Origin of the sequence: Paenibacillus rubinfantis (genome assembly GCF_001486505.1) — a bacterium.
In the GTDB taxonomy this organism is placed as follows: Bacteria; Bacillota; Bacilli; order Paenibacillales; family Paenibacillaceae; genus Fontibacillus; species Fontibacillus rubinfantis.
The window spans coordinates 670985-728655 of the sequence record NZ_LN909063.1 but is presented as its reverse complement, the minus strand read 5'-3'; the positions used below and the strand labels follow the sequence as shown (position 1 = coordinate 728655).

General features: G+C 48.4%; 48 protein-coding genes and 1 pseudogene (2 of these 49 running past the window's edge). 11 read left to right on the top strand and 38 right to left on the bottom strand.

Annotated features, from left to right (window positions below; all coding sequences use genetic code 11):
• On the bottom strand, positions 1–80 hold the beginning of the coding sequence (locus BN3277_RS08350; protein WP_059041779.1) for a glycosyltransferase family 2 protein. Its footprint begins 850 nt before the window's first position; only the first 80 of its 930 coding nucleotides appear in the window; the start codon lies at positions 78–80; its stop codon lies off the left edge, out of view.
• Between the two features lie 92 nt (positions 81–172).
• Entirely contained in the window at positions 173–1114 is a 942-nt protein-coding gene (locus tag BN3277_RS08345) for a glycosyltransferase family 2 protein (protein WP_059041778.1), read from the bottom strand.
• Between the two features lie 269 nt (positions 1115–1383).
• On the opposite strand from BN3277_RS08345, the pseudogene BN3277_RS25000 reads away from it, so the two are divergent.
• A pseudogene (locus BN3277_RS25000) lies at positions 1384–1955 on the top strand (CatB-related O-acetyltransferase).
• Between the two features lie 71 nt (positions 1956–2026).
• On the opposite strand, the gene rfbD reads toward BN3277_RS25000, so the two are convergent.
• From rfbD to BN3277_RS08280, 11 genes are all read right to left on the bottom strand, one after another.
• On the bottom strand, positions 2027–2905 hold the full coding sequence (gene rfbD, locus BN3277_RS08330; protein ID WP_059041775.1) for a dTDP-4-dehydrorhamnose reductase: 879 nt from the start codon (positions 2903–2905) through the stop codon (positions 2027–2029).
• Positions 2902–3924, bottom strand: coding sequence for a dTDP-glucose 4,6-dehydratase (rfbB, locus tag BN3277_RS08325; RefSeq protein ID WP_059041774.1), 1023 nt, complete (start codon positions 3922–3924; stop codon positions 2902–2904). The genes rfbD and rfbB overlap by 4 nt, the downstream gene beginning before the upstream one ends.
• A gap of 20 nt (positions 3925–3944) precedes the next feature.
• Entirely contained in the window at positions 3945–4883 is a 939-nt protein-coding gene (locus BN3277_RS08320; RefSeq protein ID WP_187380046.1) for a glycosyltransferase family 2 protein, read from the bottom strand.
• Between the two features lie 21 nt (positions 4884–4904).
• Entirely contained in the window at positions 4905–5450 is a 546-nt protein-coding gene (gene rfbC, locus BN3277_RS08315; RefSeq protein WP_059041772.1) for a dTDP-4-dehydrorhamnose 3,5-epimerase, read from the bottom strand.
• A gap of 17 nt (positions 5451–5467) precedes the next feature.
• Positions 5468–6211: a sugar phosphate nucleotidyltransferase gene (locus BN3277_RS08310; protein ID WP_059041771.1), complete on the bottom strand. Its 744-nt coding sequence runs from the start codon at positions 6209–6211 to the stop codon at positions 5468–5470.
• 100 nt (positions 6212–6311) lie between these two features.
• Positions 6312–7043, bottom strand: coding sequence for a 3-deoxy-manno-octulosonate cytidylyltransferase (locus tag BN3277_RS08305; protein WP_059041770.1), 732 nt, complete (start codon positions 7041–7043; stop codon positions 6312–6314).
• Between the two features lie 13 nt (positions 7044–7056).
• The gene (locus BN3277_RS08300) at positions 7057–8655 is read right to left on the bottom strand and encodes an aldolase catalytic domain-containing protein (RefSeq protein ID WP_059041769.1); all 1599 of its coding nucleotides are present in this window, start codon (positions 8653–8655) and stop codon (positions 7057–7059) included.
• Between the two features lie 12 nt (positions 8656–8667).
• On the bottom strand, positions 8668–9948 hold the full coding sequence (locus tag BN3277_RS08295; RefSeq protein ID WP_148501002.1) for a hypothetical protein: 1281 nt from the start codon (positions 9946–9948) through the stop codon (positions 8668–8670).
• 17 nt (positions 9949–9965) lie between these two features.
• Complete coding sequence (locus tag BN3277_RS08290) at positions 9966–12023, bottom strand: glycosyltransferase (RefSeq protein WP_059041767.1); 2058 nt, start codon at positions 12021–12023, stop codon at positions 9966–9968.
• Positions 12024–12043: 20 nt separating this feature from the next.
• The gene (locus tag BN3277_RS08285; protein WP_059041766.1) at positions 12044–12787 is read right to left on the bottom strand and encodes an ABC transporter ATP-binding protein; all 744 of its coding nucleotides are present in this window, start codon (positions 12785–12787) and stop codon (positions 12044–12046) included.
• 12 nt (positions 12788–12799) lie between these two features.
• Positions 12800–13564, bottom strand: a complete 765-nt coding sequence (locus BN3277_RS08280) for an ABC transporter permease (protein WP_232436365.1) — start codon at positions 13562–13564, stop codon at positions 12800–12802.
• Positions 13565–13680: 116 nt separating this feature from the next.
• Between BN3277_RS08280 and BN3277_RS08275 the strand changes: the two genes are divergently transcribed.
• Positions 13681–16137 carry an O-antigen ligase family protein gene (locus tag BN3277_RS08275; protein ID WP_059041764.1) on the top strand — a complete coding sequence of 819 codons (2457 nt, stop codon included), beginning with the start codon at positions 13681–13683 and terminating at the stop codon, positions 16135–16137.
• Positions 16138–16241: 104 nt separating this feature from the next.
• Here BN3277_RS08275 and BN3277_RS26420 read toward each other — a convergent pair whose 3' ends face one another.
• From BN3277_RS26420 to BN3277_RS08255, 6 genes are all read right to left on the bottom strand, one after another.
• Entirely contained in the window at positions 16242–16460 is a 219-nt protein-coding gene (locus BN3277_RS26420; RefSeq protein WP_198342952.1) for an IS3 family transposase, read from the bottom strand.
• Positions 16461–16463: 3 nt separating this feature from the next.
• On the bottom strand, positions 16464–16850 hold the full coding sequence (locus BN3277_RS25735; protein ID WP_392396625.1) for a DDE-type integrase/transposase/recombinase: 387 nt from the start codon (positions 16848–16850) through the stop codon (positions 16464–16466).
• The gene (locus tag BN3277_RS26415; RefSeq protein ID WP_392396623.1) at positions 16804–16938 is read right to left on the bottom strand and encodes a hypothetical protein; all 135 of its coding nucleotides are present in this window, start codon (positions 16936–16938) and stop codon (positions 16804–16806) included. Before BN3277_RS26415 ends, BN3277_RS25735 begins: the two co-directional genes overlap by 47 nt.
• 197 nt (positions 16939–17135) lie before the next feature.
• Positions 17136–17828 carry a helix-turn-helix domain-containing protein gene (locus BN3277_RS25730; protein ID WP_059041763.1) on the bottom strand — a complete coding sequence of 231 codons (693 nt, stop codon included), beginning with the start codon at positions 17826–17828 and terminating at the stop codon, positions 17136–17138.
• Between the two features lie 79 nt (positions 17829–17907).
• Positions 17908–18783: a UTP--glucose-1-phosphate uridylyltransferase GalU gene (galU, locus tag BN3277_RS08260; protein WP_059041762.1), complete on the bottom strand. Its 876-nt coding sequence runs from the start codon at positions 18781–18783 to the stop codon at positions 17908–17910.
• 154 nt (positions 18784–18937) lie between these two features.
• The gene (locus BN3277_RS08255) at positions 18938–19135 is read right to left on the bottom strand and encodes a hypothetical protein (protein WP_059041761.1); all 198 of its coding nucleotides are present in this window, start codon (positions 19133–19135) and stop codon (positions 18938–18940) included.
• Between the two features lie 322 nt (positions 19136–19457).
• Here BN3277_RS08255 and BN3277_RS08250 point away from each other — a divergent pair, with 322 nt between their 5' ends.
• The 3 genes from BN3277_RS08250 to fucO all read left to right on the top strand — a co-directional run bounded on the left by BN3277_RS08250 (position 19458) and on the right by fucO (position 21716).
• Positions 19458–19631, top strand: a complete 174-nt coding sequence (locus BN3277_RS08250) for a hypothetical protein (protein ID WP_059041760.1) — start codon at positions 19458–19460, stop codon at positions 19629–19631.
• Positions 19632–19774: 143 nt separating this feature from the next.
• Complete coding sequence (locus BN3277_RS08245) at positions 19775–20074, top strand: DUF6809 family protein (protein ID WP_059041759.1); 300 nt, start codon at positions 19775–19777, stop codon at positions 20072–20074.
• A gap of 490 nt (positions 20075–20564) precedes the next feature.
• A complete protein-coding gene (gene fucO / locus BN3277_RS08240) occupies positions 20565–21716 on the top strand; it encodes a lactaldehyde reductase (protein WP_059041758.1) in 1152 nt (383 codons plus the stop codon).
• A gap of 367 nt (positions 21717–22083) precedes the next feature.
• On the opposite strand, the gene BN3277_RS26410 is transcribed toward fucO, so the two are convergent.
• The 7 genes from BN3277_RS26410 to BN3277_RS08205 form a co-directional block, all read right to left on the bottom strand.
• The gene (locus BN3277_RS26410; protein WP_374043727.1) at positions 22084–22167 is read right to left on the bottom strand and encodes a putative holin-like toxin; all 84 of its coding nucleotides are present in this window, start codon (positions 22165–22167) and stop codon (positions 22084–22086) included.
• A 176-nt stretch (positions 22168–22343) separates the two neighbouring features.
• Positions 22344–24794: a U32 family peptidase gene (locus tag BN3277_RS08235; protein ID WP_059041757.1), complete on the bottom strand. Its 2451-nt coding sequence runs from the start codon at positions 24792–24794 to the stop codon at positions 22344–22346.
• Between the two features lie 390 nt (positions 24795–25184).
• Positions 25185–25847 carry a deoxynucleoside kinase gene (locus BN3277_RS08225; RefSeq protein ID WP_059041755.1) on the bottom strand — a complete coding sequence of 221 codons (663 nt, stop codon included), beginning with the start codon at positions 25845–25847 and terminating at the stop codon, positions 25185–25187.
• Between the two features lie 2 nt (positions 25848–25849).
• The gene (locus BN3277_RS08220; RefSeq protein ID WP_059041754.1) at positions 25850–26491 is read right to left on the bottom strand and encodes a deoxynucleoside kinase; all 642 of its coding nucleotides are present in this window, start codon (positions 26489–26491) and stop codon (positions 25850–25852) included.
• 153 nt (positions 26492–26644) lie between these two features.
• Positions 26645–29575, bottom strand: a complete 2931-nt coding sequence (locus BN3277_RS08215) for a DUF5704 domain-containing protein (RefSeq protein ID WP_222860913.1) — start codon at positions 29573–29575, stop codon at positions 26645–26647.
• A gap of 389 nt (positions 29576–29964) precedes the next feature.
• Positions 29965–30897 carry a copper amine oxidase N-terminal domain-containing protein gene (locus BN3277_RS08210; protein ID WP_059041753.1) on the bottom strand — a complete coding sequence of 311 codons (933 nt, stop codon included), beginning with the start codon at positions 30895–30897 and terminating at the stop codon, positions 29965–29967.
• Between the two features lie 291 nt (positions 30898–31188).
• Positions 31189–31404 carry a DUF2759 family protein gene (locus BN3277_RS08205; protein ID WP_059041752.1) on the bottom strand — a complete coding sequence of 72 codons (216 nt, stop codon included), beginning with the start codon at positions 31402–31404 and terminating at the stop codon, positions 31189–31191.
• 357 nt (positions 31405–31761) lie between these two features.
• Between BN3277_RS08205 and BN3277_RS08200 the strand changes: the two genes are divergently transcribed.
• Positions 31762–33399 carry a nitrite/sulfite reductase gene (locus BN3277_RS08200; protein WP_059041751.1) on the top strand — a complete coding sequence of 546 codons (1638 nt, stop codon included), beginning with the start codon at positions 31762–31764 and terminating at the stop codon, positions 33397–33399.
• A gap of 136 nt (positions 33400–33535) precedes the next feature.
• Here the strand turns inward: BN3277_RS08200 and uvrA are convergent, their stop codons facing one another.
• Both uvrA and uvrB read right to left on the bottom strand, forming a co-directional pair.
• Positions 33536–36415, bottom strand: coding sequence for an excinuclease ABC subunit UvrA (uvrA, locus tag BN3277_RS08195; protein ID WP_059041843.1), 2880 nt, complete (start codon positions 36413–36415; stop codon positions 33536–33538).
• 320 nt (positions 36416–36735) lie between these two features.
• Positions 36736–38727, bottom strand: coding sequence for an excinuclease ABC subunit UvrB (gene uvrB, locus BN3277_RS08190; RefSeq protein ID WP_059041750.1), 1992 nt, complete (start codon positions 38725–38727; stop codon positions 36736–36738).
• A gap of 262 nt (positions 38728–38989) precedes the next feature.
• On the opposite strand from uvrB, the gene BN3277_RS08185 reads away from it, so the two are divergent.
• From BN3277_RS08185 to BN3277_RS08175, 3 genes are all read left to right on the top strand, one after another.
• Entirely contained in the window at positions 38990–39823 is an 834-nt protein-coding gene (locus BN3277_RS08185) for a flagellar motor protein (RefSeq protein WP_059041749.1), read from the top strand.
• Positions 39820–40701 (top strand): flagellar motor protein MotB, encoded by an 882-nt coding sequence (locus BN3277_RS08180; RefSeq protein ID WP_059041748.1) that lies wholly within the window; start codon positions 39820–39822, stop codon positions 40699–40701. The genes BN3277_RS08185 and BN3277_RS08180 overlap by 4 nt, the downstream gene beginning before the upstream one ends.
• Before the next feature lie 566 nt (positions 40702–41267).
• A complete protein-coding gene (locus tag BN3277_RS08175) occupies positions 41268–41918 on the top strand; it encodes a hypothetical protein (protein WP_059041747.1) in 651 nt (216 codons plus the stop codon).
• Between the two features lie 409 nt (positions 41919–42327).
• On the opposite strand, the gene BN3277_RS08170 is transcribed toward BN3277_RS08175, so the two are convergent.
• From BN3277_RS08170 to ftsE, 5 genes are all read right to left on the bottom strand, one after another.
• Positions 42328–43584, bottom strand: coding sequence for a PDZ domain-containing protein (locus BN3277_RS08170; RefSeq protein ID WP_059041746.1), 1257 nt, complete (start codon positions 43582–43584; stop codon positions 42328–42330).
• A 136-nt stretch (positions 43585–43720) separates the two neighbouring features.
• A complete protein-coding gene (locus BN3277_RS08165; protein WP_059041745.1) occupies positions 43721–45172 on the bottom strand; it encodes a S41 family peptidase in 1452 nt (483 codons plus the stop codon).
• A 541-nt stretch (positions 45173–45713) separates the two neighbouring features.
• Positions 45714–46925 carry a murein hydrolase activator EnvC family protein gene (locus BN3277_RS08160; RefSeq protein ID WP_059041744.1) on the bottom strand — a complete coding sequence of 404 codons (1212 nt, stop codon included), beginning with the start codon at positions 46923–46925 and terminating at the stop codon, positions 45714–45716.
• 240 nt (positions 46926–47165) lie between these two features.
• A complete protein-coding gene (gene ftsX, locus BN3277_RS08155) occupies positions 47166–48080 on the bottom strand; it encodes a permease-like cell division protein FtsX (protein WP_059041743.1) in 915 nt (304 codons plus the stop codon).
• The gene (ftsE, locus tag BN3277_RS08150; RefSeq protein WP_059041842.1) at positions 48070–48756 is read right to left on the bottom strand and encodes a cell division ATP-binding protein FtsE; all 687 of its coding nucleotides are present in this window, start codon (positions 48754–48756) and stop codon (positions 48070–48072) included. The genes ftsX and ftsE overlap by 11 nt, the downstream gene beginning before the upstream one ends.
• Positions 48757–48986: 230 nt before the next feature.
• Here ftsE and BN3277_RS08145 point away from each other — a divergent pair, with 230 nt between their 5' ends.
• A complete protein-coding gene (locus BN3277_RS08145; protein WP_059041742.1) occupies positions 48987–50576 on the top strand; it encodes a VanW family protein in 1590 nt (529 codons plus the stop codon).
• 236 nt (positions 50577–50812) lie between these two features.
• On the opposite strand, the gene BN3277_RS08140 is transcribed toward BN3277_RS08145, so the two are convergent.
• On the bottom strand, positions 50813–51478 hold the full coding sequence (locus tag BN3277_RS08140) for a PDDEXK family nuclease (protein WP_059041741.1): 666 nt from the start codon (positions 51476–51478) through the stop codon (positions 50813–50815).
• A gap of 795 nt (positions 51479–52273) precedes the next feature.
• Between BN3277_RS08140 and BN3277_RS08135 the strand changes: the two genes are divergently transcribed.
• The gene (locus BN3277_RS08135) at positions 52274–53518 is read left to right on the top strand and encodes a CynX/NimT family MFS transporter (protein ID WP_059041740.1); all 1245 of its coding nucleotides are present in this window, start codon (positions 52274–52276) and stop codon (positions 53516–53518) included.
• Positions 53519–53866: 348 nt separating this feature from the next.
• Here the strand turns inward: BN3277_RS08135 and BN3277_RS08130 are convergent, their stop codons facing one another.
• From BN3277_RS08130 to BN3277_RS08115, 4 genes are all read right to left on the bottom strand, one after another.
• The gene (locus tag BN3277_RS08130) at positions 53867–55138 is read right to left on the bottom strand and encodes an MFS transporter (RefSeq protein ID WP_059041739.1); all 1272 of its coding nucleotides are present in this window, start codon (positions 55136–55138) and stop codon (positions 53867–53869) included.
• 101 nt (positions 55139–55239) lie between these two features.
• Positions 55240–56790 carry an MDR family MFS transporter gene (locus BN3277_RS08125; protein WP_059041738.1) on the bottom strand — a complete coding sequence of 517 codons (1551 nt, stop codon included), beginning with the start codon at positions 56788–56790 and terminating at the stop codon, positions 55240–55242.
• The gene (locus tag BN3277_RS08120) at positions 56787–57536 is read right to left on the bottom strand and encodes a hypothetical protein (protein WP_059041737.1); all 750 of its coding nucleotides are present in this window, start codon (positions 57534–57536) and stop codon (positions 56787–56789) included. Before BN3277_RS08120 ends, BN3277_RS08125 begins: the two co-directional genes overlap by 4 nt.
• A 27-nt stretch (positions 57537–57563) precedes the next feature.
• Positions 57564–57671 carry the final stretch of a hypothetical protein gene (locus tag BN3277_RS08115; protein WP_059041736.1) on the bottom strand. 615 nt of this gene lie beyond the right edge of the window, so the window shows 108 of its 723 coding nt (coding positions 616–723); its start codon lies beyond the right edge, outside the window — the gene reads right to left on this strand; its stop codon occupies positions 57564–57566.

Sequence of the window (57671 nt, the reverse complement as noted above, 5' to 3'; positions counted from 1 at the left end):
TCCGCGTCGTATACCGACCGCAGACAGTCCAAAGTCAACTGACGCGTATTGTAATTTACAATCAATATACTTAAATCCATGATTTATGCGCTCCGAATCTACAAATATAGTAGTCTATCGACATTATAGCACAGATTATCATGGTGCCCTATTTCCACATAATATGAGTAAATCAGAGTTTCAACCTTTTTTTAATCCCCTGCCGCTTCTCCCGCAATTCCGGCAGTTTATGAATGAAGCCCTTCCATGCTCCTAGTACCTTAGGCTCTCTTAAAAGCATATACCCGTTACTCGCCAGCTCGTAAGCAAGCAGCTTCGGCAGAGATTTGATCCAACGGTATCCCGACAGATTCTTATAGATCATTTTGTAGCGATTAATATAGGAATATTGGCGAATAAACAGGGGCTGCGAATGGCGGCTGCCCTTCTTCCAGCCTCTCTCATGAGTGGCCACGGCCTCCGCACAATAGTAGGCTTTCCAGCCAAGCAAGTTAGCCCGCCAAGCCACATCCACATCCTCTTTATAGGCAAAAAAATCCTCATCAAAAAACTCGCCGGCGATCGATATTTCATCGATCATCGCACGCCTGTACAGGGCAGCCGCACCGGATACGCCAAACACTTCGCCGGATACCCTCCATTGACTGACCGGTTCCCCAGCTCCGCGGTCAAAGGCGCGCCAAATCCCGTTCATCGCCAGACCGGTACTGTCGACGATATCCGGAGTTGACTTTAAGATGAGCAGTCCCGTAGCACTCCCCACCTCTGGACGATGCTCCATGACCTCCACAAGACGCTCGACATATTCAGTTCCAAGCTGCACGTCTGGATTCAATACTAAAACATAATCACTTTGCGTTAGGCGAATCCCCTGGTTGTGGGCAGGAGCGAAGCCGGTGTTGCTTGGATTGAGAACAAGCTGTATATTATTGATATTTGCATTCTTCATGTAGGTCCTCACCCGATCAACAGTCCCATCACTAGCAGCATTATCGATAACGACGACTTCTTTAATCGGATAAGACTGCTGCTGTACGGCATTCAGGCACTCTGCGATATCATTTGCACTATTATAGGTTACGATTTGTACGTTAACAGTTGGATTTGATGCCATAAAGTAAGTTCCTTTTCATTAATGAGCAAAATTAGTTCAAAGCAAGCCAACGTATAAAACAATTAACGAACCGCTGATTTTTCTATTGTATAGGAGATTTTGAAAAGTTAAAATCGAGACATCAAACTATAAAGGAGTTGCTTTTTCTTGGTCCTTCTACATTTTATTGCCTATGTTTTGCCAACTAGCCTCTCAATTATATTATAGAGTTTGATAAGATAATTTTATTCCAATCGATTGTGGATAGTATATGGTAAAGGAGTAGGATGATGGTCAAACTGTTGAACGAAAAAACGGTTTTTACTAATCGACTAGATAAAAATAAAAATTATGATATAGGTGATTGGACTTATGGAGATCCTCAAGTACTTTCTTGGGGAGAAGGAACCACACTAAAAATAGGAAAGTTTTGTTCATTAGCAAAAGATGTAACAATTATGTTAGGTGGAGAACACCGAATTGATTGGGTAACTACATATCCTTTTAATGCTATTTTCCAAGATGCAACCCATATTATTGGGCACCCGAAATCCAAAGGTAACGTTGTCATAGGGAATGATGTTTGGGTCGGAAAAGGAGCACTAATCCTTTCAGGTGTTACTTATCAGACGGAGCAGTAATTGCTGCCAATAGCGTAATTACAAAGAATGTGCCACCATATGCAATCGTTGGTGGTAATCCGGGGAAGATAATAAATTATAGGTTCTCGAAAAACCAAATAAAAAAGTTACTTCAGATAGCTTGGTGGGAATGGACATTCGAAAAGATTTCAAAAGAATGGGACTTGCTCATGGATAGCAATATTGATGGCTTTATTAAAAAACATTACAAAAAGGCTTAAACCATTTGCCAGGTTTATCATTGTACCAATAATGCAAAAACGCTGGTTTCACAAGTACCAGCGATTTTGCATTATTGGTTAATATTACTTACTTTCAGTATGCTTAAAAAATCCTGCAGTCCATCCCGCCAAGGTCGTAAATCTCTAATTCCATTTGTACGAATAGATAAGTGATCCATAGTCGAGTTCCGAGGACGCGGAGCAGGGCGTGGAAAGTCTTCAGTTGCGCATGGCTCGACACGTACTGGGTAATTATACTCTAATATATCTCGAGCTTCCTCAAATATAGACCGTGCGAATTCATACCAGGTGCATTCCCCTGAATTTGAAGCATGGTATATCCCATACTTCTCCGTTCGAATCAGATCTAGTAAAAAAACGGCTAAATCAACGGTATACGTCGGCGATCCCTTTTGATCTTTCACCACATGAAGGATCGGTCTCTCTTGACCTAGTTTAAGCATCGTTTTTACGAAATTATTTCCATGAAGCCCATAAACCCAGGAGGTTCTTACAATAAAAAAAGCAGAAGACAAACTCTGAACTACGATCTCGCCGGCTCGTTTCGACTTTCCGTAAACACTTTGAGGGTTAGTGTTATCGTATTCGTGATAGGGTTTCGCTGCAGTTCCATCAAATACATAGTCCGTACTAATATAGCAGAACTTTGCCTTCACCCGCTCAGCCGCAACCACCATATTACGCGTACCAACCGCATTAACTGCATAAGCCGTATCCACATCAATTTCCGCTTGATCAACAGCAGTGTAGGCCGCACAATGGATGATCACTTCCGGCTTAAACTGCTGTACACGTTCCAAACACATCGCATAATGGGTTATATCCAACGAATCTCGATCGCATGGCAACACATGGTGTCCTGCATTCTCAAAGAGACGCACGACATCATGGCCTAACTGCCCTTTAGCTCCGGTTACAAGCACTCTCATATAGAGTCACCCAGACGGTTGCCGTACTGTTTGGCGTAATAGTCCTGGTAAGCCCCTGTTTGAATCCGGGTCCACCATTCCTTGTTATCCAGGTACCAGCGAATCGTTTCTTTAATTCCGGTTTCAAACGAATGCTTTGGCTTCCAACCAAGCTCCTTCATGGTCTTCGTCGGATCGATGCCATACCGACGGTCATGCCCAGGACGATCCTCGACATGCTTAATCAACAATTCCGGCTTCCCAAGCTGCTCCAGAATCGTACCCACAATATGCAAATTGGTTCGCTCGTTATTACCGCCAATATTGTAAACTTCGCCATCCCGGCCTTCATGGATCACAAGATCGATTGCGCTGCAATGATCCTCCACATACAACCAGTCACGAATGTTCAAACCGTCCCCATAGACTGGTAACGGCTCATCAGCCAATGCTTTGGAGATCATTAGTGGAATCAGCTTTTCCGGGAATTGATACGGTCCGTAGTTGTTGGAGCAACGCGTTATGTTAACAGGCAGCCCAAACGTTTCGTGATAAGCGCGAACAAGCAAATCTCCGCCGGCCTTACTAGCCGAATAAGGGCTATTGGGTGCAAGCGGCGTCTCTTCCGTAAACAGTCCAGTCTCACCCAGAGTTCCGTACACCTCATCGGTAGACACTTGAACGTACTTCTTGACCCCATGTTTTTTCACCGCATCAAGTAAAACTTGTGTCCCAAGCACATTTGTCTTTACGAAAACATCCGGTTCCAGGATACTGCGATCCACATGCGATTCTGCCGCAAAATTGACAACCACATCAACACCTTGGCCGATCAGTTGATCCATTGCCATGGCATCCGTAATGTCCGCTTTGACAAACGAATGATTAGGATTACCCTCCACCGACTTCAGGTTCTCCAGGTTTCCGGCATAAGTAAGTGCATCCACATTGATGATTTGAAAATCCGGATGCTGCTCTAGCATATATAAAACAAAGTTACTACCAATAAAACCAGCACCGCCTGTGACAAGCAGCTTCATGAAAGTAAGCCTCCTATTTTTTATATCCGTCTCGTCACATATAAAATCTTAAGAACAACATTATCTATACGTTTTTGTCTATAAAAAGGTGTAATTAATACGTCAAAAAAGCGATATACTATATTCTTATGTTGACCAGCTAAAAAACGTTCGATCTGCTGTATTTGGACAGGGTTAAGCAAATGATAAAAACATTGAAGAAATTCATAGGCTTGTTTACTAATGACATATTTATTTTCTCCACTAATAAAACGATTTAATCTTTCACTCCACCTTTCGAAAGTACCTTCTGTTTGGCCCCCAAGAACATTATTCTTATGCTGACGATAAAGTATATATGAATTGTTATCAAAAACAACTTTCCCAAATGCTCCGACACACAAGTAAGACCACCAATCATGCATTGTGACATTCGATATATTCGGGGGCAAGGAAGATTTGACTAATTGCATCGCTTTACGATTCATTACTATTGTACAGCCTACAGCGATATTCTCAACTAGTGAATTGTATATATTGACAGGTCTTCTGGGTGAACTGGGCCAACTACCTAAAAACTTTAAACTTTCATCTACCATAGAAGTAGACGAGCAATACAGGAGTGGTATCTCTTGAGATTCATCGTTCAGTAGAGAAATAGCTCGAGACAACTTTGTTCTTTCCCAAACATCGTCCTGGTCACAGAAAGCAAAAAAATCATAATCATCAGATGATTCTTTTATCAACTCAAAAAAACTAGACGTTACTCCCAGATTGTCTCCTTCAATCACCTTTATCTTTTCAGGATGCTTTTCATAATATTTCCACAGAGAGTCTATGGTATGATCCGTAGAACCGTCATCTCTAATAAGCAATCCTAAATCCACAACATCCTGGGCAAGAATACTTTCTAGCTGTTCATTTAAATACTTTTCACCATTATATGTTGAGAGTAAAACTTGAACATTTGCCTTTATCAAGCTCATTATCTCCCTTTTCCTTTAACAATCAATTTCTGCTACCGCAAGAACGGGATGGCACTGATCTTTATCTGAAAGCAAAGGCTTTGTCACTGGCCAATCTATGTTCAAATCCGGGTCATTCCATAATATCCCTCGGTCATGTTCTGGAGAGTAGTATTCGTCCACTTTATAAAGAACTTGGGTATTGGTAGTAAGAGTACAGAAACCATGAGCAAATCCCTTAGGAACCAATAATTGACGTTTATTATCTTCACTAAGGATAACGCTAACCCACTTCCCAAAAGTTAGGGAATCCCGGCGTATATCCAAAATTACGTCATAAATTGCCCCAGTAAGTACACGAATTAACTTCGTTTGTGCCTTTGGATTTAATTGATAATGTAGCCCCCGCAATACACCTGGCTCTACGGAAAGTGACTGATTGTCTTGAACGAAGTTATAGCAAAGACCAAGTTTCTGCATATCAGCTTCATTGTAACTTTCCAAAAAAAAACCCCTGTGATCCCCATGTACAACCGGTTCAAGTAATACTGCACCTTCTAGCTTTAGTGAGGTTAATTTCATAATAAAGTCCTCCCAACCTATAGCTTAAGTTTACCGAACTCTTCTCCGAATTCAAGATCCCTAGCTAGTTCATTTGCTCGAGCCAACGAAGCGTGCGTCCCCGCATCTGTCCACCATCCTTGCAGAATGTCGAAAGTTAAATCCCCTCTTTCAATATATGCATTATTAACATCAGTGATTTCCAATTCACCTCGAGCAGATGGTTTTAAAAATTTAATAATATCAAATACATTGTGATCAAACATATAAACGCCTGTTACCGCATAGTTCGACTTGGGATGTTTAGGTTTCTCCTCAATGGAAACGATACGATCCCCCTGGAGCTCGGGAACACCAAATCTCTTAGGATCATGGACTTCTTGTATAAGTATTTTAGCGCCCGTTTTTTGATTCATAAAATTAAACATGTATGGAGTAATATCATCTGCAAAAACATTATCACCCAAAATAACTATCATTTGATCCTGTCCAACAAATTGCTCACCTAAACCAAGAGCTTGAGCAATACCTCCGGCTTCATCTTGTACTTTATATGTGAAGGAAACCCCAATATCAGTTCCGCTTCCAAGTAGATTAACTACATCGCCCATATGTTCTTTACCAGTAACTATTAAAATATCATCAATACCCGCATACTTTAATTTTGCAACCGCGTGAAATATCATTGGATATTTACCGACGGGAAGCAAGTGTTTATTTGTAACTTTTGTAAGAGGATATAACCGTGACCCTGTACCACCAGCTAAAATTATACCTTTCACTATACTACCTCCACTAGTAAAGTAAACCATATGTTAGTCTTATCACAAAATTCCTAAGCTTTTGTTCTACTAATAGGGTTCAAAGAGTGTCACAATCGTTTTAGATATGTTTACTTCCAATAAGTTCTCTTACTCTTTCCAAGTCGGTTTTGGTATCAACTGCTACAGTATCATGTAGGGTCTCAATGAATTGCACAGAGTGGCCATTTTCGATGAATCTAAGTATTTCAATATCTTCCGCTTTTTCAACAACTCCTCTAGGAGTGTCACAATAAAATTCTAAAGCTTTAGGAGTAAATCCATATACACAAACTTGTTTATAATAGTTAGTCACATCCCCCTTTGGATAAGGGATCGGTAATCTTGATAAATATATACCTTTGCCAGTGGAATTTACAACAACCTTAGGAACCGTATTATCGATAATTTCATAATCACGTTTTATTTTTGTCATCATATTTGTAACGTAAATATCTTCAATATTTTTAAAAAAGGGGCTGATAGCATCACTTATTGTATCAGGTTTAATTAATGGTTCATCACCTTGGATATTAATGTAAACATCGGCTGGTATCTTTCTGGCAACTTCCCCCACGCGATCTGTACCTGTTGGATGAGATTCACTTGTCATAATAACATTTATATTCAATTCCACGCATTTGTTATAAATACGAGAATCATCAGTTGCAACGTATACTTCTGTAAGTTCCTTAACTTTTAAAGCTTGTTCATAAACCCACCATACCATTGGTTTTCCACAAATATCTGCTAAGGGTTTGCCTTCAAATCTAGAGGACTTATATCTTGCTGGAATTACACCTATTATTTTCATTTCCGCTCACCTCTTATTGTTGATATTTTGACTCAGTAATAAAGTGAATTCTCACTTCTTTACTTAAATAATCTATAGCTGTCTTCAGTAACTTATTTTTTATGGCAACTTCCTCAACATCCATAATCAAATCCATATCTTCATATATATAGCTAGAATCTTTATGTGAATAACCATCAAGACCAGCAATAAAAACTTCATCAACTCTCATACTTTTTAGGAGTGATAGTAATAGGATAGCAGAGTTATCCGATCCTTCAATATTTCTATCTAAAACACTTTGGTAATCAACTATAATCTTTTTATTTGATATACTATGGTGTCTTATATTTGATGTAAAAATAAATGTTTTATCATTACTTTGTAGTATATTGTTGGTGATTTTTTCGACATAATCATCAAATCTTCTTTGATTACTAAAGAAATAATAATCTGTTACTATACTATCAACAGCATGGTTTATAGATATTGACAGTTTTCCTTGTTGAACATTTTTTATATAATCTATGTTACTAATTACTGATATCCCCGGTGCAATTATTAGTATATCTTTATACATCATTAATTGCTTCAATTCAATCAGATCATCATTTTCAATAAAAAGCTTCGAGTTATACTCAATGTATTGCTCTTCTATATATTTTTTATCAAATGAAACTTTCTTACTAGGCTCCATTTTTTTTAATATTTGTTCTATATCCCCCACAGATAACGTATTCTTATTTATCAAATAATTCGAATAGTTGGGATGACAGTTGTAAATTGCAGATAAGTAATGGGCGGTAGAATAACCCCACTTTTTTTGAGAATATATTCTAGCGATACATTTATCCATAATATTCAATAAAGGCTCAATTTTATAGTTTTTTTCCGTGTTTTCATTTAAATAGTTCACTAATAATTCTGTTGGTAAGTTTCCTGCTCCTCTTCCCATACCAAATACTGATGTGTCAAGAATTAGCTTTCTTTTTGATGAAAACTCTAAAAACTCTAGTGCATTGGAAAAGGCTAATTGTAGGTTATTATGAGAATGATAACCCAGTTGTATGTCTGTATTAAGATTATGGTGAACTAATGTAGTTAATCTTAATATATCTTCCTTCTTCATAGCCCCGAAACTATCTACTATATAGAAGGCATAGGGATTAATTTTATTAGTTTCAGATATTAGTCTTAGTAGTTCGTCATCGGAGTAATTAAGAGTAACCATTGGCTGTACAAATACATAAAAACCCTTATTTACTAAATAAGCTACTTGTTCTAGAGCCTCTTCCCATTGTGCTTTATGGAAAGCATATCTAATCCCTCTCACGAGGTTTGGTTGAAGTGTGGTTAAATCGTACTCCCCATGATTTACCATAACAACATGTTGCGCTGATGTTTTAAGCGATTGCAGAATATTCTCAACCTGATTAATACTTTGAAACATCGTGCTATTAAAGAATCCTTGCCCTTTAATAGTATTTAAATAACCACATTCAACAATATCTATATTGGAAGAACTTAGTGCTGTAATAATTCGTTTTATATTAAATTCCCCAAATTGCCAATCATTGATATATCCACCGTCTCTCAAAGTACAATCCAGTACAGTAATATTATCAGTTTTCATTTAGCACTGCTCCTAATATGAATAATTTGAACAAAGTCTTATAATATATATATTTTCAGAGTGTTTTACTGCACTTTCTTTGGTGATTTCTATAAATTTTCTATAATTACATTCCATCTGACTTTTCCATAATTCTGAACTTCTGCTAAAATCCTTGTACATATTAAAAAATTCATGAATGTTCATAAATTTTTCTCTTTCATCGCCGAACATACTTTTATTGTTTTCATCAGAGAAAATAAAAACAGGAGAGCCCGCTCCGATTAGATCAATGTACATGGTACTAAAATGAATAATGGAGAAATCAATATTATCTATATATTCATCCAACCGCAAGTTAAGAGATATGTCTGTTCGCACATACTCTGCATTGATATATTTCTTGTAGTGTTTTATGTTATCAAGTGGATGTAGTTTAACAATATACTTCATACTTAAAGCACGAGCGATCTCATTACCAATTTCCAGTAGTTTTACATTTGATTCCCTAAAAGTTGAGTTACTTAAAACAATACCAAAAGTATCTGATTTTTTATTAAAGTCATTTTTAAATACATATTCTTTAATAGCACCCGATTTTATAAGTCTGGATTCATCAATACCTGCCTTTTTCATTTCAGATAATGTATGTTCCCCCCAAATAAGCATATACTTACTCAAAAAATTTTCATAAGTTTCGCAATGAACTACTGCCTGGATTGGTTCATAGTATACATATTGGCCATGTTGAAGAGTTACTGTAGTAATATTATGATTATTTGCTAATTGAGCAATAATATTAGAAATGATATGGGCATCACAAAAAGTTATTAGTACTTTATAGTTCTCCTCATTTAATTGTTTTTTAATCTTATTCACTAAATTGCTTCTTCTAGCTATTAGATTTGCTATAATAAATCTATTTTTAATATTTCTAACTTTATTCAGAGAAAAAAAGAGAATAATTATTTCGAAAACTTTAAACACATTCAACCATTTTTTTCTTCTTGGGTAGACATTTAACTCATCATAAGAATCTAATTCTGATTTAAGATTATCAATAATATAGTCATAGTCTTTCCTTTTCCACTGCCTAATGGAATATTCAACTAAAATATCACTATTAGACTTTTTCAGTGTAAAATCATTATATTCAAACAATAAAGTGCCAATTAATATTTTGATAATATTAAATGGTGTAGTTTGCATTCGCCATAATTCTAAACTTAAAGCATTTCCCCACTTAATAGACTTAGATGCGAGTGAACTATTAATTTGTGATTTTATATTTTGAACATTATCATATATAGACATATTCGTTGATCACGCCTTTAATGTTTTACATTTTTGTTTAATTCGTGTTTTACCCGTTCTCTTATCTGTTTTAATTCTTTACTTGTCACAAATGCTTTAACTAGTTTTGGATATTCCGGGTGCTTATCTACCAGTTTTAATCTATTTATTTCACGTATTTTGGCTTTTGATTCCATAAATGATGCACTTTCTGTATGGTATATATATGTTTTATCATCAACTATATTTTTCCATCCTTTTTTCAATGCTCTCATACAGAAATCATTCTCCTCACAATACCCCTTTCCGAAAGTATTATCATCGAAAAGTCCTACGTCTTCTATGGTCCTTCTTTTAATATACATACAAAACCCATGACCTGTAGGTACTTCTAAATAGGAATTCACTCCAGCTTTTTCTACTATTTCACCCATTCTTTTGACAGTGAAATCATTTGGCAAAACATTATAATTGGGCTCTGGAACTGAAAATGGGCCAGCGTTATTTGAAAGAGGAGTAACGGTCCCTATATTAGAAGATGAGTAAGCAGCATCTATTAATTTCCTTACCCATCCAGGTGTTACAATTGTATCACTATTAAGAAGTATTACATCAGTTTGCACAGAATTCATTCCGTAATTAACGTTTTTTATGAAGCCTAGATTTTTTGTGTTATTAATAACTGTTACTTGAGGTAAGTCTCTATACAACTCTAAAAACCTCTCAATTCTTTCATCTGTGCTACAGTCATTGATTAATAAAAGGTTATACTTTTCAGAAGTGTTATCGATAATGCTTTTTAGGCAATCTTTCAGTTCTTCGTACGCGTTATAAATAGGTACTATAATTGTTGGTGGAGTATACTTTTTTTCTTCTGTTATATCGATTTTTTCAACACCAAGATCAATAGATTTCTGTCTGTTATGTTTTTCATTATAGAGTTTAAGGATATTATATGGGATTTTAACAAAAGCTATTGGATTACGAAGTCCATTAACCAATATACTTCCTAGTCTATAGCTTGCAGACTCTCTAATTTCATTTTTTACATCCGCTATTCTTTTTTTTAATTCATGTATTCGTTTTCGATTGACGATTTCAAGCTTATCCTTTTCTTTTCTTAATTCTTCTAATAAATTCTCACTTCTGGTAATTTTATTTTCAAGGAGCAATTGTTTCTCTTTATACTTATCAATTATTTCTTGATATTCGTTGATTTGCTTCGTAAGCACTAATTCCTTATTCTTTAATTGTTCAATTTCCTTTATCTTATCATCAATATCATTTTTGATTTCTTCATTCAAAACATCAAGTTTTTTGCTTTCCTTCATTTCTTGCATTAACTCATTCTTCTTAAGAATGTTAATTCTATTTTTTGCTAAAAGATTCACTCGTTCGTATTCCAAGTCGCCAGTTAGCTTTTTCACATCAATTGAATCAATAATGTCTTTATTTTCTTTTCCAAACAAAATCGTTAGACCATGAAATGCCTCAATATTATAATGGTATACTTCCTTGCTTGTTTCCTTTAAAAAATCTTCGACAGCCGTGAAAACACCATTTCTATCATTATTTTCATAAATTGAATTGTTTAGATTCATGTTAAAGCCTATATCAACCAAATCGTGTTGCCATGGAACTATCCCTTGTTTCTTATAGGGTTTAAGAAAATTCGACGGTATTAATTCTGGATTATAATACAAATCCCTTCTTCCATAAGGCCATCCACTGTCATGTAAAAATACAATAGGGAACTTTGATTTCCCACTTTGTTTATCAATCATTTTCAATTCATGAAAAACTGTATACCAGTTATGGTCCCCATCTAGAAGAATAATGTCGAAGTTTTCAAGTTCATAAATCTTGTTTAAACTAAGATCTTTATAAAAGAAAAACTTCCCATTATATTGCTCAACAAGTTCCTGTACATTAAATAGAGGCTTAGGATCAATCGCCGATAAAATACAGTCAGATTCGATACAATATTCTAGTATTTTTCTAGTCGTTTTCCCCTCCTCAGAACCCACCTCAACGATATGTTTAGGTGAAACATGTTGAATTATTGGAGATATAACACTTTCCCACAATCGATTCACCGAACTCGCCTCCAATTGATCTAAACTGACCTGCTAGCTTCTTTATACCCTAAGCTAATTTCTCTCGCTACACCTATCTCTCTTACCTTTCCATCTTCTAACCAAAGCGCTTGAGTACATAATTTCTCTACTTGCGAAGTTGAATGAGAAACAAATATAACAGTAGTCCCAGCTTCAATCATCGATCTGATCTTCTTCTCACTCTTCTCTTTAAAATTAATATCACCTACAGATAAAATTTCATCTAGTATTAGAATATCGGGCTTAACTATTGTAGCAATCGAAAACCCTAACCTTGCCCTCATTCCAGAGGAATAGTTCTTAATAGGAGTGTGGATAAACTTACCTAATTCAGAAAATTCAATAATTTCATCTTTGTGTTGGTCAATATACTTTCTTGAAAGACCTAATATTAAACCGTTAAGAAATATATTCTCCAATCCAGATAAATCACCATTAAAACCAGCACCAAGTTCAATTAATGGTGCTATACTTCCCTTTCGTACTACTTCTCCCTCCGTTGGTTTAAGAATACCGGAAATAATTTTAAGCAAAGTACTTTTACCAGCACCATTCCTGCCAACAATACCAAAAACCTCTCCCTTAGAAACAGAAAAACTAATGTTCTTTAAGGCATAAAATTCCTCATAAGTAATTTCTTTTTTGAGTTTTTTTACAAAAAACTGCTTGGCTGTATCAACTTTTTCAGTCATTAAACGATATTTCATGGATACATTCATTATTTCTAAAACGGGATCTCTCATATTATCACAACCCTATATATGGAATATAAATTTATCTTGCTTTTTATAGAAAATAAAAAAACCTAGCAACATAACAATCATTGAATAAATAAGAGAATTAAAAATAGATTGAAAAGCAGGAATATTTCCATCCATAAGGATCCCTCTAAACATTCCTACTATATTAAACAAAGGGTTTAACTCTACTAGAACTTTATATTTTTCAGGGATTATTTCAGCCGGATAAAAGATAGGTGTGAGATACATAATTACTGTTAGTACGATAGAATACAGATGTTTCATATCCCTAAAAAAAACATTGATTGTCGCCAGTAACAGTCCGACACCCATAGACAGGATTAACAAAATTATCAGTGGTACTACTACAAAAAAATTAGTCCAATAAAATTGAACCTTAGTTACCAGCATCACTAAAACTAAGGGAACAATAGCTATTAACGTAGTTATAAAAGATGAGCATATTCTAGAAATTGTAAATAAGTACTTAGGTACATAAACCTTCCGTATTAGTTGCGAGTTGATAACAATTGAGTCCATTGCAAAACTTGTCGATTCTGAAAAAAATTGATATATCAACCTTCCTGACAATACATAAACAGGAAAATTTTCAATATGTCGATTGAACAAACTAGAAAAAACAATGCTTAAGACTATCATCATTAATAAAGGATTCAGCATACTCCATAGTACACCAAGAAAAGAATTCCTATACTTTAATTTTATGTCCTTCTTAATCAACTCTATAAACAAGTCTCTATATTTCCAAAAGTTAACCATATATCTTCTCATATCAAACTCCTAGAATAATATCTATTAATTTAAAAACCTATTTAGCAGTCGGTAATTCATTTATGCTAAAATAACAACGTATCAAACGCAAAGGAGATAAACACGTGTCGAAACCAGTATACGGGAAAATGGCCGCAGCGTCGAGAAATGGGGAAAAGTTACCTGCGGCGTTGTTGGTGTTGATGATTGGGTTGATTATGTTCTTGGTTTGGGCGCCGTTCCAAGCCGGGTTGTTTAATGGGCTCGTCCTAGATTTTGAAAAACCTATCTATTGGGCGGTTCTTGTTGGCAGTCTTTTGATGCTAGGCTGGGTTGCCGCCTATTTCAAAAGCCTCAAGCTGGAAGACCAGCGGGATTGGACGGCCCTGTTCGTTCTGCTTATTCCCATAACTTACATTATCGCACTGATTCCGGCAGCAAGCCAGTACTTTGCATCCAATATGGTGCTGATTCAGTCGCTTTATGCCTTCATGTTTGTCATTTCATTGTATTTGCTGCAAAACCGGAAATCGAACCGTGTTGTCGAAACAACGGTAATCACGGTTGGATATGTCATCGTTCTCTTCGGTTTATTCAATTGGCTCGGACAAGGTAGAACCGTATCGGCCATCGTCGGGTGGTTTACGGGAACGGTTGTTAATGGGCAATACACGCAAGCCATTTGGGTGGATTCAAACGGTCCACGACTCGCTTCGGTGTTCCAATATCCGAATACGTATGCGGCCTTTTTGATGGCATTTTTCTTCGTTGCCGTCTTCGCCATTACGCGTTCGAAAAAATGGTATAGCCAAGCCATCCACGCATTTATGCTCGTACCGATTGCCCTTTCGATACTGCTGACGTTATCTCGGGGCGGTTTGGTGTTCTTGCCCATCGTATTTATTATCTTGCTGTTGTTCCTGAAGCCAGCTAAGCAGATCCTCTGGATCGTGTACTGCCTCATTGCCGGAGTTGGCACGCTAGTCATTGCCAAGCCCGTAACCGAGCTGGGGCAGCAATTCCATCTTGGACAGATCGGAGATCCGGCCAAAGGATGGTCCTATGTCTTGGCCGCTTCGATCGTTTTGGCTATGATCGCTTGGCTGATTCAACGTTTTGTGGCTCCGAGTTTGGAGAACGGAACTAGCAAATGGGCGAGCAAAAAGCTTGCTAGCATGTGGCTGCCCCTCATTTCGGTTGTGGCGCTAGCTGTTTTGGCTGCGTTATTCCTCGGGACAAGCTTGAAGCATGTATTGCCCGGTAATATCGGGGAACGTCTGGAAAACCTGAACCTCCAGCAGCACAGCTTCCTGGAACGGATGACCTTCTATAAGGATGCTGCGAAGGTGGTTAAAGACTACCCGATCATCGGGGCTGGCGGTGGCGCCTGGGCTTCGATCTATGAGAAGTACCAGAACAACCCCTACACCAGCCGTCAGGCGCATAGCTTTGTGATGCAGTACCTCGTTGAGGTTGGGATTGTAGGTTTCCTGGTGCTGATTGCTTTCTTAGCTTTTATTTTTTATAAATATATCCGTGGGTATCTCAAAGCGGATGAACCAAATCGGGATTCCTACTTTGTTTACTTCATCATCGTTCTCTCGATTCTGATGCACAGCTTAATGGACTTTAACATGAGTTATGTCTTCCTGGGCATCTTGGTCTTCTTGGGGCTTGCGGGGATGGCTGCGGCCATGGACAACCGTCCCGTCAAAAAGTTCTCCGTTAAGCCAGGTACAATGCGCGGGTTGTACAGCACAATCATGGTGGTCGCTTCCTTGATCCTGATCTTCGTTTCGATCCGAAACATTCAGGCTGCTGGAGCTGCGGTTAAAGGTAAGGCGCTGATCTCGACCAGCACGGACTTCCAGGAAATCAAAGCTCCGCTGGATAAAGCATTAAAGAAACGCAGCGGTCAACCGGATGCGGTACTATATCTGAGTTCTCTGCTGCAGGCCGGCTTTGATCAAACCAAGGATGAAGCGTTCGCTAATCAGGAACAAATGCTCCTTACGAATGCGCTAAAAAAAGAAGCCTTTAACAAGGATATGTACAAACAGCTGATTAAGCTTTACCAGTCCAAAGGTGAATATGACAAAGCGTATGCGGTGTACCGCGATAACGCCGATCGTTATGCATACGATATGAGTTGGTACGAGAACCTGATCGTTCAATCCTTTGAGCTGGGGTATCAGAAGTTAGGCGAACAGGATGTCGCCCAGAAGGAGCAGTATTTCCAAACCGGGCTGGCTGCCTACCAGCATGTTGTGGATGGGGTGGAGCACCTGAAGACATTGCCTAAAGGGCAAATGCAAGGGAATCCGTTTGAGATTACGCAGACGATGGTCCTGAATGCCGGCAAAATGCAGTTTATGATGAATGAACCGGCTAAGGCCGCGGAGATCTTCAAAGTGGGAATTAAGGATGATTTGACCGATGGCACAAACCGCGAGATTGCTCGCTGGTATCTGGCTTCCTTACAGAAAACCGGAGCTAGCGACCAAGCCGTATATGACCGGTTGCTACAGGTCGACCCATCCGAAAAAGATTCGATTGATCAGTTAACTGACCTGACGTTTTAAACACAAAAACGGTCTCTCCCAAATGGTGTGCTACCCGTCAAGAGGACAATGAAAAACTATAAGATTTATACACACTGCCTGCCGGTTTACGGCGGGCAGTGTGTTTATGCAGCTTGCAGATAATTATTATGGAATTCCATCGGTGTCATAATCTTCAGTCGACGCTGTAAACGCCGGTTGTTGTAGTAAATGATATAATCCGATATTGCCTTTACAAGAACATCATGGTCAGTAAAGCGATGCCCATAATACATCTCACGTTTCAGTATTCCCCAGAAGCCTTCCATCGGTCCATTATCAATACAGTGTGCCACTCTCGACATACTCTACTTCATATGCGACTGCTGAAGCCGCGTATAGAACTCTCTACTTGTATACTGGAATCCCCGATCGCTGTGGAAGAGCGGGTGTGCGTCCGGCTCAAGCTGTATCGCTTCATCAAAGGTGTTCATCACCAGTAGATTATCATTATGGTCACTGATTTTAAAAGCCACGATTCTGCGGTCATATAGGTCGAGGATAGCGCTCAGATAGACCTTACGTACTTCTGTACCCGTGCGGTACTTAAACTCGGATACGTCTGTCAGCCACTTCTGGTTTGGAGCCTCGGCATGAAACTCCCTGTTCAGATAGTTATTGGCGATATGGTATGGGTTGCTAGAACCCCTAGTACAGCTCTTGGATTTGTACTTTATACAGGAGTGAATTTGCAACTTCCGGTTGATATTTAGAACCCGTTTTGTCATTAACCTTGATGTCATGATATATTGCAAGTTCATCACGGATTCTGCGGTATCCCATATCCGGATGCTCATCGTGAATCTCCCGAATTTCTCTAGCAATTTCCTCATTCTCGATCTGATGTCTACTCTTCGGGCATTTAAGCCATCTGTAATAAGCGGATCGCGCGATGTGCAGATATTTACACAGTTTATGGACAGGATAATGCTTCTCTTCAGAAAGCTCCTTAATGGCTTCGTATTCGCATTGATGCCTGATCAGAGTAAGTGTCGTCGCCCCCTCTCCAAATCCCTTACTTTTTTTAACAGGTCATTTTCCATCTGCAGGTCAAGTTTTTCACGTTCCAACTGAACAATACGATCGCGTAATTCCTCTTCGGGCGTTCTGCCTGGTAACGTACCGGCACGCCGTCCCCGTCGATCCTCAAGACCGGCAGAGCCCATCGCCTCGTACCTTTTCACCCAGTTACGTACCTGCTGATAGGAAACCCTGTATTTTAGGGCAATAGCCCCATAATTCTTATTGTTTGTCAGGCAGTCCTGGACTATTTTTAACCGCTCTTCCGGATTGGTGCTTCTTGCCTTACTCATGTAACTTCCTCCAGTCGTGGATTTGAGAGTCCCATGAGAATTATACACCTTTAACCATTGATGGAGTTGGTCTCGTGAACGTATATGGTATTTCTTACAAATTGTACTTTGACTTCCAACTCCGGATAGGTATTCAGTAACAGCTTTTAGCTTCAGCTCCGTCGAATATTTTTTATTCTGCTTCTGATCCATTAAAGCAGTAGGGCCATCTGCCTCGTAAAGTCTAACCCATAGAGCAATGGTACCCGGATCCACATTTGCTTCTTTTGCTGCATACGCTCTACTTATTTCACCTTTCAGATACTTTTCAACCAGATTTACTTTCTCCTCTGTCGGTATCCCTTTCATTGATTTGGACATGAAAAATACCCCCATATAGGACATGTTATATTTCATTGTCCTATATAGGGGTAGCTTATCAAAAAGGAGAGGCCGTTTTTTAGTTCAAGCTATCCAAGATCATCTCCGACATGTATTTGATCAGTTCGTCGCGGAGCTCGGGGTTCTCGAGGGCGTAGTGGATCGAAGTTTTGATGAAGCCCAGTTTCTCGCCGACGTCGTGGCGGGTGCCTTCGAAGTGATAAGCCAGTACCCGTTCGGTTTCGCCTAGCTGCGAAATCGCGTCGGTTAACTGGATTTCTCCATTAACGCCGATGCGTTGGTTCTCTAAAATATCAAAAATGGCAGGGGTTAAAATATAACGCCCCATAATAGCCAGGTTGGACGGAGATTGACTTGTTTCGGGCTTCTCCACCAGTTGCTTTGCCTGGTAGACGCGGTCACGAATTGCCACGGGATCAACTATTCCGTAACGGGATACCTCATCCCAGCCCACCGGCTGAACCCCTACGATGGAAGCCTGTTGTTCGTCGTACACCTCGATCATTTGTTTGAGGCAAGGCGTGGTCGATTCGACGATATCATCACCGAGCAGCACCGCAAACGGCTCATCGCCGATAAACTTGCGTGCACACCAGATGGCGTGGCCAAGGCCTTTGGGTTCTTTTTGCCGAATATAATGAATGTCTGCCATTTCCGAAGATCTGCGTACCTCTTCCAGCAGCTGATATTTCCCTTTTTCGTTCAAATTATATTCCAGCTCAAAAGAGGTGTCGAAATGGTCCTCGATCGCCCGTTTGCCTTTCCCCGTCACGATGATGATATCCTCAATGCCGGAAGCAACCGCCTCCTCCACGATATATTGAATCGTAGGTTTGTCGACGATTGGCAGCATCTCTTTAGGCATCGCCTTCGTCGCCGGTAGGAAGCGTGTCCCAAGCCCGGCTGCGGGGATGATCGCTTTGCGTATTTTCATGAAAATGTGGCTCCCTCGTTCCTATATGATTTACCTGGTGTCATTATACCATATCCCAAGTGGCGGTTCGCAAAAAGGACCCGAGGTTTCGCCCCGAGTCCGACCTAAGTTATAAGTTAGTTGACCTTCATCTAAGTGGATCAGTAAATCGAATTTACTGGATCCAAAATTTCCGCCATGTGAAGCGCTGAGGAAGTTGTTCCTCGTTGCGGATGCGATTACCCGGTTCTGGCGTGTGCAGGAAACGTTCGGTGCCAAACTCGATTTTGCGGTATTCTTGTTCGCCGCCGATTTCCAGACGTCCTTGTACACGGGTCACGACCGATTGCATCTCGAGGAATCCTTCAAACATCACTTTCACCCTCCTAAAAGTTTGTGAGCAAAGCTTGGGAAACGAGGTGTTTCGGCAGTTTGCAAACCTCCATTAAACCCTTGATACACCTCATTTGTTTACGCTTTCATTATAGCATATCAGCGATTTTTTGATAATCGATAAAGATCGGTTATCGCCCCTTTACCTGCCAAGTTCACAAACCCTCCACAAGTTGTATTTGATAGGAAAACAGGTGTCTTTGTGGGGTGTTTTTCTTCAATATTTTGTAATTTTTTAATTGACTTAACGTGGGACAAATTATATAGTTTATTTGTGTGGGACTGAAAGTGGGGTGAGTACCTTGAGTCCACGAACAGGACGGCCAAAAGCGGAAAATCCCAAGAAGTACAACATCAAAGCGCGCTTCGATGAGGATTCGTACAACGCCTTGAACGCTTATTGCGACAAGCACCAAATTACCATCACCGAAGCAATCCGGCTGGGGATCAAGAAGCTTTTGTCCGAACAAAAGTAAAAGGAAGCGGCGCAATCTCGCAAAAGAACGACGCCACTTCCCCCAGAGGCAACCCCCAAGAATGGAAAGTTGCATAAATATCCTACCATGTGCAATCTATCCTTTCAAGGAGGCGACCTCTTACATGGAAAGGGAGGGTTTACATGCCAAACCTATTGGAAGAGTTGTATGCCGGTCATATGATGCCGGATGAAATGATCGTTTCCCGTGACCCCCGGTACCGTCCGGTGTGCCGGCAAATTTCCGATCTCACCGAATACTGGCACAAGAAACTGGGCGAAGAGGCCTTCAGCGAACTGGAATACCTGCTCGACCTGCATGCCAAAGCCAATGCGATGCATGCCGCGGCCGTGTTTTCGCACGGCTTCAAGCTGGGAGCGGCCCTCTTCGCGGAAGTTTTCAATGGAAAAGACGAGCTTGTCCGCCCAACCTCATCCCTCTAAATACGGGGCGTGAACGAACGGCGGAATTAGGTCCAGAGAGCCCGGTTAGCCGCTCCGATCCATTCGGCTGGCTGGGCTCTTTCTGAACTGCATAAGTGCAGTTCATTTTCCGCAGAAATGCCTTTTTGAGCGATTGAAGTGTAAAAGTACAGTTGTTTTGAACCTATTTGTGAAAAAAGGGGGCTATGGGCTGAAATGAACTGCAGTTTTACATTTGATAGGCAAGATTGAGGGGGATTGGGCGGAAACCACCTGCACTTTTGTATTTCGTGTGTTTCTATATCTTCAACCCGTCTCACAAAACAAAATAAATTCACATTTATTATGTTGTTTTATGTTGATTCCCCAACATCCAGCGATTATGATGAAAGCAGACGGAAGTTGCCAAGTCCCCTACCGAGGATAGGGTCTATCACCGTCCAAAGACGTAAACACAGAGACCGGCAGCTTCGAATAAGTGAATACTTTCACATTATAGGAGGATGGGCAAATGAGTCAACGGATGATTTTGAATGAAACTTCGTATTTCGGTGCCGGAGCCATCGCGAACCTCGTAAATGAGGTGAAGAGCCGCCATTTAGGCAAAGCCCTGGTGGTCACGGACAAGGAGCTCGTGAAATACCAAGTAGTGGCCAAGATCACGAAGCTGCTAGATCAACACAAAATGCCGTACGCCGTGTTCGATGAAACAGTAGCTAACCCTACCATCGAAGTAGTGCAAAAAGGAATTCAAGCCTTTAAATCAGAGGCAGCCAATTATATCATCGCCATCGGTGGCGGATCGCCGATCGATACGGCCAAAGCCATCGGGATCATAATTAATAACCCGGAATATGCAGACGTTCGCAGTCTGGAAGGCGCGGTAGCTACGGCCAATCGATCCGTGCCCATCATCGCCATCCCCACAACCGCCGGTACGGCAGCCGAGGTCACGATAAACTACGTCATCACCGATGCCGAAAACAAACGCAAATTCGTTTGCGTGGATCCTCATGACATTCCGGTCGTGGCGATCGTCGACCCCGACATGATGAGCTCCATGCCAAAAAGCTTAACCGCTGCGACTGGTATGGACGCCTTAACCCATGCCATCGAAGGCTATATCACCAAAGCTGCTTGGGAGCTAACGGATATGCTCCACCTCAAAGCCATTGAGATCATCTCCCGCTCTCTTCGTGGTGCCGTCAACAATGAGCCAACCGGACGCGAAGGCATGGCGCTGGGCCAGTACATTGCCGGTATGGGCTTTTCCAATGTGGGGCTTGGGCTGGTTCATGGAATGGCGCATCCGCTGGGGGCTTTCTATGATACGCCGCACGGGGTAGCGAATGCGATCCTGCTCCCTACGGTCATGGCCTACAATGCGGATTATACCGGTGAAAAATACCGCGATATCGCCAAAGCCATGAGCGTTCCGGGAACCGAAGCCATGAGCTTGCAGGAGGCGCGTAGTGCCGCGGTCGCCGCGGTACGGCAATTATCGCTGGACGTCGGCATCCCGGCCCATCTTCGCGAGGTAGGCGTGCGTGAGCACGATATCCCTGCCCTGGCCCACTCCGCGTTCGCCGATGTCTGCACAGGCGGCAATCCACGCGACACGTCGATCACTGAGATTGTGGAGTTGTATCGGGAGATTTATTAGGTAGGTTACTGGATGATTGCTAATGGAACCAGGAGACCTTATTGACCCCAAAATTGCCGAACCCCCCCATGGAGCCGAATAACGCCCTCTAGTTCCGTTAGAGTGGGAAATGTCCGGGAATAAGCAAATAAGGTCGTTCAGTTCCGTTAGAGTCATTAACTTCGGATTCGCAGCCTTGATTGGATTATTGAACTCCTCTGCGAAAATGTTCGCGAACGTGTATATTTTGTATCGATTGTGATACAATGGAAGTAATTATTTTGGAGCCGTGCTTGCAGGGCACGGCCCCGGGCAATAGCCGCTTTTAAGGGCGGCAGGCTGTGTAGGATCTCAGTACAAATAGACCGATTCCTTTGCCGAGGGCGGTCTATTTGCGTTTATGGAAGGAAAGTATCAGGACCATTAATGTCGCAAATGAGATCATTAGAGTCAATGCTTGATATACTTCCATTTGGCATCCCTCCCTTCCTAGAGAATGAGAGGTAGCCGACCGCCCTTGCAAGCCTATTCTATTGCTTATCTAATATTATACCCCATAATTGCTAAGTAATGGTATTCTCGCATTTTAAAGCAAAAAGGGAGCCCCGTGCGGTACACAACCGCGAACCAAGGGGCTCCCTTAATTATTTATTTCACCAGTTGTCCGCGCGTAACGCCCAGTTGGTTGGTCGCTTTGAGCGTTTTCCACACCTGGGTGCCGCTGATTTCTCCGCGCAGTGCTTTGTTGTAGAGGTCGATGACCTCGTGTACCTGCTCCGGCGTTTCCTCGAGGAACTCGACGCGGTATTTGGATACGCCCAGCTCGAGAAAATGGCTCAGGTACTCCGCGCCCGATTGCTCGATCGCGTTATACACCGTGTTGCGGCAGCCTTCGTCCACCCGGACGGGGTGAGACATGCCGATTCGGTCCTGCAGCGAGGCGCGGTGCTCTTCGCACGGGCGTCCACAGTTGGTGTAGTCCGTACCCTCGCTGAGGAAGGTACAGTACACGCAGTGCTCGGTATGGAACATCGGCAGATGCTGGTGAATGACGATCTCCATGTCAGCCGTAGGGCTGACGCGGAGCAGATCCACCATCTGCTGGATGTTCAGGTCGTAGGACGGCGTGACCACGTCGCAGCCGACTTCCAGGAACAGCTCGGCCGTCTTGTGGTTGGCGATGTTCAAGGAGAAATCACCAATCAATTGCGGATGCACGGCCGACGGGTTCTCTTGCCGGTGGCGCAGGTAGTAATACAGCGCCCCGGTGTTGCGCACCAGCACCGCGTCGGGCTGGAGGCGCAGGATGTTGTTGTGGTAGCCGTTCTCGCCCGGCATGTGGATGCGCGGCGTCGCCAGCGCAATCCAGGCTCCGGCTGCGCGAACGGCTTCCACTGCTGCCGGGAACTGCTTGATAAACTCGAAGTCGGCGTAGATGAACGATACGCCGGCTTCCAGCGCAGCCTGCACCTGCGGCAGGCTGCGGCACAACGCGGCAAGCGCCCGCGTCCACACGGGCGGCTTCGGCCGCTCGGCGGCGAGCAGCTCCACTGCGCGCCGGCGGATGCTGTTCAGCTCTCGCATGGGCAGGATGACGTCGCCATACAGCTCCGCATCCAGCTTCTCGAGCTGAAACACCGTGCCGCCGAGACGCCCGAACTGCTCTTCGAGCAGGGTGGCGTCCATCGGCCGTTTTTGCGCGACCTCGAGCTCCAGCTCCGAGTCGACTTGCACCGTCGTTCCCTTCTGCACATCCGTCCAGAAGGTGTTCAGCAGCCCGCCGGCGTGGCCCACGGCCCGCACATGCACCGGGAAAACCCGGTACGGCTTCTCCGTCTCGTACGTCTGGCGCAGGCGCTTGTCGAGCGCCGGATCGTTGGTCTTCCAAATGCGGTCGCCGACATGCACGCGGCGCAGATCCACGTCATTGCGACCCGGCACAATATCGACGATCCAGCCTTCACCGGCTTCGCCTTCCTGCTTCACGCCTTGACGGCGCAGGTCGTAGACGCGGCCGCCCTCTTCTTTTTGCGTCGGATCCCCGGCATCAAACACAATCCCGTCCCCGCGCTTCAGCGGCGCATCCAGCTTGCAGACTACACCGTCGCGCAGCACCTTCTCTACGCGGCCGAGGTACACGCCCCGGCTTTTCGGGAACGTTCCGTCCAGCAGCTTCTTATTGTTTGTCCCTTCCAGGAAGCCATGCGTAAAGCCGCGCGAAAAGCTCTGCTGCAGCTCGCGAATCTCCTCTTTCGACGGAGGCGTATCGTCCCCATCAAAATACCGATCAATCGCCTTCCGGTATTTGCTCACTACGTTGGCGACGTACTCCGGGGTTTTCATCCGGCCTTCGATTTTAAAAGACGTCACGCCCGCCTCGATCAGCTCCGGCATGATGTCGATCGCCGCCAAATCCTTTGGCGACAAGAGGTAGGCGACATCCCCCATCGGCTTCTGTTCCCCGTCGACGATCAAATCGTACGGCAACCGGCACGCCTGCGCGCATTCGCCGCGGTTCGCCGAACGCCCACCCCACATTTCCGACGTCAGGCATTGCCCCGAATAGGATACGCACAGCGCCCCATGCACGAACACCTCCATCGGCAGCTTGGCTTGCTCCCCGATCACCTTAATTTGTTTGAGGTTATTTTCCCGGCCCAGCACCACGCGTTCCATATTCCACGGCTTCACGAACTCCACCGCTTCCGGCGAAGTGATCGTCATCTGCGTCGAGCCATGAATCGGAAAATCCGGCGACAATTCGCGGATCAGCTTCACCAGCCCAAGATCCTGCACAATCACTGCATCCACGCCCGCATTCATGCACGCCTCGATCAGTTCCTGCGCATCCCGCAGCTCATCCTCGAACACGAGAATGTTAAACGTCAGGAAGCCCTTAACCCCATAACTGTGCAAGAACGCCATAATCTCCGGCAGCTCGTCCATCCGGAAATTATTCGCCCGCGCCCGGGCATTAAACTTCTCTACGCCAAAAAAGATCGCGTCCGCTCCATTCGCCACCGCCGCCCGCATGCAATCCCAATCGCCGGCCGGCGCCAGCAGCTCCACATCCTGCCGCGTTAACGTTGTCTTACTCATATATGCCTCCCAAGCCGGCATTCACCAGCATCTATTCTACTTCACTACCGAAACTTCAAAATTAAAGTGTCAACCAACTTATATATTCTAGCAGACATTGCCCGTGCACTCTAGCTTTTCCATCCATTCGCAAGGAAAAACATGGAGGAGCCGCAAGGCAGCTCCCCTCATGGTCCTTCTCACGCTCCTTTGCACGATGATCCCTTTCGTTCAGAACGAGGGACTCGAGGTTATCCCGAGCCTTTATCAATCCACTTCCTCCACAACCTGATGCAACGGGATAATCGCTAAAAGACAGACAGCAGACACCCCACGTAGTCCTATAAATTTCCGAGCGTCAATAAAAAAGAAGCCAACGAAAGCCGCAGCTCCATTGACCTCTTGCTATCCTTACACGTTTCGCTTCGCCCGCGACGCCTGAATGATCTCCCCTGCCTGGCGGATGATCTCGTCCAGCGACGCTTCATCCGTCGCATCGTATTCATCGATGTTCAGCCGCAGCACCGGACAAGCGGTGAACTCTTCGATCCATTTTGCGTACCGTTCATGCATATGCTCCCAGTAGGAGACGTCCGTTTGAATCTCCATTTCCCGGCCCCGCTGCTGAATCCGCTTCAAGATGGAGGACAGATTGCCTTCCAGGTAGATCAACACATCCGGATGCGGAAAATACGGCGTCATCACCATCGCCTCAAACAAGCTGGTGTACGTCTCGTAATCGGTCTTCGACATCGTGCCCTGATCGGCGTGCATTTTGGCAAAAATCCCGGTGTCCTCATAAATCGAACGGTCCTGGACAAACCCGCCGCCCGCTTCAACGATCGCCTTCTGCTCTTTAAACCGCTCCGCGAGAAAATAAATCTGCAGATGGAAGCTCCACCGCTCGAAATCGTGGTAGAACTTTTCCAGATACGGATTATTATCGACCTTCTCCAAGGAGGTGCGAAAGCCCAGGCGCGAGGCCAACGCGGTGGTCAACGTGGATTTGCCGACGCCGACGGTCCCCGCTACCGTGATCAAAGCGTCCTGGGGGATGTACAATTCATAACTCATCTTTATAAGTGCTCCTTTATCTTGGCAACGATCTGCTCAAAATGCTCCGGATGCTCAACGAAATCCAGCGCATTTCCGTCGATCGTAATAATGGTCGTCTCCGGCTCCTGCGTGCGAAGCTGCGTAATCGCCGTTTCGTAATCCTCGATCAGTTGCTCCAAATACCCCGGATCGATGTCCTTTTCAAAGCTGCGCCCGCGTTTTTCGATTCTCTTCAGCAAGGTGGCGAGCTCCGTCTGAATGTACACAATCACATTCGGTTTAGGCAAATCATCGGTCAGCAGATGATAGATCTGCCGGTATTTCTCCCGTTTGTCCCCATGCAGCGTGCGCTGGGCAAAAATCCAGTTTTTATAAATATGATAATCCGAAACAACCGGCAACCCCCGGGACACATAATTTTGCACCGTATCCTCCAATTGCTTGTACCGGTTGCACAAAAAGAACATTTCCAGCTGAAAGGCCCATTCCTCGATATTCTGATAGAACTTGTCCAGGAATGGATTCTCGTCTACGATCTCCTTCAACAGCGGATAATCAAACCGCTTGGCGAGCATCGTTGCCAACGTGGTTTTTCCGGCTCCGATGGCGCCTTCCACGGCGATAAACGGGCATGGCTTCTTCACTTGATGGTCCTCCCACATCTCACTTGCCTGAAAAATAGACTAGAACATTGTAACATAGAATTCACGAATTCGTGGGGAGAACTTAGCGAAAAAAAGGGAACCGTGTCGCCCGCATCAAAAAAAGCTCGATCGCAAAGCACCCCGGTCCCTCTATTCGAATCTATTCCTTATCTAGTGCGTCACCAACGGCCGAAAATCATCACGGCTCGACAGATCCGCATGATAAAACGCCACGTCCCCGTCCTTCAGTGTGAAGCGGCGCCCATAAGGGTCGATCACGCTCCGCGCGAATCCCTCCATCCCGGTCCATTGGTTCATTAGCGGCGCGCGGATATATTGAAGATGTGGTTTCCCCGTCTCTCCGTTTCGCACCGTCTCGATGTTGAAGTTCACTACGATATACCCTTTTTTCAAAAAAATCGCCGACCGATCCGTTAACCCTCCATGCGTCCGCCCATACTCCGCTACATTCGTGCCCGCCGGAACGGCGTACAATTCCGCTGGCAAGCTGTATTCGCCATACCATCGTTGCACCGCGGCATTGGCTCGTGCCGAGTCCACGCCGGATGGGATTCCCGTCTTGGGGCCGATCAGCGTACGCACCCCTTCCGGCAATCGCAGCTGGCTGAAGCTGCCGATGGGTGTTTTTTGCTGCGAGTGCTTCTGGATAAACCAATCCACGAACTGGCTGCGCCCGATTCCGGCTACTTGATTAAAGTTGTAGTCATGATCGTATTGGTAGAGCGCCGTATCCGTCATCTCCTCGATGGGCACATTCCGCAGTCGTTCATTCAGAATGACGTAACGCTGTACCTGGTCCGATGCCGAACCGATCCGTACGTAACTCCGACTTCCGGTATGGTAATACAAATCGACGGGTTGCCGACTTCCACTCGTTGCGTCGATGAAATCAAACGTTGGCGTAATCACGATTTGGTCGAGCGGGCCAAACATATTCCCTTTGGTTTTGAGGTCGAATTTGAAATGGTACCCCGTTTTGATCACCGCGTTTTTGTACAACGGATGGCTTCCCGGACGGATCGGCAATGTGAAACGTGAGATGTTCCCACGGGGCGTTCCATCAATCTCGTTTAGCCCGACCCAATAGGCAGCCCCGGTTGGTGTCCGACTTCCCGCCGCCGTCCGAAAAACCCCTTCCCAATAATAATCGGCGATATCCGTTACCTGAAAATCATACACCCGACCGATCACATCCACCGGCACCGTGCCGTAGGCGATGTGATGGCTGAGGTTCAAGTTCGCGTTGGTCTGCTCCGTGGCTCCGGATGGCGCGTTGTGCGCGATGGTGCGGAACTCCACGGTATAGAACCCTTCATCCACCCAAACGGGCAGGAAGAAGGCAAACTGCTCCCGGGACTTGTCCACTTCGATCCAGGTGTTTTTCGGATAAAAGGCCGCTTTCGTCCCTTCATACACATCAAAGGGGAACCGCACCTGCTTGCTGCCTATGTATTTCAAGTAGTCCCGGTTTCCGTACCCCAGATAATTCGTATGCTGACCGTTGTTTGGCATCATAACCGTAAAAGGCCGATCCAAAATGATCGCCGATCGCCCCGCCGCCGGAGTGGTCTTCTGATTGTGCGCCCGATCGTCGGAGACGCCGGGATATATCACCACGGGCGTATGTACAGTAATGCGGTTGATACCGTAGATGGGAAAGCTTCTGTCAGAGCCGCCGTTGATATTGCCGCTCATCAGCCCATAATAAATCGTCCCCGTACTAGGCTGATCCGCTTTATTCGTCTTACTCGTGGGAATGACGTGTCCCGGACTATACAGCACGTTGTTGGAAATGGGAGCGGCGATCGGGATTTGCCCCGGTCGTTGTCCCGCCCGTTCCGTTTGGGCGCCGTTCATAATCGTACTTCCGTTAAAGGTGAGGCTATCGTTCTTCACCTTGACCTCATCTACAGCGTCCTCAGCATAGGACTTCAGGTTTTCCCCGCTGACGTCCGGTTTCGTCTTCCCGCCCGATTTGCTCCCAGAGGGGGCTTCTACCGTATTCGGCGGTGAAGGTGGAGTATACCCGCTGGATTTCGAAGCCGCATAGCTTGGCGGCGAATACCCGCTAGGCGAAAGTCGGATGCCATTCCCCTCAAAAGCGTAATTTTGCAGCGCCGCTTCGTTGATTTTGTACACCTCCAGGTTATCAATCACCCAGAAGGAATACTTCCTCTCGATCGGATACGACTTCGTCAGCGTCTCGCTGGCCGACTGCGGGTCAGGCTCGGTATGCTTGTTCCCGTTCTCGTCCGTCACTTCTTTTCCGGGATCCCAAGTCAATTCATAGGTACGGTTCACCGTAATCTCAAAGCTGCATGTCCCGCTCATTTCCACAAATTTATTTTTGGATAAATAGCTTTTGGCAAGAACATTGCCGTATAAACTCTCCGATGTTGGAATGCCATCCAGCACATTAAATCGTTCAGCCCCGCGGCTATCTGCCTTAATGACCGCGCTAACCGCCGGATCATTTAGCGGAACGTCAATGACGTTGCCGCTGGGGGCTGGAGAGGTGCATTGACCACCAGGTGGCGGATCCGTTGGATTCCCCGATCCTCCAGATCCTTCATAATACAAGTTCAGATAGTAAACCTGGAACTTCCCCTCATAGGTAAAGGTCATCGGATCACCATAGAACGGATTCTCATTGGAAGGATCGGCATCCGATCTTTTCTTGTAGTATTTATATTTGTAGTTCGCCGAATCAGGGGATGGCTTGATGGAGTAGGTTTTATTCAACTCCAATTTCATTTCATAGTCCTTAAACCCGTCAACGCCATTTAATGAAGTATTATCCGTTCGTAAATGTTTAACGACCGCTTTCCCTTCATTGGGTTCCAGTTCAATCTTGAACAGTGTCGGAAAGAAATAACGCCAGCCCTGAACCCCTGGGGCAAATACTTGTCCGTTGTCTTCTTCTTCTTGCTTGCGATTAATAGGACGCGTTTCTGCCTTAAGCAATCCTGGATTCACATAAGCCGGTACTTTAACCACATTGGTTCCCTTACCCGACCAATTTCCAGGTGCAGGCTGCACGATGTTATAAATTGTTGAGGTCGCATCACTAAAATAGTCCATTGGTTTATTTTCCGGCCTAGCCGCTTGGAAAATTTCTGAAGAATACTGACCATTATAGTCAAATTTCGATACAGTCACATTCTTGACTTTCTCTCCAGCAGAAAAGACGAATTCATAGTCAAAACCATCGACAGGTACAGAATCACCAGGCATAACCCCATAAGTCCAACTGCTTCGGTCACTTTCATCCCCTGTTGCATATTTCCACACTTCGTAATACACCATCCCTACAAAATACCAAACGTTTGGATCTTTGGGGTCTTGGTACATTCTGTTTTTATCAATAGCACTAGCCTGTCCGAAAAAAAGCAAGAACGAACTGATGAAGATACATAGACTTAAAGATACCTTCATCCCTCTTTTAAGCATCTCTATTTCCTCACTTTGACTTACTTAAATGGGTTTACAATCGCTACAATGTACTCATCAGGAAATTCGGTTCTAAAAGCTATATAATCCGCAGATTTAAGATCAAACTTAGTCCAGTCTCCACCAACAAGCTCCCCATTAACAAAAACATCATCCTCACTTTTTACAGAGAAATAACTGGTCACGGTACCGTCAGAATGTTCTTCTGTTCTCCACAGTACCTCCCTTCTGTATTTAGCCGAACCATTCTCAACCATAAAGTAAATTGGAGTACCTATTTGATTGCTGCGTACAGCAACAAAATTCTCACCGTCAATTTTCACTTTGGAGATGCTGTAAACCTCATTTCCTTTACTTAGTCTCAACGGAAGCTGCTCGCTTTGGAAAACCTTAATCCCTTCATATGGCACTCTTCTAAAGTTGTTCAATAATTTCGTATCCTTGGTGTAATACTTCTTAAACTTATCCAAAGATTGCATCGGCAGATTATCCGTATTTGGCAGCGTCTTTTCCCCGATCCAAACCCACTGTCCAACCGAATCCCAACTTACGCTCTCCCCTAGATTTTCACTGACAAATCTTAGCGGGACATAAGTGCGTCCTTGAATTGCTTTTGCTGTTGTATCCATAGTTACGGATTGGCCATCAACAACCGCCTGTTGGCTGCCGATCGTTAATTCGATCGATTTGTCTCCCTTGGCGTATTTCACTTTCTTCTCAGGCCCATTAAACTCCACACGCGCCCCTAGGGCTTCCCCAACCCCACGGAGCGGCACTTGGACACGTCCGTTTACCATAAAAGGATCGCCGCCTTGGAATTTGATTTTGCGACCATCCACAAGCACGGCCACATTCGACTTCGCTTGTTTGGCGGACACCTTTACGCTATCGCTGCTATTCACAAACCCTAAGCAGACACTCCCAACCAGCAAAACAGCAAGTAGTTTCTTCAAATCCATCTCTCCTTCGATTTACTTTTGGCAGGTAACTCGGTATATATATCCTCACTAATTCGCTTTCCTCCTTCCATCAACCTCCTTCGTTCTTGCTTTTCTGATAAATTCATCCAATTATCACAAATAAAAAACACACCTCGCCATCCAATGATGTCAAGGTGTGCTTCACCTGTCCCTTATTATAATCCAGATCCTGTAAATTGAAAAGACACCTTATCCCTTCTTCAGGAACAAGGTGTCTTGGCTTATTCATATCGTGAAATATGTATCACTCACTTGGGTTTGGTTTTAGCTGAACCAAGTTTTGATCATAATCGCATCTGACGCCAAAAAGACCAACAGGCTGATGATCCCGAAACCGATGGCGAACAAGTTCTTCTTTGGACGCTCAGTCACCAGGCGGATGACGCCGATCAAAATGATGATCGTAAACAAAATCATAAAAATATCGAACCCATTAAATGTCGTCGTTTTTGCCGCTTCTTGCGCTGCTTCGAGCAACATCGCGAAACCTCCTCTTGAAATCCACGAAATCACAACTCTTCTTCTATGTTATCTTCCCTCCGGTTCGGATGCAAGAGGAAAGACAAGATTTTGTCAAACTTTTCGCTAAAATCACATGCTTGCCGCCGAATTTACCCCTTATTTTACGTCAGGTGTCATTGACAAATACATTATCACCAGATCTTTAACTCTTCATAAGTAAGTTTTATATCCAGAAGTCCCTTTCTTTATTTACGCTAATTCTTAACTATGGTACCATGAAAAATAACATTATTCATAGTTTTGTTGTCGGAATTAAATAAAGCGGAATCCAGCTAAGGATTCATTACCACACAGGGATCAAAGGGAGGGTATCGCATGGCTTATGAACCGATATGGACCGCGGAACCGGAGAAATTAAACAAATTCGAATTCGTCAAATTGGAAAAAGACGGGCTGGACGTCATCCGTACGATTATTGAGGAGTATGCGGTTAAAGGCTATGACTCCATTCCTGCGGACGATATGGACCGTTTCAAATGGGCCGGCGTGTATCAGCAGAAACCAAAGGATGGACACTTCATGATGCGCGTGCGTATCAATTCCGGAATCATGACCACGCAGCAAGCGCGTGCTCTGGTGGATATCGCTCGGTTGTATGGCCGCGACCTAGTGGACGTGACGACGCGGCAAGCCATCCAATTCCATTGGCTGCGGGTTGAGCATTTGCCCGATATTTTCAAAAGGCTGGAGGATGTAGGGCTGTATTCGTTCGAAGCGTGCGGCGACTGCCCACGGACCATCGTCGGCAATCCGCTCGCCGGAATCGACAAAGATGAGTTAATCGATACGACGGAGATTGTTGAAGAGGTTAACCAATTTTTCCTGTTGAACCGCGACTTCTCCAACTTGCCACGAAAATACAAAATGTCGATCTCCGCAAATATCTACAATAACGCACAGGCAGAAATCAACGATCTGGCCTTTACCCCGGCGGTTAAAGTAATTGATGGAAAAGAGGTCATTGGGTTCCACGCCATGGTTGGCGGCGGTTTATCCGCGAAGCCGCATTTGGCCAAACCGCTGGATATTTTCGTTAAACCAGAAGAAGTGCTGAAGGTTGCGATAGGGGTCACCACAATTTTCCGCGATTATGGCTACCGGGAAAAACGCCACCACGCCCGCCTGAAATATCTGGTTGCTGATTGGGGACCGGAGAAATTCAAGGAGAAGCTGGTCGAACAAGTTGGCGAGCTCGAGTCACGCGGGGAAGACAAAACCGTCGGCTGGCAAGCCGCCTATTTCGACGGGGTGCATCCGCAGAAGCAAGAAGGCCTGAATTACATCGGCCTGAATGTACCTGTTGGTCGACTGAATGCCGAGGAACTGGAGCAACTCGCCGATGTGGCTGACCAATACGGCGAAGGCAAAATCCGCACCACCATGTCGCAAAATATTTTGCTCAGCGGCATTCCGGACGACAAGGTCGAGGAAGCGCTCCAAGCGCCCGTACTGCAGCGGTTAACGCCGTTTCCGAAGCATTTTATGAGCCGGACCGTCTCTTGCACGGGCAATGAATTTTGCAACCTGGCGATCGTAGAAACGAAACGCCGTGCGGCCGAAGTGGCCGAGTACCTGGACCAACATGTGGAATTGGACGAAAAAGTCCGTATCCACTTTATTGGCTGCCCTAATGCCTGCGGACAGAAACATATCGCCGATATCGGACTGCAGGGTTCCCTAGTCAAGACCCCGGAAGGTATGGTCGACGCATTTGATATTGCCGTAGGCGGTACTTTGGGTGGCGGGGTGGACGGTCCTCAAGCTCAGTTTAACCAAGCGCTCAAAGGGCGCGTTAAAGGCGATCAAGTCGCCTATGTCCTTGAGCAGCTGCTGCTGTTCTACAAAACGAATCGGAATCCCTCCGAATCGTTCCATGAGTTTGTCCTGCGCGTCGGAGTCCCAACGTTCCAGGAGCAGTTAAGTCAGATTCTTGAGGCGGGTATCGCCTCGTAAACGTTGGTCTTTCAAGTAAAATATGTGATAAATAAAGAGCGGAGATGCGCGAGCCAACCGCCCTTATAGCCCTTCTGTTTATAAACAAAAAATGTAGCCGTCTCAAATCATAGAGACCGCTACATTTTTCTTTCTTCTACACCACTTCCCGATCCTTCTCTTCCACTTCGTTTAGCTCCGCAGTGCGTTCGGCATCCCGCTTGAGGATAGGGGCCAGGTAACGCCCAGTATAGGATTGTTCCACTTTCACGATGTCCTCCGGCGTTCCGGTACCGATCACTGTACCTCCCCCGCTCCCGCCTTCCGGACCTAAGTCAATCAGGTAATCGGCCGTCTTGATGACGTCCAGGTTGTGCTCAATCACGAGCACCGTTTCTCCGGAGTCGACCAGACGATGGAGTACCTTCAGCAACCGGTCAATATCGTCGACATGCAAGCCAGTTGTGGGTTCGTCTAGGATATAAATCGTTTTGCCGGTGCTGCGGCGATACAATTCCGAGGCTAACTTCACGCGTTGGGCTTCCCCGCCAGACAACGTGGTCGCCGGTTGCCCCAGGGTGACGTACCCCAAACCGACATCCAGCAGCGTTTGCAGCTTGCGATGAATTTTCGGAATGTTTTGGAAAAAGTCCGTGGCATCCTCGATTGTCATTTCCAGCACATCGGCGATACTTTTATTCTTATATTTCACTTCCAGTGTCTCCCGGTTGTACCGTTTGCCTTTGCAGACTTCACAAGGAACATACACGTCGGGCAGGAAGTGCATTTCGATTTTGATGATGCCGTCGCCTTTGCAGGCTTCGCACCGGCCGCCTTTGATGTTAAAGCTGAAGCGGCCTTTCTTGTAGCCCCGCACCTTCGCTTCAGTTGTTTGCGAGAACAGATCACGGATATCGTCAAATACGCCGGTATAGGTTGCCGGGTTGGAGCGCGGCGTGCGGCCGATCGGGGATTGGTCGATATCAACAACCTTATCCACGTGCTCAAGCCCTTTGATCTCCTTGTATTGCCCTGGACGCACTCTTGCCCGGTTCAAATCGCGAGCCAACGTTTTATACAAAATCTCGTTCACGAGCGTCGACTTGCCCGAGCCAGATACCCCGGTTACCGCCGAAAATACACCTATCGGGATTTTCACGTTGATGTTCTTCAGGTTGTTCTCCTTGGCTCCTTTGATCTCCAGCCAACGGCCATCCGGCTTGCGGCGTGACAATGGCACCGGAATAAACTTCTTGCCGCTTAAATACTGGCCGGTCAAAGAGCGCGGGTCGTTCATGACCTCCTGCGGCGTCCCCTGCGAGATCACTTGGCCGCCGTGAATGCCTGCGCCGGGCCCGATATCAATGATATGGTCGGCTGCCATCATCGTATCCTCGTCATGCTCGACGACGATCAACGTATTGCCGAGATCCCGCATATGAGTCAGCGTTGAGATCAACTTATCATTATCCCGTTGATGCAGCCCGATGCTGGGTTCGTCCAAGATGTACAGAACGCCCATCAGGCTGGAACCGATTTGCGTAGCCAGTCGAATCCGCTGCGCTTCACCACCGGACAACGTGCCAGCCGCACGGCTCAGCGTCAAATATTCCAAACCGACGTTCACCAGGAACCCAAGCCGGCTGTTGATCTCCTTCAAGATCAGGTTGGCGATGGATTTTTCTTTGTCCGAAAGCTCCAGGTTGCTGAAAAACTCCCTTGCTTCACCTACCGCCAAAGACGTCACATGCGCGATGTTCTGGTCGTTCACCGTTACCGCCAAGACTTCCTTCTTCAATCGATGTCCATGACAGGTACCGCAAGGCTTGGAGCCCATAAACTCCTCTATAAACTCGCGAATCCCCTCCGAGGCGGTGTCCCGGTAACGCCGTTCCAGGTTAGGAATAACCCCTTCAAACGTAACGTAAGCATCCCGACTCATGCCGAAGTCGTTCTCATACCGGAACCGAACCTTCACATCGCCGGTCCCGTACAGCAGCTTGTCCATCTGATCCGCCGTCAACTCAGAGACCGGTACATTTTGTGGAATATGAAAATGCTCGCAAACCGATCTCAGGAACTGCGGATAGTAGTTGGAGGTGCCACCCGCCCACGCTGCAAAGGCACCCTCCTCAATCGACTTGGAAGGATCCGAAATCAGCAGATCCTTATCGATGATCATTTTTACGCCAAGTCCGTCGCATTCCGGGCACGCCCCAAACGGACTGTTAAACGAAAACATTCGCGGCGACAGCTCTTCGATACTGAACCCGCAAATTGGGCAGGCATAGTTGGAGCTAAAGCGAAGCTCTTCTTGGTCGATAATATCGACGAGAATTTGCCCGCCGGACATTTTGAGCGCCGTTTCAATGGAGTCGGCCAGACGGCTGCGCGCATCTTCCTTCACCACGATCCGGTCAACGATAACCTCGATCGTGTGTTTTTTGTTCTTCTCGAGTTCAATGTCCTCCGACAAATCGCGTTGTTCTCCATCCACCCGAACCCGGACGAAGCCTTGCTTGGCGATTTCACTGAGCAGACTTTTGTGCTCGCCTTTTTTGCCGGAGATGACGGGGGCCAAGATCTGCAATCTCGTCCGCTCCGGATACTGCATAATCCGGTCAACCATCTGTTCTACGGTCTGGGACGTGATCTCAATTCCATGATCCGGACAATGCGGGTGTCCAATCCGGGCGAATAATAAGCGAAGATAGTCATAAATTTCCGTAACTGTCCCTACCGTCGAACGCGGGTTGCGGCTTGTCGTCTTCTGGTCGATGGAAATGGCCGGGGACAACCCTTCGATCGAGTCCACATCCGGCTTATCCATTTGCCCCAAAAACTGCCGTGCATACGCGGATAACGACTCAACGTAGCGGCGTTGCCCTTCCGCATAAATCGTATCGAAAGCCAGCGAGGACTTCCCGGATCCGCTCAGTCCCGTAAGCACGACAAATTTATCGCGCGGGATCGTGATATCTATGTTTTTCAAATTATGCGCTCTCGCGCCTTTTATGACGATGCTCTCGCTACCCAACAACTTCATCTCCCTTTTATAGATGATGCTTAAAAATCGACTTTCCATCACGAAGCAATTCTTCGTAGTTCATTCGGCGTCGAATCTTGAATTCAGTCGGTCGCTCCGTTGCTCACGTAGGTTTGCCTACACTCCGCTACTCACTCTCTCCTTCATCCAACCTTCTCGGTGCTGAAAACCCGATTTTTAAGCTTAGATTGAACTGATGCTTAAAAACCGGCCCTGCATCACAAAGCAATTCTTCGTAGTTCATTCGGCGTCGAATCTTGAATTCAGTCGGTCGCTCCGTTGCTCACGTAGGTTTGCCTACGCTCCGCTACTCACTCCGCCCGCAGCTCCAGAATGGCGTCGCGCAGCTCGGCGGCGCGTTCGAATTGCAGGTTCTTCGCCGCTTCCTTCATCTCGGCCTCGAGACGGCCGATCATCGCTTCGCGGTCGCGTTTGGACAATTTACCCTTCGCATCGGCCAGGTAGTCCGCTTTGCTCTCCGCTACCTTAGTGGCCTCGATCACGTCGCGAACCTTCTTGCGGATCGTCTGCGGCGTGATGCCGTGCTTCTCGTTGTACGCGATCTGGATGCTGCGCCGCCGCTCGGTTTCTTTGATTGCCTTATCCATCGACTCGGTGATCGAGTCGCCGTACATCAGCACACGGCCGTCCGAGTTCCGCGCAGCCCGCCCGATCGTCTGGATCAGCGAACGCTCCGAGCGCAGGAACCCTTCCTTGTCGGCATCCAAAATCGCAACCAGCGACACCTCCGGCAAATCCAGTCCTTCCCGCAGCAGGTTGATCCCGATCAGCACATGGAATGTCCCCAGCCGCAAGTCGCGCAAAATACTCATCCGTTCCAACGTTTTGATATCGGAATGGAGATACCTGACCTTGATCCCCACTTCCTTGAGGTAATCGGTTAAGTCCTCCGCCATCTTCTTGGTCAGCGTCGTCACCAGCACGCGTTCGTCCTTGGCGATGCGGTCGCGGATTTCCCCGATCAGATCGTCGATCTGTCCCTTCGTTGGCCGCACCTCGATGATCGGATCCAGCAGGCCCGTAGGACGAATGATCTGCTGCACCATCGTGTTGCAATGCTCGATCTCGTACGGCCCCGGCGTCGCCGAAACGTAAATCAGCTGCGTCGCTTTCTCCTCAAACTCCTCAAACCGCAGGGGACGGTTATCCAACGCCGACGGCAGACGGAACCCGTGGTCTACCAGCACGTTTTTGCGCGCCTGGTCCCCATTGTACATCGCCCGGATCTGCGGCAGTGTGACGTGAGACTCGTCGATGACGATCAACATATCATCCGGAAAATAATCCATCAGCGTATACGGCGTCGCCCCCCGCTCACGGAAAGTTAACGGTCCCGAGTAGTTCTCGATCCCGGAGCAGAAGCCGACCTCCTTCATCATTTCGATATCGTAGCGCGTCCGCTGCTCCAGCCGCTGGGCTTCCAGCAGTTTGCCTTGCGCACGGAATACCTCCAGCCGCTCTTCCAGTTCACGCTCAATGTTCTGGATAGCGACCTTCATCGTTTCTTCCTGGGTTACGAAGTGAGACGCCGGAAAAATCGCCACATGCTCCCGCTCGCCAACCAATTCGCCGGTCAACACGTCGATCTCCGTGATCCGCTCGATTTCGTCGCCAAAAAACTCCACGCGAATCGCTCTCTCCCCATGTGAAGCCGGGAAGATCTCCAGCACATCGCCGCGCACCCTGAACGTCCCGCGCACGAAGTTCAAATCATTCCGTTGATATTGGATATCCACCAACCGGCTTAAAATCTGGTTTCGTGGCTTCTCCATTCCTACCCGCAGCGACAGCACCAAATTGCGGTATTCCATCGGCGAACCGAGACCATAGATACACGACACGCTCGCCACGATGATGACATCCCGCCGCTCAAACAGTGAGCTTGTCGCCGAGTGCCGCAGTTTATCGATTTCTTCATTAATGCTGGAATCTTTTTCGATGTAGGTGTCAGAGGAAGGAATGTAGGCTTCCGGCTGGTAGTAGTCGTAGTAACTGACGAAGTAGTCAACCGAGTTATTGGGGAAAAATTCGCGAAACTCACTAGCCAGCTGCGCCGCCAGCGTCTTGTTGTGCGCGATGACGAGGGTGGGCCGTCCGAGCTTCGCTATCGTATTTGCGATGGTAAACGTTTTGCCCGTCCCGGTCGCCCCGAGCAGCGTTTGGTGTTTTTTTCCGGCAAGCACGCCCTCCACCAGTTGTCGCACCGCTTCCGGCTGGTCGCCTTGTGGCGTATATTCGGAGATCAGCTCGAATTTATTGTCGCTAACCACGATTTCACTCATTGTCCAACATCACCCTATCGTCTAAAATGGAATACTAGAGGCGTCTCCGGTATTCGTTCTATTTATATACATGAGATGGTTGCCTCAAATGTTTAATTACGGATATAAACTAGGATCGTCATCATTCCGATGAATAAACCAAGCTTTATCCTAGAGGCCCTTCCTAAATTTATCAAAATAGGAATGGGTGTTCCCATGTATTATACCTTTTTCATCCTATAGATGCAAACGGTAAGTCGAGAATAGGAGTTGTACACAATCCATGGATATTGCAACGTTGATTGGCATCATTGTTGGACTAGCTGCTCTGGTTGGCGGATTTATGCTGGAGGGCGGTCAATTGGCCGGCTTACTGCAGATCACCGCCGCTTTAATCGTGTTTGGCGGAACGTTTGCCGCGGTACTGATTAGCTTCCCCGTCGCCAAGCTTCGTACGGTGCCAAAGGCGCTGGCGCTGGCGTTTATGAGCAAATCTCCGGCACAGGATGACGTCATCGAGGATATCGTCGGCATGTCGTCGATTTCGCGCCGCGAAGGTGTGTTGGCGTTGGAGAAGAAGGCGGCTGAACATCGGGATCCTTTTTTGCGCGAGGGAATTCAACTGGTGGTGGACGGGACGGATCGTGCGATGGTACGGCAGATTATGGAGCTGGAAATCGATGCGGTATCCAAAAAATACGACGGCTACGCCAAAATCTTCGAATCGGCCGGCGGCTATGCCCCCACGATGGGGATTATCGGCACGGTGATGGGACTCATCCACGTGCTCGGCAGCTTGTCCGAACCAACGGCGCTGGGTCCTTCGATTGCGCTTGCTTTTACGGCGACCTTGTACGGGGTGGCTAGTGCCAACCTGATCTTTCTTCCGATCGCCTCCAAGATCAAAGCCCGCTGCGACGACGAGCTCGACCGGATGGATATGATGCTGGAGGGGATTTTGTCGATTCAGAACGGAGATCATCCTTTGCTCGTGCGGCGGAAACTGGAGTCTTTCACTGCAGAGACCTCGCGGCTTCTGCCAGATCCGGAGCCGGAACAACCGACCGGATTCGGAAGCGGTGCCCGTATTCGCGGCTCCGAGGAGAATGAGCTATGAGACCGTCCAGCAGATCGAGCAAGCCCAACGAACCGGACCGTATACCGCGGGAATCCCGCCGACGCGGACGCCGTGCGGAGCGAAACGATACGAAGGACCGCTGGATGATCACCTATGCGGATTTGATTACGCTGCTGTTGATTTTTTTCGTGATGATGTATGCTATGAGCCGGTTAGACGTGGAAAAATATGAAGTGGTAACCTCCTCCCTGCAACAGACGTTCAAAGGCGGGGATTCCATCCTGGAGCTGGGAAGCGGCATTATAGGATCGGAGAGCCGCTACAACCACAAGAATCCGCCGGCCTCGGCCGAGAGCGGAAGCAAGCAAGGCGAAGGACAAGGCACGACGGGGCAAGCCGACAGCACGGGACAAGCTCCGTTAACGGAGCGGGAGCTCGCTTTTCGCAAGCAGGAGGAAGAGCTCGCCAACTTGATGAAGCTGATTGAGGGGTACATCAAGGATAATTCGCTCGAGGATCAAATTCGCGTGGCCGACTTGCCCAAAGGGATCTCGATCACATTAAGCGACCGGTTCCTGTTCGACACCGGGAAGGCCGACCTCAAGAGCGGATCCGCCAAGACTCTAGCCAAGCTGGCCAGCTTGTTCCGTCAGCTCGACACGGTGATCAGCATCGAAGGCCATACCGACAGCCTGCCGATCGTATACGCGTCAGAGTATAAGGACAACTGGGAGCTGTCGGGGGCGAGAGCGTTGTCGGTGCTGCGGTTTTTTGTGGATAAGGAGCAGTTGGATCCACAGCATTTCCAATACGCGGGCTACGCCGACACCCGCCCCGCCGCCGACAACGACACCACCGAAGGCCGCCAAAAGAATCGCCGGGTGGAAATCACGGTTTTGCGGCAGCTGCAGCAGTAGGAGTGGATGCGACAGGGGGTGTTCGCACGGAGGGTTGGGCTTCCCTCGAAGCCTAACGGTCCGGAGCGGACCAGGCAGCTGTGCTCTGCTGTGCTCAGTTCTGCTGTGCCCTGATCAGCCCTGCTGTGCTCTGCTGTGCTCAGCTCTGCTGTGCTGTTCTCATCTGCGCTGTGCTCTGCTCTGTGCTCTGCTGTACTCCACTTTGCTCTAACGGACCTCAATGACGCTATTTACCATTTCCCGGCTTATTTCCCCGGCTAACGGACCTGAGAGCCTTTATTGGCTAGGCAAACGGTGCTAACGCTCGAAATTGGACAAAATAACGTCTCTGGAGTCCGTTAGAGTTGATCTCGATAGAATAGTGGTGAAATAAGGGCCACTCGGTCCGTTAGAAGTAACAAAGTGCTGGAACCTCCTACAGAACCATTGCCAGAATGGGATGAGCACGATACACTATTCTCAAATACGCCGTGAAGCACACGCCGTCTTGATCCTTCGACCCTTATGGGGTGGAATGGGATCGGGGCGGCGTTTTGTTTTCACCAATAGAGGAAGGTTGGGCTGGAATGAACTTTGATCAGGCTTTTGAGACATGGATGGCGCGTCAATTGGAGGAGGAGAAGAACCCTAGACGGTTGGAGCTCCTGCAAAAAGGGTTGGGACATGGCACGATAGAATTTTTGCGATTCGTCTGTTTCCCTGCTGTTGGACACTTCGATCACCTATACCCGGAATGGGAGGTGCGGGATTTCAACAACGGCTACCGTTACTTGGACCTCGCTTATCTACCTGGGTCAGGGTCGGTGAAAGGAGCGATTGAAATTCAAGGATACGGCCCCCACGCAAGGGATTTGGACGTACGGCGTTTCAAGGATTTGTGCTGGCGTCACAGCTTGCTAGCCCTAGACGGTTGGACGTTACTCCCCATCGCATACTTATCGATCGTGGAGGAGCCAAAGCAATGCCAGCAGCTGGTATTGTCGTTGATTGGTAAGTTTCTGACTGCAGCGGTACAACCCAACTTGGATTGGTTGGAGGCGGAAACGGTACGTTTTGCACGACGGGCACTGCGTCCCATTAGTCCACTTGAGTTGTCGGAACATTTGCGGATCACAGACCGTCACGCCAGACGAATTTTGCATAGGTTAGCACACAAACAGGAGCTTTCTGTTGCCAGCGGGAAGAGCCGCTACCGGACGTATCGACTTGTGCGTTGAGGGGTTAGAGGGTTGTGGGGGCTTGTGAGCTTGTGAGCTTGTGAGCTTTGGGCTTGGGGGCTTGGGGGCTTGGGGGCTTGGGGGCTTGTGAGCTTGAAGGCCTGACATACCGTTGCCCCCACCCCACTCCGCAGAACTTTAACGGACCTGAGGGACCTTATTTGCTATTTCCCGCATGATTTCCCACTCTAACGGACCGAGAAGACCTTATCTCGGCGAAAACAGGTGAACTGCACCCAAAACAAGGCAAATAAGAGCATCTGAGTCCGTTAAAACCCCATAGCTGCCTATCCCATGCAAATAGCGGCATCTAGGTCCGTTAGCAAAGCAGCAAAAACCCCGCCTGGGAGAGAAAACCCTCCCAGGCGGGGTTTTGTTGCCCGCGCCGCCTCCGGTGCATGCTCGTTCTTCACACCGGTGATCGGGTGCGGTCTCTTATACACATCGAGATGTGTAAAAGGGACAGTGCCGCCGCCGGCGCCAGCTCATCCGGCGCGAGGATCGCGCCGAGCTGGTGGTGGTCGCCGGCGTAGATGGCGCGCTGGAGGAATTTACTCTCGCCCGCGAGATTACGCACCTCCAGCTTGCAAAAAGCCGGGTTGATCCGCAGCGCCGCATGCAGATCTTCCTTGGTTGGCACCGGCACGCCGTTCACCTTCATGATGGTCTCGCCGGTCCGGATGCCCAATTCCTCCGCCGGACTGCCCGGCAGCACCGCCAGTACCTTCAGTCCCCCCTGCGGATGGACAAACACCGGGCTGCGCTGCTGCTCTCCATAGCGGCTCAGCCAGATCAGCGAGTCGTGGAACACGAACGCTGCGATCGCGGCCACAGGCATCAGCGGGCTCCACCAAGCGGCCAGCAAAGCCAGCACAGTGATAACCGCGCCATACCCCAGCAGCCAGCCCGATGTGATGCGGGCTTTCCCCTTCGGCAGCAGAGTCACCGTCATCTCGGAGAACCCCAGCATGATTGGCAGCGCCATCAGGCTAAATCCACCCTGCCAGGCATCCCCGCCAAAAAAAGGCGTCCACGGCAGCACCCCGCCCGTAGTTTGCGCCGGCACGAGCAGGAACAGCGGCACCGGCCACAAGGTTTGCATCTGGTATCCGCCGATCAGCCGGCCCCGTTTGCCTTCAAAAAACAACGGACCGGCAAATGAAGCCCCTTGCCAACGGACCAACAGGCCCTCGGCCAGATGCAGCAGCCCAACCAGGCACAACAGCGCCGGAATGTCCATTTCCCGAACGATCCGAATGACGTCGCCCCCAAAGCCACTGCCCGTAAATCCCGGGAACCAATTCAGCACAAACTGGATCATGCCAAGCAAGGCCACCGAATAGGCCAGACATAAATAACGGATGCCGAACAGCATCAACACGAACGTAACCACCCAAAGGCAGAGCAACCCCTCCATCGTCAGATTCATTCCGAGGAATACGAAGACGACGGAAACCGCCAACCCGGCCAATAATCCGCTAAGGACGGTACGCCAGGTCTGCAAGCCCCAGCTGTGCAGGCGAACATGAAACAGCCGGCGCTCCAGCACCACCTGCCTGCGATACATCAGCAGGACGATGATGATCGAAATATAGTAGAATGGCTGCAACAATAGCTGCGCCCCTGCTTCCGCCAGATTCCATAATCCTTCCAGAATGAGATCCAAGAGGTACTCACGCTCCTTTTAATCGGTATAAGTTAAACCTTGCTCTATGAAAATCAGGAATGATTAACTTATGTACTTCCTTCCGCTAATCAGAAAAAAAGAGGGCCGGATTTCAGCCCTCTAAGGGTTTCGACAACTATGAGGTGATTTCCTTCCGGACGATCTCCAGCGCGCGATTTAACTGCGCGTCGTTTTTCGGATCGCGGATTTGTTGGATAACACTGCTCTCCAACGCCTCGGCGGTTTTCGCATCCAGGACCCCGTTCGCCGTCAGCTTCTGGTCGGACTGGAACTTTTTCAGCGCCTTCTCGGTATTTTTATCGAAGTAGCCATCCTTCCGGCCCGGATCATAACCGAGACCGCTCAACATTGTTTGGGCGCTTTTGATATCTTCACCCAGCATATCGTATTGGTACGTTTTTTCCTTATTAATGGGGGCTACCGTAAAATAATCCGGCTGCGACACCTCAACATCCGGCTTGATCCCCTTTTTGTGAATCCACTCGCCGTTTGGCGTCAGCCACTTGGCGATAGTGATTTTCAGCAGACTGCCGTCGCCCATCTCCTGGCTGTAGCTCGATTGCACCGTGCCTTTGCCGTAGGTGGCTTCCCCAACCAGCTTCGCTCCCGCGGATTCCTGCAAAGCTCCAGCCAAGATCTCCGAGGCGCTCGCGCTGCCCTTGTTTGTCACCACAACGATGGGATAGGATTTGCCGCTTCCTTTGGAAACCGACTGCTGCCGGCGTTTGTACTTATCTTCGATCTGGACGATCGCTTTGCCTTCCGGCACGAACACCTCGGCCATCGTCTCAACGACGTCAAGCACACCGCCCGGGTTGTTGCGCACATCGATAACCAGGCCCTTCATGCCTTGTTTCTCCAAGGCGGCTAGTTCTTTTTTGAAGCGATCGGCTGTATTTAACGAAAATTCGGTGACCCCGATTACCCCGATTTTGCCTTCCTTCATCTCGGCGTACACGGTTTCCAGCGCGATGTCATCGCGGACGATCTCAAATTCCAGCGTATTGGCTGTCCCGGCACGTTTGACCTTCACCTTGGCCTTCGTCCCTTTCGGGCCGCGGATTTTCGCCACCGCCTCGTTTAGACTTAAGCCTTCAAAGGATTCACCGTTCACCGACAGCAGGATATCCTTCGGCTGAATGCCGGCTTTTTCCGCAGGAGAGCCCTTGATCGGAGAGACGACAACCACATTGCCGTTCTCCATAGACACTTCCGCCCCGATTCCGGTAAAAGAACCCTCAATCTGCTCCGAAAATTGCTGCGCGGTATCCGGGGCCATGTAGGAGGAAAACGGATCCTCCAGCGCATTCATCATCCCGTCGATGGCACCGTTGATTAATTTGTTCGTATCCACGTCTTCGACGTAGTTTTTCTGGACGAGCTGCAGTGCCGTCTCGATTTTTTTGATGTCCGCTTTTGAGCCGGTGCCGGCCGTGTCGGCAAAATTTCCGCTGCGCAGCGGTCCCGTTCCGGCAAAGCTCCATTCCCCCGTCAGCGTTAACGTCAACAAGCTGCTGACCAGCATGGCTGCGACAACGAGCAGGGTTACCGTACGACCTTTAAACATCCTTCATCACCGCCTCCAAAAAGATGAACGATCCCGGGAACGCGCCCGGCCCGTCCGAATTTGAACGTCCCATAGTATATGTCCCGCCCATGAGAAATATTTACAATATAAGGTGGTTTTAAAATCGGCTTATGATCACGAGGCATTTCTAAGGAGCTGAATCGACGTCGAATCTTGAATTCAGCCGAGCCTTCCGTTGCTCACGTAGCCTACGACTACGCTCCGCTACTCTGTCTCTAGCTTCATCCAACCTTCTCGGTGCTCATCCCCCGATTTGAAAACTTCCATCCTAGTCAGGTGGTTTTAAAATCGGCTTATGATCACGAAGCATTTCTAAGGAGCTGAATCGACGTCGAATCTTGAATTCAGCGAGCCTTCCGTTGCTCACGTAGCCTACGACTACGCTCCGCTACTCTGTCTCTAGCTTCATCCAACCTTCTCGGTGCTCATCCCCCGATTTGAAAACTCGAATCTAAGAGGAAAACGGACCCAGCCCCAAAAAGGCGGTATCCGTTTTCGCTCGAACACTATAGCTATTTTATTACAAATACGGCATCGGGTCTACCGGGTTCCCGTTAATCCGGACCTCGAAATGGCAGTGTGGGCCGGTGGAGTTGCCGGTGCTTCCCACTTCAGCGATTTTTTCGCCTTTTTTGACTTGCTGACCTTTTTCCACCTTAATCCCGCCGTTGCGGATATGACCGTAAAGCGTCCATACGTTGTCGCCGTGGTCGATGATTACCGTATTGCCGTACCCGCTCCACCATTCTGCGACAATCACGACGCCATCCTCCGCTGCATGGATATCCGTACCTTGTGGTGCCGCGAAATCCACGCCGGTATGCTTCTTCTTCACGCCGGTGATCGGGTGGATCCGCGTACCGTAGCCGGAGGAAATTCGAGCGCCGTCCACGGGCAATCCGAACGAACCGCCGTTACCCTTAAATCCACCGGATCCGGTGGAGCTCTTTTTATATTTGTAAACCTGAGCGGCCTTCAGCTTGTTCTTCTCTTGCTCAAGCGCCGCACGTTTCGTTGCCAGCTCAACCAGGAGCGCTTCTTGCTCTTCACTGATATCTTCGGATTCTTCAATGTCGGCGTTGTATTTGGCAATCAGCTGTTGCTTCTCATTCTCCTTGGCTTCCAAGTCGCTTTTGCGAGTCTCGGCCTCGGCGTAGAGTTCCTTCACTTTCGCATAATCCTGCTCCAGCTGTTGTTGTTGCTGTACGATAAGTTCCTTGTCCCGTTTATGCTCATCCAAAAGAACATGGTCCTGGTCGGCAATCGCCTGCAGGGAGTCAGCCCGCTCCAGGAAATCGGTAAAGCTGGTAGAGGAGAGCAATACGTCCAAATAGGAAACGACACCATCCGTATACATCAACCGAACGCGGGTATCGAGCAAATGAGAGCGCTCCTCGATCCGCGCTTGGGTCTCGTCCAATTTTTCCGCAGTTGTGCGCAGGTCCTGCTCCGTTTTCTCGATGTTCAGCGAAATTTGCGTGAGCTCATTGCTAACGACCTCGATCTGACCCATCAATTGTTTCAGATAATTGGTGTTTTTATTGACGTAATGCTGTGCTTCCTGCTTCTGGTTGGCGGCTTTCTCCTGCTGCTTTTTGGCCTGCTTGGCCTGCTCCTGAAGCTGCTTCAGTTCTTTGTCGATCTGGCTGATGGTTTTGGCGAAGCCTTCAGTCGGTTGGAAAATTAAAGCAGCTAATGCGACAACGGTGATCGTGGTTACCCATTTCTTCAACTTCGTTTCCCCATCCTTCATATAAGGTAGTTAAAAATACGGCTTTTGATCGCGATGTAACGCTCCGAAGTAACTCGAGGTCGAATCTTGAATTCAGCCAGTCGCTCCGTTGCTCACGTAGCATCCAGCTACGCTCCGCTACTCACTCCCTTGCTTCATCCAACCTTCTTGGCGCTGAAAAGCCGGATTTTTAACCTCATTAAATTTCTTAAGCTCGGCTTTTGATCGCGGTGCACTATACTATACCTTCAAAAACTTCCGGATCGACATCGTACTCCCCCAAATCCCGATCAATAGGCCAAGACCAACGAGTAATCCGCCCAATTCCATACCAATCTCGCTTAGGGGTACCAACTGGATGGCCAATGTAACATCGGCTTTCACCGAAGACACCAGTTCGTTGTAACTGAAGAACAACACGCCTACGGTGATCAGCGAACCCATCAGTCCAATCAGTGCACCTTCCACGAAAAACGGCCACCGAATAAAGGTGTTCGTCGCTCCGACCAGCTTCATGATGCCGATCTCGCGGCGGCGAGCCAAGATCGTCACCCGGATCGTGTTGGAGATGAGGAACATCGCCATCAACCCTAGACCAGCCACAAAAGCAAACCCGATATTGCGGATTGCCCGGGTGATTTTGAACAATTTTTCCACGGTGCCTTGTCCGTAATTGACTTTGTAGATCGGCTTCTCTTCATATTTATCGTTCAGTGCGGTAATTTTGCTGGCTACGTAAGGTGCGGTTGTTGGCTCGATGACCTGAACCTCAAATGTGTCAGGGATTGGGTTCGTTGTCTCGTCGTATCCCTCCAGCAGGTCCTTGCCTTCCTCACCCAGCTTCTCCCGGAAATCCTTCAAGCCTTCGGCCTTCGGGATCAACGTCACTTTGCTGACTTCTTCCATCGAGCCGATGTCGTTGTATATCTGGTCGCGTACAGCTTCGGTCACATCCGAGTTCAAGTAGGCCTTGATCTGCACCTGACTGTCCGCCTCATCGGCAAACGCATTGACGTTCAGTACAAGCAAGGTGAACACGCCTAGGATCAGCAGCGAAACGATGATCGAGGTCACGGACGCTACCGACATCCAGCCGTTACGGAACACGCTTTTCGCGCCTTCCCGCAAATGCCGCACGAAGGTGCTAATAGTCATAACCGTATTCCCCTCTCAGCTGGTCTCGCACGATGTTGCCGTGTTCGATCGCGATGACGCGTTTGCGCATCGTATTTACAATCTCTTTGTTGTGGGTAGCCATAACGATGGTGGTGCCGCGGAAATTGATCTCATCCAGCAGCTGCATAATCCCCCAGGAAGTCTCGGGATCAAGGTTCCCCGTAGGCTCGTCCGCAATGATCACGGACGGGTTATTAACGATCGCCCGGGCGATTGCCACCCGTTGCTGTTCTCCACCGGATAGTTGGGATGGATCGCGATTGGCTTTATTTTTCAGCCCGACGAGGTCGAGCACTTCCATCACGCGTTTCTTGATGACCTTCTTGGGGGCTTCGATAACCTCCAAAGCAAAGGCAACGTTCTCGTATGCCGAAAGCTTCGGAAGCAGCCGAAAATCTTGGAAAATCACCCCGATGTTTCGGCGCACATAGGGAATTTTGCGAGGTTTGAGTTTGCCGATATTAAAACCGTTAACGGAAATCTGCCCTTTGGTAGGCACTTCTTCCCGGTAAATTAGTTTCATAAAAGTTGATTTCCCTGCGCCGGAGGGACCAACCAAATACACGAATTCATTACGGTCGATTTTGACCGAAACGCCTTTAAGGGCGTGGGTTCCATTCGGATACGTCTTCCAGACATCCTGCATTTCTATCACTTGATCACGTCCTAAATCTATGATTCCGTCTCTATAGATGGCCCTTTTTAACATTCGACATGTTCCTGCCAAATCCTTTAAAACCTGAGTAATTTCCTTCAAGTCCGATCTTTATTGTAACAAAGATGTTACCTCTTGAGTACCCGAAAGTTTCCGGCAGTTGGATCATACATATGGTTGTACAAGGTTCTTTTCTATTAAATAAAGGTCTTCACACGAAGGAGACGGATATGAAAAAGAAACATTTGGCAGCCATCCTCCTCTCTGTCGGGCTCCTCGGCACGGCATTGTGGGGAGCATTCGCTTTATATGTCTCACAGGACACTTTGCCCCCGGGTACGTTTGTGGCCGGATTGGAGTTGGGCCGACGCCACCGTGATGAAGCCCTGCAGCTGCTCGACCAGGAAATCGCCGCTTTAAACCGAAAGCAAGTGGTGTTTACGGTGGACGGCAACGTAAAAAACATGACCTGGGAGGAAGCCGGGATCACGTTTGATGCGAGGGCTTTTCGTGAGGAGGTACAACGGTTGGAGGAGGGCGCTCTATGGGAGCGGGTGCGGACACGCAACCATTTTGATCGGCAGTGGATGCTCAACATGACTTTCGATTCCAAGAAACTGCAAGCTGTTTTCACGCCCGAGTGGGAAAAAGCTCAGTTCGGCTCACCGGTCAACGCCGTGCGGACCATTACGACCAACGATCAGATCCGCTACCTGCCGGGAACGTCGGTCCAGCGAATCGACTGGGATCGCTTGTTGGAGGTGGTGCCGAAGCGGATTAGTGGGGAAGTACGCCGACTGGAGAAAAATTCACAGCATGAATCGTTATCGAGGCAGAAGTCGCGTCCAGCGGACTTATCGGTGCCGTTGTCGAAGCAGCTAGCCACCTTGCAAATTACCGTACCGCTGAAGACGGTGCAGCCCAAGATCACCGTGGAAATGTTAAAAAAAGAAGGCATCCGCCGCAAAATCGTACAGTTCTCCACGAGTCTGAGTACAAGCGGAACCGGGCGGGTGCATAATGTCGACTCGGCGGCCCGCAGCATCGATGGGAGGGTGCTGGCTCCCGGTGAGATTTTCGATTATAACGAAGCGATCGAATATGCGGAGAAGACGTTTGGGTTCCAGGAGGCGCCGGTGATTTTTGGCGGCCGGCTGGTGCCCGGAGTGGGCGGAGGCATTTGCCAGGTGTCGAGCACGCTATACAATGCAGCGGTTCGCGCCGGGTTGTCGATCGTGGAGCGGCGTAATCACTCCTTGCCGGTCAGCTACCTGCCCAAAGGCCAGGATGCCACATTTGCCAAGGGCTACATCAACTTCCGCTTCAAAAACACCTCCGGCCACCATCTCCTCATCCGCGCCGAGGTCAAAAACCGCCAACTCACTGTGAAGCTGTTCGGCGATATGCCGGAGAATGTCAGCTACTCGCTGGAATCCCGCACGACGGAGATCCTCCCTCCACCTAACAAGTATGTGGCGAACACTTCGCTCCCGGCCGGGAGTCGCCAGATACTCGTACGCGGGAAACAGGGGTATGTCGTAGAAACGTATCGCATCAAAAAGGTGGACGGCCAGGCAGTCGAACGTACGCTGCTCTCCAAAGACACCTATCCGGCCCAGCCCACGGTGGTCGCGGTGCGCGACACCAAGGGAAGCGCGGCCGGTGGCGGGAGTGGCGGGAGTGGCGGGAGCAATCGCGGGAGCAGCGGTACGGGCAGCGGCAAAGGCGGGGCCAGCGGAAATGGCGCCGGTGGCACCTCCACGGAACGCCCCCCTAATCCAATATTGGAGGACGGCGTGACGGGGCCGAATTTTCGGTGAGACTAGCGGGGGCGATGCCCCCGCTTCACTTTTGATCAGAGAATAGCGGTATAACTTCACCCTATTTTGTCGTTCCTGCGAAATTTGCGCAATTTAGCGTTAATAAATAACGCTATTCCACCGATTTTCAGCATAATAGGGTCCAGTCAAGGAAATAGCGACATTTTATCACTTTATTTCCCCGGAAATTGTCTTTCCAGCCCAAATAGAGACAAAAAATCACTCTATTCTCCCAACTAGCTGACGATCTTTCTCCCTCGTTCATCCAAAATGTATGTACGGACTCGTTCTGTGCCACTCGCCGGCTGAATCCACTGTTTGCCTACTAAATGATGGAGCCATTTTCTTGCCGTCTGATTCTTCATCCCCAAACCGCGGGAAACCTCAGACGGAGTGACTGGGCTCTCAGCACGTAGGAATAAACGGAGGATTTCCTTTTCAATGAAATGTATCGCCTCGATGTTCTCCCCCTCCCCCAACCACCTTCCCATAAACTGCTGTAGTGTTTGCTGGCAGTAGCGCGGATTGTCGGTAACGTCGTCGTAGGTGAAGCGCAGTACCTTCCAGCCGTCCAGGATCAAGTCGTTTTGACGTCGGCTTTGATCTGAAAAACGGTCGCGGCTGATATTGCGCAAATGCGGGCCGTATCCATCGATTTCGATTGCTAACCGCAGCCCGTAGCGAAGGTAAGCAAAGTCGAGATAGCGGAAGCCGTCTTTGAAATCGGTCACCTCATACTCAGGATGAAGTTGCCGAAATTGCCCGAAGGCGGGCCACCAAACTTTTTCGACAAATGCCTTCTCCGCATGACCGTGCCCCTCTCGAAGTCTTCGCTCCCGCTCCCCTTGCCGGCGGCCCAAATGATCCTCAAGCCACTGCGCATACGCCTTCTGAAATCCCATTCACTATACCTCCTCCAATAGAAAAATAAAAAACGCCTTTCGTCGACGGATGAGGTATTTCATCATCCAACAACAAAAGGCGTGTGCTTCACGACTTATTGATTAAGTTCTACTGAAGATTTTACCATAAGGGGCCAGTTACTTCCAACCTCATTCTGGTTGTTCGGCCGTCCCGCCAACCAATCCCCACACTTTATTCGATGTTGCCGCACGATGTAAACTTGAAGTATACTGAACAGCGTCTGAGATCATGCTCCAAAAAGTGCTAAATTCACTGTATAAAATAATTTGACTCATCTCTAAACTAGGGTATCAAGCTTCGGCAAGTTTTAGTTTGTTCGACTAAATGGAGGAGTTTGGAGTTTGGAGTTTGGAGTTTGGAGTTTGGAGTTTGGAGTTTGGAGTTTGGAGTTTGGAGTTTGGAGTTTGGAGTTTGGAGTTCGGAGTTTGGAGTTTGGAGTTTGGAGTTCGGAGTTCGGAGTTTGGAGTTCGGAGTTCCGAGTTGGAGTTTGGAGTTGGAGTTTGGAGTTGGAGTCTGGAGTTGGAGTCTGGAATTGGAGTTGGAGTTTGGAGTTGGGGTTCGGTGTCCGGGGTTCGGTGTCCGGGGTTCGGAGTTAAGAGTTTAGAGTTTAGAGTTTAGAGTTTAGAATTCTGGAGTAGGTGGCCTAGGGACTATGGAGAGTCTGGCTAATTCCAACTACTTCGACTCATTCACCCCGTTTTAGCTAATTCATCTAATCAATCAACCGTTTATGACCTTAATCGTTAAATTTTGAAGGAGGCCTTCCTTTACTTATGAATAAATCGATCGCTCCAGCCTTGAACCCCACACGCACCTCCGTTGGGTTGCTGGTTACCGCGGTGCTCCTGACCGCCGCCGCCTTGCGGTCGCCCATCACCGGGGTGGGCGCCATCATCGGGGAAATCGAAGCGGCCACGGGCTTGTCGCACACGATGTCGGGTATGCTGACCACGCTGCCGCTGATCGCTTTTGCGGTGTTTGCGCTGGTGGCACCCGGTTTGTCCGCAAGGCTTGGCATGGAGCGGACGTTATTTTACAGCATGCTGCTGATGACCGTCGGCATCCTCGTACGCGCATTGCCGTCAGTCGCCGCGCTATTTGCCGGCACCGCCCTGATCGGCATCGCTATCGCCGTCTGCAACGTGCTGCTGCCCGGGCTGATCAAACGGGAGTTCCCACAGCAAGTCGGATTGATGACCAGCCTGTTCACCACTTGCCTAACGTTCTGGGCGGCGATCTCCTCCGGCATCAGCGTTCCGCTGTCCCAAGGGGCGCTGGGGTGGCGTGGTGCGCTGACCATTTGGGCGGTGCTGACGGCCGTCAGCACCCTCGTCTGGTTGCCGCTGCTGCAGCGGCGCAGCGTTGGCGGCAAGGCACCGGCCGCGATGTCCACGGGCCGCGCCAGCATCTCATCGTCCTTGGCATCCAACGGCCCGCGCCGCGGTATTTGGCGCTCCCGGGTCGCTTGGCTGGTGACGATGTTTATGGGCTTCCAGTCGATCCTGTTTTACGTCAGTATTTCGTGGTTGCCGGATATCCTGCAGGAACGCGGGATGAGTCCGGAACAAGCCGGTTGGATGCTTTCGCTGATGCAGCTGATCAGCATGGCCGGCTCGTTCCTGATGCCGCTGCTTGCGGCACGGTCCGACAGCCAGAAATGGCTGACCGCCGCCACCGCCGCCTTATGCGTAATCGGCTTCGGCGGCATCTGGGCCGGACCGGTCTCGCTGGCCGCCGTCTTTATCCTCTTGCTTGGGATCGGATCCGGCTCGACCTTTGGCCTGGCCATCGTCTTCTTCTCGCTGCGCTCGCAGACGACCGAGCAGGCCAGCGCCCTGTCGGGCATGGCCCAATCGGTCGGCTATGTGCTGGCCGCGTTTGGGCCAACGCTGTTCGGCTATCTTCACGACCTCAGCGGTAGCTGGGACACCCCGCTTGCTGTTATCACCGGGGTGTCGGTATTAACCGCCCTGTTCGGCTACGCGGCCGGCCGCAAAGGATATGTCGACGCGCAGTAGACACGGTTTAACGGGTTACGACTTCCCAGGTGCTTCATCAGACAACGGAAATGTTGCAAGAAGTACAACATTTCCAACCCAGATCACCTGTGTATCCGAGAAATGTTGTATTCCATACAACAAATTCCGGACGGCCAAACGCCGCAGCCTAAAAATGCTGTACTTTCGGCAACATTTTGGCCGGAAACCCAGCGTGCCAAGCCATAATGTTGCAGTTTTTGCAACAATTCGCACCTCACCCGAACTTCAGCGCGCACAGCCCCACCGCATAAACCAACACAAAAAAAAGCTGTCCCTGGCCTGGGCCCTCACAGGCCCCCAGGGACAGCTTCCTTTTTTAGCCCAACCTCAGCTTGTTGGCTGTTCGCCAAGCTGCGGCTGCGGCTGCGGTTGCGCCGCCGGCTTGTGCTTGAAGATCGGCACCAAAATCATCGCACCCAGCAGCATGATGATGCCGGATACGGCGTAAATCCCAACGAGCGGGAAGAAGGTCTTCAACACGCCGGACAACGACATCATGATCACCATCATGCCCATAAACATCGGGCTGAGTACGCCGTTGACGCGGCCGACATAGGATTGCTCCGTCCACTGCAGGATCATGGTGTTGATCCCGATCTGGATGCAAGGGAACGTCAAGCCGTTCAGGAACTGCAGCACCAAGGTCAGCGGAACGCTGGTCGACAACCCCATACCCACGATACAGATGGCGCTGATCGCCATCCCGAACGCCAGCAGGACTTGGGGCGGGATTTTTTTGGCCAGGCCCATGATCAAACCGCCGCCAATCAGCATCGCTACACCGTTAACCGCCAGCAAAAATTGCAGGAATTCCTTAGGCTGTCCCAAGCGTTCGGTGACGACGAACAACCCCAACGTCTGAATGATCCCCACGGAGAAGCCGGCGATCGCAAACGTCGCACCCAGCACTTTCAGCACAGGACTACGCCATACGTAGCGGAAGCCATCCGCCAGCTCCTTGCGGATATTTGCGGTCTTCTCCTTGTTTACCTCTTGCTCCACATCCGGTGGAAGCCGGAACAGCACCACCGCGGAGATGAGGAACGCTACGCCCATCACGCCAATGGATACGTAGATCCCAAATTGGTGATAGGAGTAAATTCCCAGCGACGGTCCGATGACCATAAAAATCGCCACCAGCGACTGGAATAATGCCATTCCTTGCTGCACCTTCTCCGGCTGGACATGCTGCTTGAACAGCTTCATGACCGATGGCTGGGAGAACTGCGACAGAATCGCCGAGATAAAGGTGGCAAAATAGACCGTTTCCCATGAACCGTACAGCAAGGTCAGCAGCACGACGAATACCGAGACGGCGGACAGGAAGTCGCACCATATCATCGTCCGCTTCGGCTTCCAACGGTCGGCAAAAGCCCCGCCGATAAACGAAAACACAAAGATCGGCGCAAACTCCACAACGGAAATCAGCGAAATCGCCAGCGGGTCATTATTGGTCTGGTCCGTTACGAACATCAAAATTGCAAAGTTGCGGACCCAGATTCCGATCTGCAAGAACAGATTGGAGATTAGGATCGTCTGGTAGAACCGGTTCCGAAACAAGCTTCCGGAAGCGGGCAAAACCTGTGAATCGTTACTCACGTAAACACCTCATTATTGCTAGGATGAACTATAGATTATCCATATTTCCTGGAGGGATGTCAAATGTTTCTTTGATTACCGGCTTTCTTTTCCGGAAAAAATCACTCCGAAACCGCCGGCTTCGCTTCCGGACGACTGGCCGCTCCCGGGCCGTGCCCGATCATTTTGGCGTTGCCCATAAAGCATACTGTGATCAGAGCTAACGCAGCCGGAACAAGCGTCCACCAAAACATCGTCGTGATCGACTTCGACAGATCCCCCACGATCTGCTCCAAGACCGGGGCAGGTATCGCCTTACGCGCCTCGGATGCCAACAACGTCCGTGGATCGTCCATGGAAGGCAGACCTTCTGCCCCGCTGCCCATAGCGGACAGCGATTCGCCTAACCGGTTCGCAAACAAGTTACGCTGTACGATCCCAAACACAGTAATCCCCACCGTCATCCCCAACGAGCGAATAAACGACATCGTTGAGCTGGCGGCTCCCCGCTGCGAAGGCCCGAAGTCCTGAATCGCAGACATCCCCAATACGGAGAAGGAGAACCCGACGCCAAATCCCGCGATGGCCATATAGATCGACAGCAACGTCTTCGTCGTGTCCGGCGTAATCGTCGCCAGCAAAGCGATCCCTGCCATAAAAATCACCGCCGACAGCACCATCACATTGCGGAAGCTGGTGCGCTGCACGAGGAAGCCCCCAACTTGGGAAGCCACCACGGAGCTTAACGTCATCGGAAGGAGGATCATACCGGAGTTGGTAGCCGTTCCGCCCGTGACTCCTTGCACGAACAAAGGGATATAGATCGAAGCGGCGATAAACGCAGCGCCGTAAAACAACCCGGCCAGATTACTGCTGGCGAACAGACGCTTCCGGAACATCCCGAAGGAGATGATCGGCTCCTCTGCCTTGCGTTCAACCAACAGAAAAGCGGTGAACAGCACGGCAAAGGCCGCGAACAATCCGAGAATCTGTCCGGAATCCCAAGCGTACAGCTGCCCGCCCAGCTCCAGCGCAAACATCAGCGCGACCACCGAACCGACCAAGGTAAATGCGCCCCACCAATCGATGCGCTGCTTGGCATGGACGGTCGACTCCCGGTAAAAGGCCAAAATCAGGAACAAGGCAAGCAGGCCGAGCGGGATATTGATGTAGAAATTCCAACGCCAGTTCAGATGGTCGGTGATGAATGCGCCGAGCAACGGACCGGCCAAGCTGGAGATCCCAAATACCGCGCCAAATAAACCACCCATGGCGCCGCGTTTTTCCACCGGGAACACATCAAACACGATGGCAAAGGCGATCGGCATCAGCGCACCGCCCCCGATCCCTTGGATCGCGCGGTAAATGCTGAGCTGTACGATGGTGTCGGCCGTGCCGCAAAGCACGGATCCCAGCAAAAACATCGCGATGCCAAACACAAAAAAACGTTTGCGTCCGTACATGTCGGACAACTTGCCGAAGATCGGCATCGCCGCCATTTCAGCGACCATATACGCTGAGGTAACCCAGACGTATTTGTCCAAGCCGCCCAGCTCCGATACGATGGTCGCCATCGCCGTGGATACGATCGTGTTGTCCATGGCGGCCATTAAAATACCCAGCAGTAAGCCCGCGACCACGAAGCCTAGTCGGCTGTTTTTTTGCCCATTCATTCCTCATTCCTCCAGACGTTCAGGTGTTCTCCCACTTCGGCATTCGGGTCCTGGTGATAATGTTTCGTATATTCCACGAGCCGGATCCGGCAGCCGGGACCAATCGAGACGTCCCCGCCGCGCACAATGTCGGCTACGGTATTTTCCAAGCGGATGACATCCCCTTCGATCACCGTCGCCTGCAGTTCGGGTGTCCCCCAAGATTTGAAGAGCGACACCCACTTCCAGGTGGGATGTGGGGCGATGCGGATTTGCCCGCCGACGATTTCACCGGCCTGGCTGCGGCCAAACATCGCAAGCTCCACCTGCTCGGCGTTGATCGTTCCTTGGGTTTGCAGCGCTCCCTTGATACGTAAACGCTCGGCTTGGCAGTTCCCGGTCAACTCGCAGCTGCCAAACAGCCCAATATCCTCCCCCGCGATGCCGCCTTCAATCCGTATTTCCCCATTGAGCCGGGCCTTCCCGGCTTTCAAACCGCTGCGGACACTCAGGTTGCCGGTCAAGTTCAGCTCTTCCCCGCTCATCGGACCGGTCACCGCAATCGTCCCCTTCGCCTTCAGGACCTCGATGCGCAAACCTCCATCGACCTCCAGCGTCCCCGTGCAGTTCAAGGTACGGCAATCCACATCTCCGTTGATTTCGCCTTCGCCGACGACTTTAACCTTATTAAAAATCCCGCCGTTCGACGTTCCATTGCCCACGATTTTCAAATCTGCGCGGCGGTCGTCCGAGACTTGTGCGGTCATCCCAATCCCTCCAATAGATAAATAGACTTATTTCTGCTCCGCGCGCCCGACCGAAGCCTGCGGCGATACCTCATAATGCTCCTTGTATTCCACGAGGCCAATTTCGCAGCCCGGACCAATTACAACCGAGTTACC

Bases quoted from the DNA above. Each gene is read 5' to 3' on its own strand.
- uvrB (WP_059041750.1), bottom strand. From the start codon at position 38,727: ATGAGTGAAATCGTGGTTAGCGACAATAAATTCGAGCTGATCTCCGAA.
- BN3277_RS08215 (WP_222860913.1), bottom strand. From the start codon at position 29,575: ATGGACTATTTTAGTGATGCGACCTCAACAATTTATAACATCGTGCAG.
- BN3277_RS08125 (WP_059041738.1), bottom strand. From the start codon at position 56,790: ATGAATGGGCAAAAAAACAGCCGACTAGGCTTCGTGGTCGCGGGCTTA.
- fucO (WP_059041758.1), top strand. From the start codon at position 20,565: ATGAGTCAACGGATGATTTTGAATGAAACTTCGTATTTCGGTGCCGGA.
- rfbD (WP_059041775.1), bottom strand. From the start codon at position 2,905: ATGAGAGTGCTTGTAACCGGAGCTAAAGGGCAGTTAGGCCATGATGTC.
- BN3277_RS08205 (WP_059041752.1), bottom strand. From the start codon at position 31,404: ATGTTGCTCGAAGCAGCGCAAGAAGCGGCAAAAACGACGACATTTAAT.
- ftsX (WP_059041743.1), bottom strand. From the start codon at position 48,080: ATGACTATTAGCACCTTCGTGCGGCATTTGCGGGAAGGCGCGAAAAGC.
- BN3277_RS08300 (WP_059041769.1), bottom strand. From the start codon at position 8,655: ATGAAAACTGATAATATTACTGTACTGGATTGTACTTTGAGAGACGGT.
- BN3277_RS08305 (WP_059041770.1), bottom strand. From the start codon at position 7,043: ATGAAAATAATAGGTGTAATTCCAGCAAGATATAAGTCCTCTAGATTT.
- BN3277_RS08200 (WP_059041751.1), top strand. From the start codon at position 31,762: ATGGCTTATGAACCGATATGGACCGCGGAACCGGAGAAATTAAACAAA.
- BN3277_RS25730 (WP_059041763.1), bottom strand. From the start codon at position 17,828: ATGTCCAAATCAATGAAAGGGATACCGACAGAGGAGAAAGTAAATCTG.
- BN3277_RS08255 (WP_059041761.1), bottom strand. From the start codon at position 19,135: ATGTTTGAAGGATTCCTCGAGATGCAATCGGTCGTGACCCGTGTACAA.
- rfbB (WP_059041774.1), bottom strand. From the start codon at position 3,924: ATGAAGCTGCTTGTCACAGGCGGTGCTGGTTTTATTGGTAGTAACTTT.
- BN3277_RS08180 (WP_059041748.1), top strand. From the start codon at position 39,820: ATGAGACCGTCCAGCAGATCGAGCAAGCCCAACGAACCGGACCGTATA.
- BN3277_RS08295 (WP_148501002.1), bottom strand. From the start codon at position 9,948: ATGTCTATATATGATAATGTTCAAAATATAAAATCACAAATTAATAGT.
- BN3277_RS26420 (WP_198342952.1), bottom strand. From the start codon at position 16,460: ATGTCGAGAGTGGCACACTGTATTGATAATGGACCGATGGAAGGCTTC.
- BN3277_RS08175 (WP_059041747.1), top strand. From the start codon at position 41,268: ATGAACTTTGATCAGGCTTTTGAGACATGGATGGCGCGTCAATTGGAG.
- BN3277_RS08145 (WP_059041742.1), top strand. From the start codon at position 48,987: ATGAAAAAGAAACATTTGGCAGCCATCCTCCTCTCTGTCGGGCTCCTC.
- rfbC (WP_059041772.1), bottom strand. From the start codon at position 5,450: ATGAAATTAACCTCACTAAAGCTAGAAGGTGCAGTATTACTTGAACCG.
- BN3277_RS08225 (WP_059041755.1), bottom strand. From the start codon at position 25,847: ATGAGTTATGAATTGTACATCCCCCAGGACGCTTTGATCACGGTAGCG.
- BN3277_RS08280 (WP_232436365.1), bottom strand. From the start codon at position 13,564: ATGGTTAACTTTTGGAAATATAGAGACTTGTTTATAGAGTTGATTAAG.
- BN3277_RS08140 (WP_059041741.1), bottom strand. From the start codon at position 51,478: ATGGGATTTCAGAAGGCGTATGCGCAGTGGCTTGAGGATCATTTGGGC.
- BN3277_RS08220 (WP_059041754.1), bottom strand. From the start codon at position 26,491: ATGTGGGAGGACCATCAAGTGAAGAAGCCATGCCCGTTTATCGCCGTG.
- BN3277_RS08245 (WP_059041759.1), top strand. From the start codon at position 19,775: ATGCCAAACCTATTGGAAGAGTTGTATGCCGGTCATATGATGCCGGAT.
- BN3277_RS08165 (WP_059041745.1), bottom strand. From the start codon at position 45,172: ATGTTTAAAGGTCGTACGGTAACCCTGCTCGTTGTCGCAGCCATGCTG.
- BN3277_RS08345 (WP_059041778.1), bottom strand. From the start codon at position 1,114: ATGGCATCAAATCCAACTGTTAACGTACAAATCGTAACCTATAATAGT.
- galU (WP_059041762.1), bottom strand. From the start codon at position 18,783: ATGAAAATACGCAAAGCGATCATCCCCGCAGCCGGGCTTGGGACACGC.
- BN3277_RS26410 (WP_374043727.1), bottom strand. From the start codon at position 22,167: ATGGAAGTATATCAAGCATTGACTCTAATGATCTCATTTGCGACATTA.
- BN3277_RS08285 (WP_059041766.1), bottom strand. From the start codon at position 12,787: ATGAGAGATCCCGTTTTAGAAATAATGAATGTATCCATGAAATATCGT.
- BN3277_RS08120 (WP_059041737.1), bottom strand. From the start codon at position 57,536: ATGACCGCACAAGTCTCGGACGACCGCCGCGCAGATTTGAAAATCGTG.
- BN3277_RS26415 (WP_392396623.1), bottom strand. From the start codon at position 16,938: ATGGGATACCGCAGAATCCGTGATGAACTTGCAATATATCATGACATC.
- BN3277_RS08235 (WP_059041757.1), bottom strand. From the start codon at position 24,794: ATGAGTAAGACAACGTTAACGCGGCAGGATGTGGAGCTGCTGGCGCCG.
- BN3277_RS08185 (WP_059041749.1), top strand. From the start codon at position 38,990: ATGGATATTGCAACGTTGATTGGCATCATTGTTGGACTAGCTGCTCTG.
- BN3277_RS08135 (WP_059041740.1), top strand. From the start codon at position 52,274: ATGAATAAATCGATCGCTCCAGCCTTGAACCCCACACGCACCTCCGTT.